Here is a 57,671-nt window from a genome sequence, read left to right as displayed (position 1 = left end):
CGAGCGGGACGATGACGCCCTGGCCGCCGAGTTTCACCAGCTCCTCGCTCGAGAACTGGTCGACCCACGGGATGAGCATGTACGCGTCGGGGTAGTCGCCGCTGGCGAGGGAGATCTGCCGCTTCTCGGCGGCGGCGTTGCCGTCCCAGGTGGTCGTCTCGAACTGGAGGTCGACGTCGAACTTCTCCTCGAGCACCTTGGTGAACGCGTTGGTGTCGAAGTCCGCGTCGTCGCCTTGCGGGACGAAGATGGTGATCACGTCGTCCGGTGTGGTCTCGGGCTCGGAGGAGCAGGCGGCGAAGGCGCCCGCCGAGACGGCGAGGGCCGCTCCGGCGGCGGCCGCTCGGGTGAATCTGCTGGTCATCGTTGACTGCCTTTCAGATGAGGAGTTGGGCGGTTTGAGGGGACGTGCGGCGCGAGTTCAGCCCTTCACTGAGCCGAGCATCACGCCCTTCGTGAAGTGCCGGGCCACGAACGGGTAGACGAGGAGGACGGGCACCGTCGAGACGACGATGAGCGAGAACTTCATGAGGTCGGCCATCTGCTCCGCCGCCATCTGGTCGGCGAGGTTGGTGCCGCCGGTGTTGTTGACGATGAGGACGTTCCGCAGTACGAGCTGGAGGGGGTAGAGCTCTTCGCTGCGGAGGTAGATGAGGGCGGAGAAGTACGAGTTCCATTGGCCGATGCCGTACATGAGGGCGATGACCGCCAGGAGCGGCTTCGACAGCGGCAGCACCACCGACCACAGGAACCGCAGGTCCGAGGCGCCGTCGAGCTGCGCGGCCTCGTACAGCTCGCCCGGGATCGAGGAGCGGAAGAACGTCATCGCGATGAGCACCTGCCAGGCGCCGATCGCCGCGGGCAGGATGATCGCCCAGCGCGTGTCGAGCAGTCCGAGGGCGCGCACGACCATGTAGGTCGGGATGAGGCCGCCGGAGAACAGCATGGTGAACAGGACCCCGCCGATGAGGACCTTGCGCCCCACCAGCTCCGACCGCGAGAGCGGGTAGGCGATCATCACGGTGAGCGCGACGCTCACGAGGGTGCCGACGATCGCGTAGAACAGCGAATTGCCGAACCCGGTGAGGATCGCGTCGCTGGTGAGGACCGCCTTGTAGCCGATGAGGGTGAAGTCCACGGGCCACAGGAACACCCGGCCGCCCGAGACCGCCGCGGGACTCGAGAACGAGCTGGCGACGATGTTCACCAGTGGCACGAGGACGATGAGCAGGAACGTGGTCAACAGAATGTAGACGCCGACCATGAAGACCCGGTCGACGCGGGTGTCCTGGACGCGGTTGCTGCGGCGCTTGGGGTCGCGCCGCTCGGGCTCCGGTTCGGCGGGCGGGGCCAGGAGGGTGGTCTCGGTGGTCATTGCGGGGGCTCCCTTCACCACAGGCCGTTGCCGGTCACGCGTTTGGAGACGGTGTTCACGGCCAGCAGGAGGATGAGGTTGATGACGGAGTTGAAGAGCCCCACCGCCGTCGCGAGGCTGAAGTCGGCGCTGAGCAGGCCGATCTTGTACGTGTAGGTCGCGATGATCTCGGAGGTCGAGAGATTGAGCGGGTTCTGCAGCAGGAACGCCTTCTCGAAGCCCACGGCCATGATGTTGCCGACGCTCAGGACCATCACCACGACGACCGTGGGCGCGATGCCCGGCAGGTCGACGTGCCAGATCTTCCGCAGGCGGCTCGCGCCGTCGAGTCGCGCGGCCTCGTACAGGCTCGGGTCGATGCCCGCCAGCGCGGCCATGTAGATGATCGCCGAGTACCCGGCGGTCTGCCACACGTCGCTCCAGACGTAGACGCTGCGGAACGCGTCGGGGTCGGCCAGCAGGTTCGAGTTCATCCCGAAGAAGCCCAGGAAGTCGGACATGAACCCGATGCGGGGCGAGAAGATCAGGATGAGCATCGAGACGACGATGACCGTCGAGATGAAGTGCGGGGCGTAGGTGACCATCTGGACGGTGCGCTTGAAGAACCGCGCCCGGACCTCGTTGAGCGCCAAGGCCAGGATGATCGGGATCGGGAACCCGGCCAGGAACCCGTAGAAGCTCAGCATGAGCGTGTTGCGGATCAGGTCCAAGGCGACCGGGTTGGCGAAGAACCGCTCGAAGTGGTCGAGCCCGGCCCAGGGCGAGCCCCAGATCCCCTGGACCACGTTGTAGTCCTTGAAGGCGATCACGTTGTTCGCCATGGGGATGTACTGGAAGATCACGAAGTAGGCGACCGGCAGGACGAGCAGCGCGTAGAGCTGCCAGTGGCGGCGCAGGCTCCGGCCGAGTGCGCCGCGCCGGCGCTTGCGCAGGGCGGCGGCCGCGCGGTTGTCGAGCGCGGCGGTCATGAGGCCGTCGCTTTCGCCTCGGACGCCGGGGGGCGGCGTTCCGCGGGGGTGGGCAGCATTTTCACTCCTTTGTGAAGATCGGTTCCGTGAACCTTCCCGGTGAGGGTGACCACGAGGATCGCACACAACCGGCGCGTTGCGCAATCGTTTGTCCACGACTTTTCGAGTTCGATGAATTTCGATGGGAGATACGACTGAGGGCGGACCGCTCCCATCGGTGCGGCCCGCCCTCAGCGGGTGGTTCAGGCGGTCCGGGTCAGGAATGCCGTGGTGATCTCGACCAGGCGCTCGCGCGCGGGCACGGTCTCGAAGCCGTGGCCGACCGCGTCGAAGATCTGCAGGTCGAGGCGGTCGCCGTAGAGGTCCTGGTAGCGCTCGAGGAGGTCGTCCTTGAGCACGAAGTCCTCCGTGCCGACGGCCAGGAGCACCGGGCCGGTGTAGGCGGCGGCGTCGGCGAACGCGTCGATCCCCTTGGCGTCGTCCACGAACGACTGGAGGACCGGCAGGCCGCCGAAGTCGTCGTAGCCGCGCTCGGCGATCGCGTCAGCGCGCCGCTTCGCGCCCTCCTCGCTCATGGCCACAGCCCCGGCGGCCGGCGCCCACAGCGCCAGCGATGCGACGGGGCGCTGCGCGGCGGCGAGCTGCGCCGTGAGCCCGCCGAGGCTCATCCCCATGAGCGACAGCCGCTCCCCGTCGACCGCCGGGTGGCCGGCCAGCCCGTCGAGGACCGCGACCGCCTGCGCGACCTGGTCCGAGACGGTGAGGTCGGCGAAGTCGCCGTCGGAGTCGCCGCAGCCGGCGAAGTCGAACCGGTAGGCGGCGGTGCCGTTCGCCGCTAGGCGCTCGGCGAGCCGCACGAACGAGTAGCCGAACTCGGCGCGGTTGCCGCCGAACCCGTGGCAGAGCGCGACCGCCGGGGCTGCCTCCGCGCCCTCCGGGAGGTGCAGGACCCCGCGGATGGTGCGGCCGCCGTGCTCGATGTGAAGGTATTCCATTGTGCGCGTACCTAACTGGGTTGAAGTAGTGGTGCTCGGGAGCCCTGGGAGGGTCAGGGTTCCCTGGTGAGTTCGATCATGGCCGACGCGTAGTCCGCCGGGGCGAGCCCGAGCTCGAGACCGTGCGACGCGAGGATCGCGCCGTGGTGGACGCGGCCGGACCGCACTTCACGGTACCGGGCGTCCCGGTCGACGTGGAGCTTGAGGAGCGGGTCGGGGTAGGCGAAGTCGCGGGCCTTCCGCCAGGCCAGGACCACCGTCGTGTCGCCCCGGTCGTATTGGACGCCGGTGACGTTCCCGGCCCGCAGCGGGCGGCGGCGGCCCAGCTGCACCGTGGGGCGGACCCGCTTGTAGTCGGCCACGAGCTCGGCGCCGCGGGCCTGCTCCTCGTCGCTCCAGATCCGCAGATCGCCGCCGACGGCGAGGACCCCGGCCATCGCCACATGGAAGCGGAAGTCGAGCGGAACCTCCCGGCGGGTCAGGGGGTTGGGCGAGTCGGTGACCCACGCGCCCATGACGCGCGCAGGGTAGACCTGCGCGAAGCCGTCCTGAATCGCGATCCGGTCCACCGCGTCCGTGTTGTCCGAGGTCCACACCTGGTCGGTGCGGCGCAAAATGCCGAAGTCGACCCGGCCGCCGCCCGAGGAGCACGACTCGATCCGCAAGGACGGGTGGTCGGCGCGGAGCCGGTCGAGGATCGCGTAGAGGTTGCGGGTGTGGTCGAACCAGAGGCGGTCGGGGTCCTCGTCCCCGGGCCACCCGGCCTCGGTGAAGGGCCGGTTCATGTCCCACTTGACGAAGTCGATCTCGTTGCCGCTCAAGAGCTCGTCGAGGCGGGCGTGGATGTGGTCGGCGACGTCGCGGCGGGCGAGGTTGAGCACCAGCTGCTGGCGCACCTCGCTGCGGCGCCGGTGCGGCTGGTGGTACACCCAGTCGGGGTGCGCGCGGTACAGGTCCGAGTCGGGGTTCACCATCTCGGGCTCGACCCAGATCCCGAAGCGCATGCCCAGGCCGTGCACATGCTTGATCAAGGGGCCCAGGCCGTCCGGGAAGCGGTCGGGGTTGGGGGTCCAGTCGCCGAGCCCGGCGCGGTCGTTGACGCGGGCTCCGAACCAGCCGTCGTCCATCACGAACAGCTCGCAGCCCATCGCCGCCGCGCGGTCGGCCAGGCGCATCTGGTCCTCGGCGGTGAAGTCGAACTCCGTGGCCTCCCAGGAGTTGTAGAGCACCGGGCGGACCTCGCCGGGGTGGGGCAGGACGTGCGCGAGCGCGTAGTCGTGCCAGGCGCTCGCGGCCGCGGCGAACCCGTGCGCGGTGTGCAGGCCGGCCGCGACCGGCGTCTCGAGGGTCGCGCCGCCGTCGAGGCGGATCGCGATCGGGTCGTGGCCGAAGCCGGCGGAGACGGTGACGCTGCCGGTGGGTCCCTTCTCGACGGTGATGCGCCAGGTGCCACTCCACGCCAGCGCGGTGGACCAGACCGGTCCCGCGGTCTCGGTGGCGGTGCCGTCGTCGACGGCGACCCACGGGTTCGACTGGTGGCCCGTGATGCCGCGGCGGGAGCCGATCACCGTCTCGCCGTAAGGGATCGTGGTGCGGGTGAGCTGGGTTTCCGCGCCCCACTCGCCGTGGAGCTGGCTCAGTCGCGGCTCGTCGAGCCCGGGCACGACCCAGGTGGCCGAGTCGGCGCGGACGACCTCGATCGGCTCGGTGCCGCTGTTGCGCAGTTCGAGGGTGCGTTCGATGACGTCGGAGTCGGGGTGGGTGCGGTAGCGGGTGCGCACTTCGAGCGGGTAGTGCCGGTCGGTGAAGACGAAGGCGAGGTCGCCGTCCGCTTCGACCGCCTCGGTGAAGGCGAGCTCGAGGTCGCGGGTGCCGTCGGCGAAGCGCACCTGGAGGCCGTTGTGGCCGTACTGGAAGGCCGAGCCGGTGCTGAGGTCGTAGCGGGGCTCGCGGCCGATGACGGGCCGGAACGGGGACTCCGGCAGCTCGAGGAGGGCCAGCGCCTGCTCGGCGCTCAGCCTCGGTCCCCAGTGGAGGCCGCGGAGCCGGTCGTGGTCGTCCACGGCGACGACGTAGCTCGTGTTCGGCGTGTCGATGGACCAGAGGCGGGTGTCGGGCGCTGGCATTGGTTCCCTTTCGGTGGTGGTTCCGGTCGTGGTGAGAGCCCGCCCCGGCCGGGGCGGGCTCTCATGGCGCAAGGCTAGCCGTGGAGCGGCGCGATCTCGAAGTGGTCGAAGTCGGCCGTGCGGCCCTGGCGGTCCCCGATGCCGGTGAACAGGCCGGGGTTGCCGATCTCGATGGTGTTGGTGCCGGGTTCGAGGTCGACGATGAGCGGGTAGGACCAGAAGTCGTTCCAGCTCCAGGTGGCGCGCATGGGCACCGTGGCGGCGGCTTCGCCGTTCACGGTGAACTCGGCGTAGCGGGAGATGATGTCGGTGTTGTAGGCGTGGCCGCTCTTGCGCTCGTCGTTGGCGTAGTGGACGAGCAGCAGGTGCGGCCCGGCTTCGTCGGCTTCGACGGTGAGCGTGGCGGTGTTGCCTTCGCCGCCGCCCACGCCGGTGATCGCCTGTCCTTCGGTGGCCCAGCGGTTCTCGGTGAGGACGGCGGTGCCGGCGAGGTCGGCGTCGGCGGCCGCGATGTGGGTGAAGCCCTCGTCGCCGCCGTCGCCGGTGACGGTGAGGTCGTGAACGTGGAGGGTGCCGCGCTTCGCGTTGAGCGCGATGCGGTTGATCCCTTCGTGGAGGGCGAGGGTCTGCTCGTCCTCCAGTTCGAAGGCGATGTCCTCGGTGTGGGGGCCGAGCACGCGCAGTTCGCCCTTGCCTTCGGTGTCGGCGGCGATCTCGTAGTACCCGTCGGCCGGGGCGTACACGTCGAAGACGATCTGCTCGTCCCCGTTCAGTTTGACGCCTTCGCGGCGGCCGTACTGGTGCTCGGCGTCGCCTTCGGTGCGGGCGAACACGGCCGGGTAGGTGTAGGTGTCCACTACGGACGGCGTGAGGTCGATCTTGTCGATGCCGGCCTCGCCGTAGGCGGTCCCGGCCTCGGGGTCGGACTTGGCGAGGGCGATGGCGTTCTCCCCCGCTTCGAGTTCGACTTGGACCGTGACCTGGCCGCGCGAGCCCCACTGCATGGTCGAGGGGTACGTGACCGTGGCGGCGTCGCCGCCGTTGACGGTGAGGAACTGCTCGGTCGGCGAGGCGCCTTCGGGGAGGTTGCGGCCGAAGGTGTTCCCATAGGTGACGGTGAGGTCGTAGGTCCCGGTTTCAGGGACGTCGACGGTGAACTGGACGCGGCTGTCGGCCCGGTTCAGGGAGCCGACGCTCTTGCCGCCGGAGGCGGGGAAGGCCCACGAGTTGGCGGCGCTGCCTTCGTTGTAGACGGCGCCGCCGGTGATCGCGGCGTCCTCGGCCTCCCAGGTGCCGGACCAGGGCGTCTCGACGGGCTCGGCCCGGCCCGTGCCCGGGGTGAGGGTGATCCAGTAGGCGGACATGGGGTCGAGGTCCTCGAGTGCGATGCTCGCCGCGCCGTTCGCGTCGGGGCGCAGGGCGATCCGGTCGACGGCCCGCGGCGCGGGCGAGGAGCCCTCGTTGCCGGTCCAGGCGATCTCGTGGACGGTGGCGGTGACCTTGCGTCCCAGGGTGAGACCGGTGAAGTCGACGGTGGCCTCGCCGGAGCCGCCGCCGAGGAGGATCTGGGCCTGGTCCTTGGCCCCGTCGAAGGTGGCGACGCCCTGGAGGGTGTCGACGACGTCGTTCTGCGGCGGGGTGACCAGGGCGGTCTCGCCGGTCATCTGCGAGTAGGTCTTGAGGAACCACCAGCCGCCGTTGGGGACGTTGGTCTGCGGGGCGTTGCCGGAGAGGCCGCCGGAGGCGGTCCAGTAGGCCATGTCGGCGAGCGCGTCGGTGTCCTCGAACATGGCGGCCCATTGCACCATCTGGCCGGGCGCGCCGAAGTCGCGGTTGTTGCCGTACTCGTTGATGTTGATCTGGCGCGGTTCGAGGCCGAGTTCGGCTTCGAGGGCGCGGTAGTCGTCGTGGTTGCGCTGGTAGTAGCGCAGGGAGTCCGGGGAGAGCTCGTGCCAGGTGATCACGTCGGGCACGGTGCCCGCGGCGGCGGTGTGCTCCATGAAGTCGCGCATGAAGCGGGCGTCGTAGTGGGACTCGTTGGGTCCGGCGATGGGGGTGTCGGGGGCGATCTCGCGCAGGAGCGCGTAGGCGGCGTCCCAGTCGTGGAAGAAGCGGGCGGTGGTGCCCTCGTAGTCGGAGCCGCGGTTGTACCAGATCCAGTTGGGTTCGTTGAAGGGCACGTAGACGAGTCGGTCGGCGTGCGGGGAGGCCTCCATGGCGGGGACCATCGCCTCGACTTCGGCGAGGTAGGCGTCGATGCCGTCGTTCTGGTAGGGCCAGTCGGGGTACCAGTCCTGGAGGTTGACGAAGGCCTCGCCGCCGTCGTGCTCGGCGAGGACTTCGAGGACGTCGTTCGCGTCGCCGTTGGGGTGCTGGGTGCCGCCGGTGGGCTTGGGGGCCATGGAGGACATGCGGAGGGGGTCGAGGAGGTTGTCGCCGGGGACGCCGTTCTCGGAGATGCCGTAGAGGGAGCCGACCGCGCCGTGGTCGGGCGCGCCCGTGAGCTGTCCGAAGTCGACGGTGAGGACGGGGGCGTCCTGGCCTTGCGCGGGCGCGGCGGCGAGGCCGGTGAGGAGGCCGGCCGCGGTCGCGGCCGCGAGGCCTCTGCGCAGGAGTGGTTGCATTGCAGCCCTTTCGGTGGTCGTCATTGACGAGGCGGTCCTGAGGTCTCGCGGACGATGAGTTCGGGGGACCGCCAGGACGGGCGGGGATCGGGGCCGCCTTCGAGCATGGCGCGCAGCCGTTCGAAGGCGCCGCGGCCGACGCCGCGGAAGTCGAGGTCCACTGTGGTGAGCGGAGGGACGTGGTAGGCGGCGAGCGGGTAGTCGTCGAAGCCGATGACGCTGAGGTCGCCGGGGACGGCGCGGCCCGCGCGGTGCGCGGCGTGGAGGACCCCGAACGCGAGGTCGTCGTTGCCGCAGAGGATCGCGGTGACGGCCGGGTCGGCGACGAGCGCGGTCGCGGCCTCGGCCGCCGCTGCGACGGACCAGCCGGACTCCACGGCCGCGGGGGCCGTGATCCCGGCGGCGGCCAGCGCGTCGGACCAGCCGGTGCGGCGGCCGGCCGTGCCGGGGATCGCGAGGTAGTGGACCTGGCGGTGGCCCATGTCGAGCAGGTAGCGGGTGGCGCGGGCGGCGACGGTGCGGTCGTCGAGCGAGATGAGCCAGTCGGCGTCCCGGTCCTCTTGGTGCTCGCCGCAGGTCGCGACGGTCGCGCCCGGTTGGCGCTCGTGGAGGGCGCGCATGGCGCGGACGGTGGTCTCGTCGTGCGCGATGACGATGGCGGCGGCGCCGTCATGTGGGAGCCGTCCGAGGAGGTCGGCCTCGCTGTAGGCCTGGTCGGGGTCCATCACCGAGACGAGCACGGAGAACCCGGCGGCCCTGGCGGCGTCTTCGATGCCGCGCAGGGTCTCCGCGGTCCCGTACAGGGACGTGTCGGTGGTGAGGACGGTGACGGATTTGAGCGCGCCGCCGGCGAGGGCGCGGGCCGAGCGGTTGGGCCGGTAGCCCAGCTCGGCGATCGCGTCCTTCACTTTGGCCCGGGTGGCCGCGGCGACCTGCGGAGCGTCGTTGATGACGCGCGAGACGGTCTGGTGCGACACGCCCGCGCGCTTCGCGACGTCGAAGATGCTCACGGGCCGGGGTCCGGCGGCGGCGCTCATGCTCTCGGTGGCCTTTCGGTACTGGTGCGGCTATTCGGCGTTGGCGATCGCGACGACCGCCTCGGCCGCCGCCTGGGCGTCCTTGGTGCCCAGCCAGACCTGATTGAACTCGTCCATCGCGGCGGTGCCGAACGCGGCGTCGTTCATGGAGAGCGGGTAGCCGATGGTGGTGCCTTCGGCGGCGGTCTGGAAGCCGGTGACGTCGATGCCCTCGCCGGCCCAGTAGTCGGCGAAGTCCTGGTTGAGGGAGGAGACGCCGGGCCACACCGAGCCCATGCCCGTCGCGATCGCCTGCGCCTCTTCGGAACCGAGGAACTTGACGAGTTCCCAGGCCTCGTCGGGGTGCTCGGTGCCGGCGTAGATGGCGTTGGAGAGGCCGTTGATGACCGTGCCGGAGCCGACGGGGCCCGAGGGGTTGTCGGCGACCGCCCACGTGCCCGGTTCGAGGCCGTCGCGGTAGAAGCTGAGCATCCAGGAGCCGTCGAGGGTGGTGGCGGCCTGGCCGGGGACGACGTAGTCGCCGGGGACGCCGCCGTTGGGCTGGTTCGTGGATTCGGCGGGGACGGCGACGTGCCACTTGTTGTAGAGGTCGGCGGTGAACTGGATGGCCTCGACGCATTCGGGCGCGTCGATGGCGTAGTCGCCCCACGGCTCGGTCTGGAGGGAGCAGCCGTTCTGGACCGCGTAGTTCCACCAGTCGGTCTGGCCGGTGTTGGAGGACATGGCGGTGCCGTACTGGACGACGTTCTCGGGGTCGAAGTCGGGGCTCAGGGCGTTGTTGCCGTTGGCGTCGACGGTGAGCTTCTGGAGGAATTCGACGTAGGTGCCGCCGTCGACGGGGTTCCATTCGAGGTCGCCGACAGTGGCGGGGTCGATGCCGGCGGCTTCGAGGGCGTCGAGGCGGTAGACGAGGGCGATGGAGTCCCAGTCCTTGGGGAGGCCGTACTGCTCGTCCTCGAACTGCCAGGAGTTGTAGAGGTTCTCGGGGTAGATCGAGGTGTCGAGGCCGTCGTCCTCGATGTCGTCGGTGATCGGCAGGAGGACGCCGTTGGAGGCGTAGGTGGGGAAGCGGGAGACGTGGTTCCAGAACACGTCGGGGGCCTCTTCGGCGGCGAAGCGGCTGTCGAGCCCGGCCCAGTAGTCCTCCCAGGGGTTCTGCTCGAGCTCGACTTCGATGTCGGGGTGCTCCTCGTTGAAGGCCGCGATCATGGCTTCGAGGGCGGGGCGCTGGTTGTCGTCCCAGAAGGCGTAGCGCAGCGTCACCGGTCCGCCGTCGTCGCCGCCGCAGGCGGCGAGTCCGGCGGGGAGGGCGAGCGCGAGGGCGGCGAGGGCCGCGGGGCGGGTCTTGTTCATGCCGTTTGCCTTTCGTCGTTGAGAGGTCGGTTGCGGAGCCGGTGTCACTTCATGCCGCTGAGGGCGATGGAGCGGACGATGTGCCGCTGGAAGGCCAGGAAGACGGCGACCAGCGGGAGCAGCGCCATCGCGGAGGCGGCCAGGACGAGGTGGTACTCCTGGTTGAACTGGGACTGCATCTGCGCGATGCCGCGCGTGATGACCCGGGTGGACTCCGAGTGGGTGATGATGAGCGGCCACAGGAGGTTGTTCCAGGTGTTCACGAAGCTGATGACGGCGAGCGTGCCGAGGATCGGGCGGGCCATGGGGACCATGACTCGCCACAGGATCGTGAGCGTCCCGGCCCCGTCGATACGGGCGGCGTGCTCGATCGACTCGGGGATGGTCTTGAAGTACTGGCGCACCAGGAACACGCCGTAGGGCATGAGGAACCCGAACACGAACGGCAGGACGAGGCCGAGGTGCGTGTCGACCAGGCCGAGTTCGCGCACGATGATGAAGGTGGGCACGAGGGTCACGATCTGCGGCACCATGAGCGTCGCGATGTAGGCCCAGAACAGCTGGTCGCGGCCGGGGAAGTCGAGGCGCGCGAAGGCGTAGGCGGCGAGGGTGGAGAACACGAGCTGGCCGAGGGTCACCGCCACGGCGACGATCACGGAATTGACCACGAAGGTGGCGAAGTCGTAGCGGCTCCACACTTCGGCGAAGTTGGTGAGGATCGGGTCCGTCGGGGGCGCCCACGGCTCGGAGGTCAGGATCTCCTGCTTGGACTTGAACGCGGCGTTCATGGTCAGCAGGTAGGGGGCGACCGAGACGAGCGCGCCCGCGACGAGCACGAGGTAGAGCGGGATCTTCTTCATCGGTTCGGCCCCTAACTGAAGTCGTAGACGGTGCGCTTGCGGAAGAAGGCCGCCTGGGCGAGGGTGATGAGCGCGATGACGGCGAACAGGATCACGGCGAGCATCGACGCGTACCCGGCATTGCGCTGGGTGAAGGACTCCAGGTAGATCTGGTAGTTCAGGGTCGCGGTGGATCCGGCGGGGCCGCCCGCGGTCATGACGTGGATGGTGTCGAAGACCTGGAACGAGCCGATGACGCTGGTGATGAGCACGAACATCATCGCCGGGCGCAGCAGCGGCAGCGTGATCGTGAAGAACCGGTGCACCGGCGAGGCGCCGTCCACATCGGCCGCCTCGTAGAGCTGCGCGGGGATCGCCTGCAGCCCGGCGAGGAAGAACAGCATGGTGTAGCCGGTGTACTGCCACACGTTGACCGAGGCGATGACCGGCATGGCCCAGGCCGAGTCGGTCAGCCAGGCCGCGCCGTCGATCCCGAACAGGGCGAGGAAGCGGTTGAGCGCGCCGTACGCGGGGTCGAACACCCACCGCCAGATGACGCCGAGTGCCACCGGCATCGCCATCCACGGCAGCACGTAGAGGACGCGGAAGGTGTTGCGGGCCTTGATCTTCGCGTTGAGCGCCAGCGCGAGCAAGAGCGCGAGCACGGTCTGGACGGGGATGTTGAGGAGGACGTAGTAGAACGTGTTCCCGATCGACTGGAGCGCCCGCTCGTCCGCGGCCAGCTCCCGGTAGTTCTCGAGCCCGATGAACTCGGGGTCGGAGAGCAGGTTCCAGTCGTAGAGGCTGAGGACCGCGACGATGACGATCGGAGCGAGCAGGAAGACCGCGAATCCGGCGATGCTGGGCGCGAGCAGCGCGTAGGCCTCGACGGTAGTGCGCCGCCGCCAGCGCGGTCGCCGCGGAGCCACCTGCTCAGGGCGCGGCTCGGTCCGGACAAGAGTCTGCATGGGCACCTGGCTTCTCGGTAGGGGTCGAGATGCGAGGAAATGTTAGCGCTCACGGCGTGACCGAGTCAACACGACAGCTCAATATTTCCATTCATCGATACTGAGGAGTCGGTCGGCGCCCTGTTCAAGGGCACCGACCGGCTCGCCGTCCTGCTACTCCCCCGCACCTCGCGGTGCCGCGTTCCCGTTAGCGCTCACTGCACGGTGAAGATCCGCGCGGCCGGGCCCTCCGGGACGCGCAGCACCGGCACGTCGCCGTCGGCGCGGATCGCCCAGACGGGCAGGTCGACCGGGTAGGCCTGCCGCACATGCCGACCGCGCAGCCCCGGCAGAGCGACCTCCGCCGCCGCGCCGCGAGACCACACCGCCAGCAGCGACTCAGTGCCCGCCTCGAGCTGCAGCGCGATCACGTCGTCGTCCCAGCCGGGCAGGCCGAGCGGCCACACCGGGTGCGACCGGGCGATCCGCTCGCGCCAGTCCTTGTGGAGCGCAACGGCTTCGCGCACCAGCGCGAACCGCTCCGGGCCGAGCCCGCCCAGGAACCCCGAGAGGTAGAGCCGGCCCATCACCCCGGCGGTCATCGCGAACGCCGTCTCCTCGATACTCATCGACGCGTCCGGATACGCCCAGTTCCCGGCCTGCTCGGGGAGGACGCTCGCGGGAGCGGCCGCCGCGATCGGCGCGTAGCGGCGGAAGTCCTGCTGGTCGCTCGTGGACTGCAGGTGCGCCACCGAGAGCAGGTGGTAGTCCATGCGCATCGCGCCGGAGCCGCAGTTCTCGAACAGGACCCCGGGGTGCCGCCGCTGGGCGTCGCTCAGCCAGTCCCGGAACGCCCGCGTGTGCCCCAGGAGCCCGGCGCCCGGACCGTCGCAGTCCACATCGGTGCCGACCCCGGCGTTCACGTTGTAGTCGAGCTTGAAGAACGCGATCCCGAACTCCTCCACCAGCCGGTCGACGGCCTCGTCCAGGTGGGCGCGCGCGGCCGGGTGACGGAAGTCGAGCTGGTAGTGCCCGGTCTCGAAGACGCGGCGGCCGTGCCGCTGGAAGAACGCCTCCTCAGGCAGCTCTCGGGCGGCTTTCGCGTTGGCGCCCACCGCTTCCGGTTCGAGCCAGATGCCGGGGCGCATCCCCTTGGCGCGGATCGCGTCGAAGACGGCGACGAGCCCGCCGGTGAAGTGCCCGGGCGCTTCGTGCCAGTCGCCGGCGTCGGTCCACCAGTTGCCGGTGCCGTACCAGCCGGCGTCCACGCAGTAGTACTCCGCGCCCGCCTCGGCGGCCGCCTCGATGAGCGGGAGCTCCTTCTCCGTGGAGGGCCCGGCCATGAGGGTGTTCATGAAGTCGTTGTAGACCAAGGGAAGCCGGGCGTCGACCGGGCGGACCTCGCGGATCGCGCGCCGGTAGTCGGACAGGGCCGCGAAGGCGGCGTCGCGCCCGCCGTCGGCGACGCAGCACCCGGCGGGCACCGTCGTGAACGCCTCGCCGGGCGCGAGGCGCTGCGTGAACTGGTGATACAGGTCGGTCGGGCCGTAGACTCCGACGGTGACGGTGCCCTCGTGCTGGCTCGCCTCCCAGTGCCAGCCCGCGCTGGCCTCGACCTGCCACGCCAGCGACGGCCCGCCCTCGGTCAGGAGCACGCCGGTGGGCAGGAACTCGCCGCTCGAGAACGACCCGTGGCTGGTCCTCGCCACGTTCCCCCGGTTGCGGCGGTGGTGGAACTCCGGGTTGACGTTCGGCAGCAGGTCGGTGAGCGGGCGCTGGTGCCAGCGCCCTTCGGCGAGCCATTCGCTCTCGCCCCAGAGGAGGTCGTGCGCGCCTTCGGGGACGGCGATGAGCGCCGAGCTCACGGCCAGGAGCACGAGTTCGTCCTCCGCTCCGTTGCGGACGGTCTGGCGGATCTGGAGCCCCGGTCCGGCGGCGCGGAAGACGCTGGTCACTTCGAGGCCGAGTTCGGGGTCGCGCTGGTGGACGCGGAGTTCGTCGCCGTCCGCTTCGTGGCCGGTGTAGCGCAGCCGGAGCCCGGCCCCCCAGAGCAGGAGGCTCTGGTTGTGGCGGGCGCGGTGCTCGCCGGCGGCGCTGAGGTCCACGATCGGCGAAGGCGCGGCGACCGACGGGGCGCCGGGGCCGGTGGCCCAGTGGACGAGATGGACGGGCCGCTCGTCCGCGCCGGTGTCGAAGCGCAGGTGCAGGCCGGGACGGGTCCATTCGATGGCCGTTCCGGCGGGCGGGGGTGCGGTCGCGGTCATGTGCTCGCTCCAGTTCGGATCGTCGGAGGGAAGGGTCGCGTTCGGGAAAGGCACGCGTTTTCAGGAAAACGATATCGGAGTCTTGATTCCAGTTCTGGACGCCGTTAGCATCGATCAAAGGATAACGATATCCCGCTTTCTTGGCGCGCCTCGACCCCTGTCCCCCGGCGCGCGCCGGACTACGGAAGGAACCCTGCGATGAAGCAGACCAGACCCCGAGGACGGCCCTGGCCGACCGCCGCGGCCGCCGTGCTGGCGCTCGCGGCCGGCATGGTGGCGGCGGCCTCCCCCGCTCCGGCCGCCGAGCCCTCCGGGCTCATCACCGACCATGTGGTCACCGTCAACGAGACGGTGAGCGACGCCGGGTTCGTCCATCCCGGCATCGGCCTCTCCGCCGACGACCTGCGCACGACGCAGGAGATGGTGCGCTCCGGCCAGGAGCCGTGGGCGTCGTACTTCGACGCGATGACCAAGACGGGCTTCGCGTCCACCACCTGGCGGGCGTCGAACTCCGTGTCGGCGGCCGAACCCGACAAGGCCCGGACCAAGATCTTCGACAACGCCGGGATGCGCGGCCGGGAGACCAACGACTCCTTCGGCGCGCTCACCCAGTCCCTCATGTGGGTCACCACCGGGAACGAGGTCTACCGCAAAAACGCGATCCAGGCCCTGCGCACCTGGGCCGACATGGACCCGAACGGCTACACGTACTTCCCCGACGCGCACATCCACACCGGACACCCGCTCTACCAGTTCCTCATGGCCGCCGAGATCATCCGCGCCACCGAACCGGCGGACGACGACACTCCCGGCCAGCACGACGGCTACAACGTGGTGTGGAGCGCCGAGGACGACGAGCGACTGCTCGGCAACTTCGCCAACCCCGTCCTGGAGGAGTTCCTGGCCTCCAACCACCACTGGATGAACCAGCACAACTTCGGCCTGTTCGGACGGATCGCGACCGCGATCTACTCTGACGACACCGCGGGCTACGCCAAGGGCGTCGAGTGGTACACCGTCAATGAGGGCGACGACGCGTACGACAACGGCTCGATGGCCGAGCAGATGCCGCTCATCGAGGCGGAGAACCCGATCAACCCGTACGGGTACGACTTCGTGCAGGTCCGCGAGATGGGCCGCGACCAGGCCCATGGCGAGTGCAACATCGACAACTTCGCCGGGCTCGCACGGATGCTGGAACTGCAGGGCACCAAGGTCGACCCGGTCGACGGCACCGTCTCGACCGCCGAGGACGCCGTCTCCGCCTACGACTTCCTCGACCAGCGGCTCCTCCAGGGCGCCGAGCAGTTCTACAAGTACATGCAGGGCGGCTGGATGCCGTGGGTCGACGAGCGCGGCGAGGACTGGTTCGGCACGGTCTCGCAGTCCTACCGGGGCCGCATCTTCAACACGATCTCGGTCGCGGAGCTGTACTACGAGTACAAGATCGAACGCGGTGTCGACGTGGAGGCCGAAGCGCCGTGGCTGGCCCGCCTGGCCGCCCGCATGGACGGCCCGATCTTCACCCGCGGCGCCTCGACGACCGCGAACTTCTGGGGCCCGGGCGACAAGAACCCCGAGTACTGGGTCGCGTTCCCCGAGGAGCTGGCCGGCACCGAGCCGCCTGCGCCGCGCGAGGACCCCGCCTGGCGGTTCGACAAGGCCGGGCTCATGCTCGACGACCGGACCGAGCTCGTCACTGAAGGCGGTCAAACGTTTGCGCGCGCGAGCGTCACCGAAGAAGGCACGACGACCGCCATGTCCCGCGTGGAGTTCGCGCAGGGAGCCGTGTTCGGCCTCAAGTACCGCAGTGACGGCCCGGCGCACCTGGAAGTGCTCCGCAACCCCGAGCCCTCCGGGCTCAACCCGAATGAGGCGCCCAAGAGCATCCTTGCGACGCAGGACCTCCCCGACACCAGCGGAGAATGGCGGTACTTCGCCTACCCGATGTCCGGCAACCCGATCAACTACTTCCGGCTCACCGGCGCCGAAGGCACCACTGTGGACATGGACAGTGTGATGACCACCGGCGCGAAGGACCTCACGCCACCGCAGTTCCCGCAGGCCGACGGCACCACCTACATGGCCGCGAACATGGAGCGGACGCTCGACGTCAAGGCGGTCGACACCGGCGGGGGCGTGACCTACTCGGCCGAGGGCCTGCCCGAAGGCGCGTCGTTCGACACCGCGACAGGCGACTTCACCTGGACCCCCGGCGACGCCGACCGGGGCCGCCACGAGGTGCGGATCTTCGCCGACGACGGCCAGACGGTCGCGAGCCGCACGTTCGAGTTCGTCGTCGCGGCCAACCGGCCCAAGACGATCGACACGATGCTCGCCGACCTCTACGACCCCGACGCCGTGTACGAGACCGCCAGCGCCGCGAACTTCGATGCGGCGCTGCAGGACGCCAAGGAGGCCTCCGAATCGGGCACCGATGAGGAGTTCCTGACCGCGCTGGAAGCATTGCGGGACACGGTCGAGGGGATGCGCCTGCTGAACCCGCGTTTGGAGGACGGCGGGCTGGACATCTCCGGCGGCATGGTCACGCCGCATGATGTCACCGCCGCTCAGGTGGACTACATCGTGCGTCCCGGCCACACCGGGAACATCCTGCACACCTCGTTCGTGCTCGACTTCGGGACGCGGTTCCGGGTCGCGGCCGAGGAGTTCGCGTTCCAGGGCCCGTTCGCGTTCGCGATGCGCTCGGCCGGGACCAACGTGTACGGGTCGAACGACGGGATCGAGTGGGACCTGTTGTCGGAGCGGCCCACGGCCGAGGTCAACAGCTGGGAGCACATCCCGGTCGTCGAGGAGCACCGCGGGGAGCAGTACCGGTTCCTCAAGCTGCAGGTCGACGAGCCCGCGCTGCCGAACGACCCGGCCTACCCGGGCATCTGGATCGTCGACGAGTTCCACATCATGGGCGAGCGCACCGAGCTGCCCGGCGCGATCGACGAGGTGTCCTTCACTTCGCCTGGCGCGATGCGGGAGCGGGTGACGGCCGGCGACACCGCCGAGCTCACGTTCAAGAGTGACGAGGCGATCGGCGATGTGGCCGTCGAGATCGGTGGCCACCAGGTCGAGGCGGTGAGCGAGGACGGGCTGTCGTGGAAGGCGAGCCTCGAGCTCGGCGAGGACACGCCGGTCGGCGACGTGCCGTTCAGCATCGACTACAGCATCGGCGGCGACGCCGCGCCGACGGTGCTCGGGACGACCGATTTCAGCCGCGTGTATTTCTCCGATGATCGGAACATCGTCGATCCGGCGACGTTCGCCGAGGTCGTGGACGACAACGGCGCGCCCGACGCCATAAGGGAGGCGCAAGCGGCGCTCATGCTCGACGGCAAGGTGAACTCGATCGGCGCGCTGAGCGGGACCACCGGCGAGTACCACATCACCTGGGACTTCGGGGAGGGCCGCGGGCTCTCGCTCGACCGCGCCGACTTCCTGATCAACCAGGACACCAGGTACCCGGGCCTCATCGACACCATGGTCTTCCAGGGCTCCAACGACCTCGAGCACTGGACGACCCTGACGGAACCGGCGTTCCGCGGCTACGACTGGCAGAACTTGGAGTCCGGCGACGAGACGCCGTACCGATACCTGCGGCTGCGCAACCGGTATGCCGTCTCGGTCTCGGAGTTCAGGCTCTTCGGCGACATCAGCGGCGACCTCGACACGGTGCTGGAGCAGGCCGACGCCGTGGATCTGGAGGCGTACGCGCGCGGTTCGCGGATCCTCTTCCCGCGGGAGGTGGCGGCGGTCCGGGAGGCCCGCGAGGAGCCGGGCGCCGATGAGGACGCGCTCGCGCGGCGGCTCATCGACGCGTGGGAGCTCTTGGACCCCTTGGTGACCGAGGCGCCGGCCGCGATCGACCGGAGCTGGGTCACCGCGAGCACCGCGAGCTGGGACGGCACGCTCAACGCGGCCGACAACGGCTGGCGCATGTTCGACGGGGACCCCGGCACCTGGACCGACACCACCACGAAGTCGTGCACGAACACCGTGCTACCGACCGACGGGACCGAGTTCGAAGTGCTCGGCGTCAGGTACTTCCCGAAGGACGCATCGGTGAACCGCGCGACCAACATGTCCATCGACGGCTCGAACGACAGCGGCGCGACCTGGACCGCGTTCGCGAACACCGGGACGCCGGTGCGCGGCTGGAACACGGTCGCCTTGGCCGAGCCCGTCAGCTATGAGGCGCTGCGCATCAGCGGCGGCAACGGCTACTGCAACGTCGCCGAGCTCGAGTTCATCGTCGCGGTCGTCGACAAGTCCGCGCTCGACGTCCGCTTGGGCGACGCGGCGGCGCTGCACGAGGCCGACTGGACGGCGGATTCGTGGGCGGCGCTGGTCGCCGCGCGCGCCGCCGCCCAGGCCGCGAAGGACGGCAAGAGCGCCTCGCAGGAGGAGGTGGACGCGGCGGCCGCGGGTCTCGCCGACGCGATCGCCGGACTGACCGCGGCGTAGCCGCTAAGAGTACAAGGGCCGCCGGGCCGGAGCTGCTTGCTCCGGCCCGGCGGTTCTCGTTGTGGTGGAAGGTGAACGGTGGCTAAGAGGCCGTGCCGGTCACGATGGTGCCGGTCCTGGTGACCGTGTAGGTGATGGTCTCGCCGCCCCACCAGTGGAAGGTCAGGGTGGCGGGCTCGCCCTCTTTGAGGGTTTCGAGGAACGCCGTGTTGAGGATGATCGTGCCCGCTTCGTAGTCGTAGATGAAGCTGTGCCCGAACTCCTGGTACGGGGTCCAGGAGGCGGGGCCGGCGTTGGTGCCGTCGGCGTACTTGGCCTCCATGGTGGCGAGGTTGTCGCCCTTGAACTCGGTCGGGATGTCGAAGGCGGCGGTCGTCGTCCCGGTCGCGTCCGAGAGCACCGGCCGGTCGTTGGTCTTGATGTAGATCCGCCACGGCGTACCGGCCGAGAAGCGGGCCTCGACGATCGCGTTGACCCCGTACGCGCGGTCGCCTGCGAGGCGCGTGAGCGCGGCGGCGGTGAAGGTGAGCGTGTCGCCCGAGACCGTGTAGTCGGCGCCCTCCTTCAGCTTCTTGTCCTCGTGCCACAGGCCGTCGAACTCGAGGCCGTTGCGGTTCAGCGTCAGCGACTCGTCGCCGATGGTGCCTGCCTTCTCGAGGTAGATCCGGTCGAACGAGGTGGTCCCCGAACGCGACGTGACCTCCGTCCGAAGGTGCTCGGCGACGTACGGATCGCGCCACTCGAGGGTCTCGCGGTTGAGGAACTGGCCGGCGTCCCACAGCATCGTCGTGAGTTCGTTCTCGCGGGCCTGGAACTGCAGGTCCTCGAAGAACTTCAGCATCTCGCCCTGCTCGATCCGCTCGGGCGCCCAGTGGGAGTAGTTGAAGACCGCCCACTCGCCGACGATCACGGGGATGCCGTTCGCCACCAGGGTGTCGTGCGCCCGCTGGAAGTAGCCGGCGAGGTCCTGCTGGACCTGCTCGTTGTAGGTGGTGAAACCGGCGATGTTCACGGTGAACGGCCAGAACCCGTAGTAGTGGATCGTCGCGGCGACCATGTCGTCGTCGAGGCCTTCGATCATGGTCTTCAGCGGGTCCAGGCGCGGCTGCTCGGCGTTGGTGTTCAGCGTCGGCAGGACCAGGAGACGGTCGGCGTTGTTCCCGCCCGAGGCCCGGACGACGTCGTAGAAGGCGCGGTTGAGCTCTTCGTTGTAGGGTTCGCCAGCGTCGCCTTCCTTGCCGACGAACTGCGGTTCATTGTTGCTCTCGAAGGAGAGTCCGGCCGGGTAGTCCTTGAACCGCTCGGCGATCTGCGCCCACATCGACTCGAACTTCGCCATCACGTTGTCGTGGTCGTTCGGCAGCTCGTCGAGCCACATCCACGAGTCGTGGTGCAGGTTCAGCATCACCTGGAGGTCGTTCGCGAGCGCCCAGTCCACGACCTGCGCCACGCGCTCCATGCGCTCCGGGGCGATCGTGTAGTCCGGGGCCGGGCCGGTGAACTCGTCCCAGGTCACGGGGAGCCGGATCGAGTTGTAGCCTTCGGCTCTGACGATCTGGAGGAGCTCCTCGGTGATCATCGGGTTGCCCCAGTTGGTCTCGCCGCCGAGGGCGTCGAGGGTGTTGCCGATGTTCCAGCCCGGCTGCATGGCCGCGACCTGCTCTTCGGCGTCGGCCCATTCGGACGGCTCGCCGACGGTCCCGTCGCAGAGGCGGCCGTTGAGGCGGAACTCGGCGGGGGCGGTGTTGGCGCCGGTCCAGGAACCGGTGAACCCGAACGAGGTCGAGCCGCCGGTCGCGAGCTTCGCGTTGTGGCCCAGGCCCTCGACCTTGGCCGCGTCGGCCTTGCTCTCGTCCTTCGCGCTCCACAGTTTCGTGACGCGCTGGCCGTCGGGCCACGCCCATTCGAGGGCCCAGCCGTCGATGGGGTCGCCGAGGTTGGTGACCTCGACATTGGCGTTGAAGCCGCCGGACCACTGGCCGGTGACCTTGTAGTCGATCTCGCAGCCTTGGGCCGCTTGGGCCCCTACGGCAGTGAACAGTCCGGCGGTGAGCGCGGCGACGGTGGCGGCGGCGAGCACGCCGATCCGCAGCCGCCGGCGGCGCACAGGGGTTGGTGTCATCTCAAGACTCCTGTCAGGAGAGTGGGATTCCTTGAAGGGTTCGGAGTACGGGGATCGGGGGATCGGGGACCGCCGGGCCGGAGCGGAGCGCTCCGGCCCGGCGGCCGCGCTGGTGTCCCTTTCGGGATCGTTAAGAGGCCGTTCCGGTCACGGTCGTGCCGTTCTTGACGACCGTGTAGTCGACCGACTCGCCGCCCCAGAGGTGGTACGTGATCGTGACGGGTTCGCCGTCCCTGATCGCGTTGACGAAAGTGTTCGGAACGGTGATCGAGCCGTTGATGTAGTCCGGCAGCCAGCTCACCTGCGACTCCTGGAACGCGGTCCACTCGGCAGGGCCGGCGTTGGAGCCGTCCGCGTAGTGGGCCTCCATCTGCTCGATGTGGTCGCCATTCCACTGCGTCGGGATGACCAGCGAGCCCGTCCCGGTCGCATCAGAGAGGACGGCCTGGTCGAAGGTGATGATGTTGATGCGCCACGGGACGCCCGCGGAGAAGCGGGCCTCGATGGTGGCGTTGGTGCCGTAGGCCCGGTCGCCCGCGAGGCGGGTGAGCGTCGCGGCCTTGAAGGTCAGCGTGTCACCCGAGAGCGTGTAGTCGGTGCCCTCGACGAGCTGCGTTTCCCCGTCCCACACGCCCTCGAACTCGAGGCCGTTGAGGTCCAGCGTCTGCGACACATCGCCGATGGTGCCGGCCTTCTCGAGGTAGATCCGGTCGAACGAGGTCGCACCCGAGCGGGTCGTCCAGCTGGCGGAGATCCGGTCCTGGAGGTACGGGTCGTGCCACTCCAGGGTGTTGCGGTTGAGGAACTGGATCGCGTCCCAGATCATCGTCGTGAAGTGGTACTCACGGGCCTGGAACTGCACGTCCTCGAAGAACTTCAGCATCTCCCCGTACTCGACCACCTCGGGACCGGTCACGCCGTAGTTCAGGATCGCCCACTCGCCCACGATGACCGGGATGCCGTTCGCCACGAAGGTGTCGTGCGTCCGCTTGAAGGAGCCCGCCAAGTCTTCCTGGGCCTGGGCGTTGTAGGTCGGGAACCCGGCGACGTTCACCGAGAACGGCCAGAACCCGTAGTAGTGGATCGTCGCGGCGACCATGTCGTCGTTCAGGCTGTCGATCATGGCCTTGAGCGGGTCGAGACGCTCCTGCGCGGCGTTGGTGTTCAGGGTCGGCAGGACCAGGAGACGGTCGGCGTTGTTCCCACCCGAGGCGCGGACGATGTCGTAGAAGGCGCGGTTGAGCTCCTCGTTGTACGGGTCGCCCGCGTCGCCTTCCTTGCCGACGAACTGGGGTTCGTTGTTGCTCTCGAAGGACAGCCCGTCAGGGTAGTCCTTGAAGCGCTCGGCGATCTGCGTCCACATCGCCTCGAACTTCGCCATGACGTTGTCGTGGTCGTTCGGCAGCTCGTCGAGCCACATCCACGAGTCGTGGTGGAGGTTGATCATGACCTGGAGGTCGTTCTCCAAAGCCCAGTCCACGACCTGCGCGACGCGCTCCATGCGCTCGGGCGCGATCGTGTAGTCCGGGGCCGGGCCGGTGAACTCGTCCCAGGTGACGGGCAGGCGGATGGAGTTGTAGCCCTCGGCCTTGTAGGTCTGGAGCAGTTCCTCGGTGATCATCGGGTTGCCCCAGGCGGTCTCGCCGCCCAGCGCGTCGAGCGTGTTGCCGATGTTCGTGCTCGGCTCCATGTCCGCGACCTGCTCCACGGCGTTGTCCCACTCCTGCGGGCCGCCGGTGGGCGTCTCGGTGGGTTCGCCGACGGTGCCGTCGCAGAGACGGCCGTTGAGGCGGAACTCGGTCGGGTCGGTGTTCTCACCGGACCAGGAGCCGGTGAAGCCGAAGGCGGCGGTGTCGCCGGTGGCGACCTTCGCGTTGTAGCCGTGGCTCTCGGCCTTGGCGGTCTCGCCCGAGCCGGTGTGCTTGGCGTTCCACATGTTGGTGACGCGCTGGCCGTCGGGCCAGGTCCATTCGAGGTTCCAGCCGTCGACCGGCTCGCCGAGGTTGGTGACCTCGACGGCGGCGATGAAGCCACCCGGCCATTCGCCGGTGACCTCGTATTCGACCTCGCAGCCCTGGGCTGCCTGGGCGCTCACCGCGCCGAAGAGGCCGGCCGTCATGGCGGTGACCGCCGCGCCGGCGATCACGCCGAGGCGCAACCGCCGCCTGTGGACAGTGCTTGGACTCATTGAGACTCCTTGCAGGAGAAAGAATTCAGGAAATTGCCTGGGGATTGAATCGAGGCATGTAGATTCCTGCTCGACTGTTGAACGGTAAAGCTTAGCCGATGAGTTTGTCAACACGCGAAACCAAGTAAGCGGTCTCCAGCGAACTTCGCCTGCCGATTAAACCGGCATTCAGGACAAAATTTGATGCCCTCGTCATCACGTTGGCGGCCAAGGCTTACCGGGCATCGCGACGCTGCCGTTAGTTGGTTTCTTATCGTGACAAACGATTGCGGCAGGCTCGCGAAAGCCCCGCCGTGCGTGCCAGCTGGACGCACGGCGGGGCTCAGGGATTCAATGGTTCAGCGGTTCAGAGCGTCCACTGCTGGTTCGCGCCGGTGCCGCAGGTGGACTGCTGCAGGCGGGCGCCGTTCGCGGTGCCGGCGTTGACGACGTCGAGGCACCTGCCGGAGTGGCGGGCCACGAACTGCACGTGGCCGCCGCCCGCGTCGCGGCGCTGCCACTGCTGGTTCGCGCCGCTGCCGCAGGGCCACAGGATCGCCCTGGCGCCGTCCGCGGTCGAGGCGCCCGAGATGTCGAGGCACTTGCCCGAAGCGGCGGAGACGATCTGGACGTAGCCGCCGCCGGCGTCGCGCAGGGTCCACTGCTGGTTGGCGCCGCCGTGGCAGTCGTACTGGATGATCTCGGCCCCGTCGGCGGTCGAGGCGCCGACCACGTCGACGCACTTGGCGGACAGGCGGTTCACGATGTCAGTGGTCTGGCCGCCGCCGATCGTGTCGCCCCAGGCGTGCCGGATGCGGTCGGCGCCGGAGGGGTTGCGGATGGTCAGGTCGATGGCGGTGCCGCTGCCACTGGAGGCGAACATCGAGTACCAGTCGTACCCGATCGAGCCGGTCTTGCCGCCGAGGCCGGGCCAGTAGGTCGAGCCCATGCGCTGCTCGCGGGCGACGTCGGTGACCGCGCGGAGGTAGCGCACGAAGTTGTCGGTGCTGACGGCGTTGGCGTAGTCGCGGCCGTCGTTCATGGGCGAGCCGAACTCGGTGAGGACCGCTCGCGGGCCGCACGAGCCCAGCTGGTCGCGGACGCTCTGCACCCACCCGGCGTAGTCCTTGGTGCCGTAGAAGAACGCGTAGTGGTGGAAGGAGACGAGGGTCCCGTTCAGGCGGGAGTCGGCACAGATCGGCTTGGCGTCCTGGCTGAAGCCGGTGCCGCCGATGAGGATGCGGCCCTTCGGGATCGAGGGCCGGGCGTTGATCCACGAGGCGGCGACGTTCGTCCACTCGCCCGTGCTGTAGCCGTGCGGCTCGTTCATCGGCTCGAAGTACACCAGGGAGTTGGACCCGTACTGGGAGGTCACGGTGTTCCACATGGTGTTGAAGGCGTTCATGTTGGTGATGCGCCCGCCCGAGGCCGCGCCGTCCTCCCAGTAGGCGAGGATGACCTTGAAGCCGCGGGCGGTGGCGGCGTCGATGGTGCCGCGGTAGGCGTTCCACCAGGTCGTGCCGACGGTGTGCGTGTTGACGGGGAGCCGGACGGTGTTGGCGCCCATGGTCGCGGCCATGTCGGCGTAGATCGCGTCGGCCTTGGCGCGCACGGTGTCGTAGCTGTCGGACTGGCTCAGCCGGTCCAGGACGAGGGGGCCTTCGACGAAGTTGTCCCCCACCACGGCCCAGTTGAAGCCGCGGAACTGGCTGGTGTCGGCCGCCGCGGGCGACGCTCCAGTGAGGACGGCGACCGGCACGAGCACCAGTGCGGACAAGACGGCGAGGAGGAGGCCGCGGAGGGAGGGCCGCGGCGGGGAAGAGGTTGACGCGTTCATGTGAGGGCCGTTTCTCGTGCGGCGGTGCACGTGTCAGCGGTACGGAGGGCATGAGGTCACATGTGTGACGTCATATCAGTCCGAATTATGGCATCGCTCCCAGAGCGCGTCAACCATCGATATTCATCAATTTACAGGTTCAGGCGCCGCTCGCGATCTCGAGGACGAGCGCTTCGCCGGGCGCCAGCAGCGGGAGCTGCACGCCCACGTCCGCGAGGACCGAGCCCGGCAGGCGCAGCGCGCCTTGCGAGAGCCACGGCGGCGGGACCTCGTCGAGCCCGCGCGGCGCCTGCAGCTCGGGCACGGGCGCGATCCGGTACCGCACTTCAGGGTCGAGGCCGGGGACGCGGAGCGCGGTGGCGAGGGCGCGGTTCCCGGTGGCGTGCCGGGCGACGCGCACGACCGCGCGGGTGCGGTCCTCGCTCACGACCGCGGTCGCGGTCGTTCCGTCGTCGCCCGTGTCGAAGTGGCTCACGGTGCCGCTGTGGAGGAGCCCGCGGAGGCGGCGGTAGCAGGCGATCGCGTGGCGCAGCCGATCGAGTTCCTCAGGCGTGCACGAGGTGATGTCCCATTCGATCCCGAAGGAGCCGAACAGCGCGGTCGCGATCCGGAAGTCGAGCCCCGAGGCGCGGTGGGTGGTGTGGGCGGTCGGCGGCCCGATGTGGGAGCCGATGAGCTCGAGCGGCAGCAGCAGCTCCGTCCACCGCTGGATGGCAAGGCGCTCAATGGGGTCGTTGGTGTCCGAGGCCCACACCCGGTCGGTGCGGTCGAGCACGCCGAGGTCGACGCGGGCGCCGCCGGAGGCGCACGACTCGATCTCCAGCTTCGGGTGCAGGGCCCGGAGCCGGTCGAGCAGCCGGTAGACCGCCGCGGTGTGCTTGTGGACGTTCGCGCGGCCGTCGTGGACGGCTTCGATGAGGTCGCGGTTCTGGTCCCACTTGATGTAGTCCAGCCCGTATTCGCTCACGAGCGCGGAGATCGACTTCAGCAGGTGCTCGAACGCCTCGGGGCGGGTGAGGTCGAGCGCGTACTGGCCGCGCCACGCCCGCGTCGAGGGGGGCTGGAGCAGCCACTCGGGGTGCTCGCGGACGAGGTCGGAGTCGGGGTTGACCATCTCGGGCTCGAACCAGAGGCCGAACTGCATGCCGAGGGAGCGCACGGTGCGCACGATCGGGTGCAGCCCTTCGGGCCAGACGCCGGGGTCGACGGTCCAGTCCCCGAGCCCGGCGGAGTCGTCGCGCCTGCCGAGGAACCAGCCGTCGTCGAGCACGAACCGCTCGACGCCGATCTCGGCGGCCGTGCGCGCCAGTGCCTCCAGGCGGTCGAGATCGTGCTTGAAGTAGACCGCCTCCCAGGTGTTCAGCACCACGGGCCGCGGCTCGCGCGGGTGCGAAGCGCGGGAGCGGAGGGAGCGGTGGACCCGTTCGCCGAGGCCGTCGAGTCCCTTGTCGCTCCAGACGAAGACGGCGTCGGGCGTGCGGAAGGACTCCCCGGGGGCGAGTTCGATCTCGCCGGGGCGCAGCAGCGGCCCGGCGCCGAGGAGGGTGCGGGCCTCGGGGAGGGCGTCGTGGCGGTAGACGGCGTCGCCGCTCCAGGCGAGGTGCACTGCCCAGACTTCGCCTGCGGCGCTGTCGAATCCGGGGGTGCCGAGGACGAGCGTGAAGGGCGAGTCGTGGCCGGTGCGGCCGCGGCGGGTCTCGCGGACGCGGCTGCCTTGGGCGAGGGGGCCGCGCTGGGGGGCGCGTTCGCGGGTCCAGCGGCCGGTGAAGTCGAGGACGTCGGCGGCCCGGTCGTCGACGGGCATCACCGCTTCGAGAGCGGCCAGTGACAGTGGCTCTTCGGCGGTGTTGACGATCTCGTGGGCGATGCGCAGGACGCCGGCGTCGTCGAGGCGCAGTTCGCTGCGCAGGAGGAGGCCGGGGGCCTCGGCCCGGACGTGGAGGGTGCCGGTGTCGACGTCGGTCTCGAAGCCGGAGTCGGCGACGGTCCATCTGACGTGCTGGATGCGGCCGGCACGGTGGGCGGCGAGGCCGGGGCGGCCCTCCCAGCCGTCGGGTTCGCCCGGGACGAGGGTGAGGGGCCAGGGGGCGTCGAGCGCGCTGGCCGAGACGGAGCGGGTGCGGGCGCGGCGCAGCTGCTCGAAGTCGCCGTGGCCGAGGTCGCCGAGGTCGCGACCCCAGTGCAGCACTTCGGGAAGGCCCTGCTCGGGCAGGTGCACGACCACGGAGACGCCTCCGGCCCAGAGCATCCGGGTCTTGCCGCCTTCGTCAGGGCCGAGGCCCGTGGCGGCGTCGGGCGCCGTGACGATCTGCCGGAGGTGGGGGGCCTCGGCGACGGCTCGCGGTTCGGTCATGCGGACTCCTCGGTGGACGGGTTCGGGGCCGTCCAAGTATCGGCAAGCCAGAGGAGTTTGTCAATTATTGAAACTAAGTTTGGGAGCGCGGATCAGAACCGGAGGAAGTCCCGGATGGCGAGCACGGCCCCGGCCCTGGCCCATTCATCGAACTCGAACGGCTGGATGTCCAGGGCGATCGGCGCCCCGTCCGGGTGGCGGTTGGCCGCTATCGCCGCGTCGAGTTCCTCGCGGGCGAGTTCGGTGACCGCGATGCCGTCGCCGGTGATGACGATCTTTTCGGGGTCCATGGTGTTCGCCAGGGTCGCGGCGAGGACGCCGAGGGCGTGCCCGGCGTCGCGGAACGCCTGCCGGGCGGCGGGGTCGCCGTTCCGGGCGAGCTGGAGGACGCTGGCGTAGTCGAGGCCCGGGGTGCGCAGCGCGCCCACGATGGCCGCATTCGCGAGGTATGCGACGAGGCAGCCGCGGTGCCCGCGGTCGCACCGCGGCCCGGTCGGCTCGACCGGCAGGTGCTCGAGATTGCCGGCCTTGCCGTTGGCGCCGGTCACGACCTTCCCGTCGACCACGATGCCGACGCCGACGCCGGTGCCGACGGTGATGAGCACCATCGACTCGTATCCGGCTCCGACGCCGAACCAGTGCTCGGCGGCGGTCAGGGCGCGCGTGTCGTTTTCGGCGGTGGCGGGCAGCCCCACCCGCTCGCTGACGAGTTCGGCCAGCGGCACCTCGCGCCAGCCGAGGAAGGGCGACTCCAGCAGGATCTGCTGCCCGCCCTTCGACACCACGTCCCCGGCGAGGCCGATCCCGACCGCCTCGATGCCGGGGTGCTCGGCGGCCAGGCGCTCGTAGACGCCGCCGATCTGCGCGACGGCGTCCTCCACCGACTGCGAGACGAGCGGTTCGTCGTAGGCGGCCTGGGCTTGCGCGGCGAGGTCGGTGACGACGGCGAAGAGCCGGTCGCTGGTCAGCTTGACGCCGAGGAAGCGCCGGCCTTCGGGGCGGATGCGCAGGACCTCGCTGGGCCGGCCGGTGGCCCCGCGCAGCTCGAGGGGGCCGTCGGCGATCAGGCCCTGCTCGATGAGCGTGCGCGTGACCCTGGTGAGGCTCGCGCGGGACATGCCGAGCTCCCGGGCTATCTCCGCGCGGGACTTCGGCCCGTGGATCAGCAGCTCCCGCAGGGTGCTGCGCTCCAGGCCGCTGAGCGGGGCCGCGGACGGGCGCCGGTTCTGCTCCATTGCGTCTCCTAGGTTTGTTCACTGACAACGGTATCCAAGGGGGATTCATCAGATCTATGCCCCCGAATGTCGGCTTCCCTGCCGTTTGCCGCCTGACGGTGCGCAACAACTTCGTTTCATTAGTTGACAAACTCGAGCGCGTCTGCGTACCGTACATCGCACCAGGTCAGGCATACACATACCTCTATACGCCCGACCTGCGTCGACTCCCTATCCCTTCGCGACAACGAGGTTCTGCGACATGACCAATCCCTCAGACCAGGCGCCCTTCAAGCGCCGCTCCCTGTTCAAGGCCGCGGGGCTCGGGGCCGCGGGGGCCGCGGGCCTCCCGATCATCGCCGCCTGCTCCGACATCAAGTCCAACAGCGGCTCCACCCAGGACAGCAAAGGCTTCGACTTCCTGCCCACCCACGAGGACTGGCCGCTGCCGGTCCAGCCCGACCTGGTCGGCGAGCCGCCGCACCACCCGTCCGCGTTCACCTCGTACCCCACGCCGGTCCAGGCCATCACCGACCTGCCTTCCGGCAAGGGCACCTACGAGATCACCATTCCGTGCTGGGGCACCCCGCCCGCGCAGGACGACCCCTACTTCGCGAAGGTCGCCGAAGCCTGGGGCGGCACCACGGTCAAGATCCGCCAGGGCGACGGCATGACCTACGGCGACACGGCCGTCCAGTGGGTCAAGGCCAACGAGTACGGCGACGGCATCCAGCTGTTCAACTACATGACCGGCTCCTTCGCCAACTTCCAGGAAACGGTCGTCAACTCCTTCTACGACCTCACCGAGATCGTGCAGGGCGACATCGCCGAGCGCTGGCCGCTCCTCGCCGCCCTCCCGTCCGACTCGTGGGGGCAGGCCGTGTGGTCCAAGGACCCGAACGACCCCGAGACCGCGGGCATCTACGCCATCCCCATGACCTACAGCGGCGGCCAGGGCAACGGCATCCTCGCCCGCACCGACCTCCTGGAGGCCGAGGGCCTGGCGATGCCGACCACGGTCGAAGAGCTCCTCGAGGTCTCCCGCGCCTGGACCACCAACTCGAGGTGGGCTTTCGTGGGCCTCGACTGGTTCATCGGCCAGTGGTTCAACCTCGGCGGCGTCGACGGTTGGAACTGGGACCCCGACCAGAAGAAGATGATCAACAACATCGAGAAGCCCGAGTTCACCGAACTCATGGAGTTCCGCCGCACCCTCTGGGACGAAGGGCTCATCCACCCCGACGCGCCGACCGGCACCCTCGACGCCGCCGCGATGCAGGAGGCCGGGCAGGTCATGTTCACCCAGGACAACCTGGTCCGCTGGAACGACTACAACCTCAAGGTCAAGAACGGCCAGGCCGAGGGCGCGGTCGCCCCGCTTCCGCCGCTCGCCGCGAAGGGCCGCACGCCCATCGTGCCGCTCTCCGCCGGGATCGGCGGTTGGACCTTCCTCAACAAGGACCTCTCCAAGGAGCAGGTCGAGGAGATCCTGGACGTCGCGAACTGGTGCGCCGCCCCGTACGGCACCACGGAGTACCAACTGCTCCAGTACGGCGTCGAAGGCGAGCACTTCGAGCTCGACGCCAGCGGCAACCCCACGTACATCGGGGCGGGCCCCGAGGTCGTCCAGGGCCCGGTGAACTTCAAGGCGTTCGCCCAGGTCGACACGTTCCTCACCGGCGACCCGGACATGGTCGCCGCGCGCTTCGAGTACAACGCCTCGATCCAGCAGTACGTCGTGGAGCCCCCCTTCCAGGGCGTCCGCATCGAGGCCCCCGCCGCTGCGAAGGCCGCCGGCACCACCCTGTGGGACCAGCAGTCGGACATCGCCTACGGGCGCGCCGAGCTCTCCTCCATCCCGGAGATGGTCGAGACGTACTTCAAGAACGGCGGCGAAGAGGCCCGCAAGCACTACACCGACGCATACCTGGCCCTCTACGGCGACGAGTAGCGACCTGGTCGGGGGGGCCCCCCCGGCCCCCCCCCCCCCCCGGCCACCGGTCGACAAGACAGGGAAAACAAGCGAAGGGAAAACACCCCCCACGCACCCGTGCCCCCCGCGGGGCCCTTGTGCCCCCGGGGGGGGGCGCCCCGCCGGGCCCCCCCGACCGCCCATGCAACGGATCTACACGACTGGAATCTCAAGCGATGGCAACACTCCAGAGCACGGCACCACCGGAAGCGGACGAGGCCCCCCGCCCGCCCGTCGTCAGACGCAAACGGACGGTGGCCCAGCGTTTCCGCCACGACTGGCCACTCCTGCTGCTCGCCCTCCCGGTGGTCGCCCACCTGATGATCTTCCACTACTGGCCCTCGCTGTGGAACATCATCGCGTTCATGGACTACAGCCCCTACCGGCCGTTCTGGGAGAACCCGTTCGTGGGCTTCGCGTGGTTCGAGCGGCTGTTCAACGACCCGTACTTCACGCCGGCGCTGCTCAACACCCTCAAGTTCGCCGCGCTCAACCTGCTGTGCATGTTCCCGCTGTCGGTCGTCCTGGCCCTCGCGATGAACTCGATCATCTCCCTCAAGGTCCGCTCGACGTTCCAGTCGGTGGTCTACCTGCCCCACTTCTTCTCCTGGGTGCTGGTCGTGACCGTGTTCGTCCAGGTCCTCGGCGCCGACGGCCTGGTCTCGAACTGGATCATGGACGGCGGCGGCGAGCGGCTGAACTTCACCTCGAACCCCGACACCTTCCTGTTCCTGGTCTGGCTGCAATGGGCCTGGAAGGACGCGGGCTGGGGCATGATCATCTTCCTTGCCGCGCTCGCCTCGATCAACCCGAGCCTCTACGAGGCGGCCGCCTCCGACGGCGCGGGACGCTGGCGCCGCATGTGGCACATCACCCTCCCGGGCATCCGGCCGGTCATCATCCTCCTGCTCATCCTCCAGATCGGCGGCATCCTCTCCGTCGGCTTCGAGCAGTACCAGTTGCAGCGCCAGGCCGTGGGCTACCAGGCCACCGAAGTGCTCGACACGTACGTGTACTACCAGTCGATCGTCGGCAACCAGGGCGAGTCGTTCGGCACCGCCGCGGGATTGTTCAAGGGCGTCATCGGGCTGATCCTCATCCTCGTCGCCAACAAGATCGCGCACCGCCTCGGAGAGCAAGGGATCTACCAGAAGTCATGACCGCCATCAACGTCAAGCCCCAGCGCCGCAACAAGAACCGGCCCATCTGGGACGAGGAGCCCTCGCTCGCCGGCAAAGCCGTCAAGTTCATGTTCATGGTCTGCTACGCCGCCGCGATCGTCCTGCCGATCTGGGCGGTCCTCGCCACCAGCTTCGCGAGCGAGGACGCCCTCAACCGCGCCGGCGGATCCCTGCTCATCCTGCCCACCGAGGTCTCGGCGCAGGCCTACCGCGAGATCTTCTCCGGCGGCGCGCTCACCGACTCACTCGTCCTGACCCTGACCCTGACGTTCGTCGGCACCGCCATCAGCCTGGTGCTGACCATCTGCGGCGCCTACGCGCTCTCGCGGACCGGGTCGCTGCTCCACCGCCCGATCCTGTGGCTCATCCTGCTGACGTTCCTGTTCGGACCGGGCATGTACCCCTCGTTCCTGGTCGTGCAGCAACTGGGCCTGTTCAACTCCTACTGGTCGCTGATCCTGCCCGGGGCCGTGGGCACGTTCAACATCATCATCCTGCGGGCGTTCTTCATGAACTCGATCCCCGGGGAGCTCTTGGACGCGGCCCGCATCGACGGCGCGGGCGAGTTCCGCATCCTGCTCACCATCGTGCTGCCGATGTCGAAGGCGATCCTGGCCGTCATCGCCCTGTTCTACGCCGTGGGCTACTGGAACATGTACTTCCAGGCCGTGCTGTACACCCCGGGCCTGGAGACCCAGCCGATCCAGGTCGTGCTCCAACGCATGCTCATGTCGACCCAGGGCCTGCCCGAAGGCGCCCAGGCCACCGCCCAGTACCAGGCCCGCGGCGAGTCCGCGCCGACCGCCGCGCTCAAGATGGCCGTCGTCGTCTGCACGATCATCCCGATCGTGCTCATGTACCCCTTCATCCAGAAGCACTTCACGAAGGCCGTCATCACCGGAGCCGTGAAGGGTTAGACCCGCGGACTGTGAGGGTTCCGTGAGGGGAGGGCGTCCGGATCTGTGCCGGGCCCGGACGCCCGTTAACCCCTTGTCCTCGCATCGCCCCGCCGCATTGCAAGACCGCAAGTCCCTCAATAAACACAAAGGAGCAACACGTGCGACGACGCACATTCGCCGCCACCGCAGGCGCGGCCGTGGTCGGGGCCGGAGCCCTGTCCATCCCCCTCATCGCGGGAGCGGAAGAGCGCAACCAGCAGGGCCGCGACGCCTACACCTGGAAGAACGCCGTCATCAACGGCGGCGGTTTCGTCCCGGGCATCATCTTCAACGAGACCGAGCCGGGCCTCATCTACGCCCGCACCGACATCGGCGGCTGCTACCGGTGGCAGGAGGACTCCCGCACCTGGACGCCGCTGCTCGACTGGGTCGGACGCGACAAGTGGGGCTACTCCGGTGTCGTCTCGATGGCCACCGACCCGGTGGACACGAACCGCGTCTACGCCGCCGTCGGCACCTACACGATCGACTGGGACCCCAACAACGGCGCGATCCTGTACTCCGACGACAAGGGCGCGTCCTGGGGCATCGCGGAACTGCCGTTCAAGCAGGGCGGCAACATGCCCGGCCGCGGCATGGGCGAACGCCTCGCGGTCAACCCGGCCGACAACGCCGAGCTGTACCTGGGCACCCCCAGCGGCAACGGGCTGTGGCGCTCGAAGGACTACGGCCGCACCTGGGGCAAGGTCGAGGAGTTCCCCAACCCCGGCAACTTCGTCATCGACCCGAACAACGCGACCACGTCGGACAACCAGGGCGTGATCTGGATCGACTTCGACCAGATCGGCGGCAAGATCTACGTCGGCGTGGCCGACCCGGCCGACCCGCTGTACGTCTCCGAAGACGGCGGCGCGACCTGGACCGCGGTCCCCGGAGCGGTCGAAGCGCTCGGATCCGCCTCCGGGAACCGCACCATCCCCACCCAGTCCGCCGTGGACAACACCAACGGCTACCTGTACATCGTCACCAGCCACGACCCCGGCCCGTACAACGGCGCCCCGGCCTCGGGCAACGGCGGCAAGATCATGCGGCTCGCCACCCAGACCGGCGAGTGGACCGACGTCACGCCCACCTACAACCCCCGCGGGGTGATCCCGGGCTTCGGCGGGATAACCGTCGACCGCCAGAACCCCGGCACTCTCATGGCGGCCACGCGCAACAACTGGTGGCCCGACGAGATCCTGTACCGCTCCACCGACTCCGGCGCCACCTGGTCCCTCAGCTGGGACTACGCCGAAGGCCAGGACCGCCACGACCGGTTCGACATGGACAACTCCGGCAGCCCGTGGCTGTCGTGGGGCGGCACCGACAGCGGTCCGGCGTACGCGGTCAAGCACGGCTGGATGATCGACGCCCTCGCGATCGACCCGCACGACTCGGGCCGCATCATGTGGGGCACCGGCGCGACCATCTGGGGCACCGAGGAACTGACCCAGTGGGACTCGCAGGGCGAGCTCATCGGCGAGGAGAACGGCCAGCGCGTCGCGCTCCCGGTCGAGAAGTTCACCGTCGGCGTCCGCGCCGAAGGCGTGGAGGAGTGCGCGACACTCGACCTCGCGGCGCTGGGCGGGACGCTCGTCTCGGCGATCGGCGACGTCGGCGGGTTCGTCCACACCGACCTCGACCGGGCCGAGCCGATGATCCCCACGGGCTGGTCCACCGGCACGAGCGTCGACTTCGCGGCGTCGGACCCGGACATCGTGGTCGGCACCGGCAACGTGCACGGCAACGAGAAGGGCCACGTCGGCGTCTCCACCGACCGCGGCAAGACCTGGAAGAACGCCGCGCGCGTCGAGGGCGTCCCCGGCGACGGGAACGGCGGCACCGTCGCGGTCACCGCCGACGGGTCGGCGATCCTGTGGACGCCGGGCGGCGGCCAGGTCGCGCCGGTGTACAGCAACGACCTCGGCGAGACGTGGATTCCGGTCGAGGGGCTTCCGGTGGGGGCGAAGATCCGCTCGGACCGGGTCAAGGCCTCGGTCCTGTACGCGTTCTCGGGCGGCACGTTCTACCGCAGCACCGACGGGGGCAAGACCTTCGCCGACACGGGCGCGACCGGCCTGCCGAGCGGCGCCGTCGAGGACTTCCGGGCCGTCCCCGGCAAGAAGAACCACGTCTGGCTCGCCGGGCGCGGGGACGACAAGGAAGGCATCCCCGGCGGCATGTGGCGGTCCAAGGACGGCGGCACCACGTGGAAGCAGATCACCGTGTTCGAGACGGCCGACTCGGTCGGTTTCGGCAAGGCCGCCAAGCGGTCCGGTTACCCGGCGATCTTCACGTCGGCGCTGAAGGGCGGCAAGGCGGCGATCTACCGCTCGACCGACGGCGGCAACCGCTGGGTCCGCATCAACGACGACGAGCACCAGTGGGCGTACTCGGGGTCGGCGATCACGGGCGACCCGCAGATCTACGGCCGCGTCTACCTGACGACGAACGGCCGCGGCATCATCTACGGCGACATCGCCGGCTAGCGGCGGCTCAGCCTCGGCCGGAGGCAGTGCGCGCGGGCAGGACCCTTATCGGTCCTGCCCGCGTCATTTGCCGTCCCCACCGTTGTCCGCTACAACGGCCAGTGGATCGTCTACATGACGACCGCCGACACCGACGGCGCGTGGGGCCTCGCCATGACCACGTTCTCGGACTGGTCGCAGGCCGGGAGTGCGCCGCAGCGGTTCCTCAGCGACAACCCGAACCTCAAGGGCTGGTACACCGCCGCGCCGCAGCTGTTCTACTTCGCGCCACGCGACGAGTGGTACCTGGTCTACCAGACCGGCCCGCCCTCCTTCTCGGTCAGCAAGAACCCGGCCGACCCGATGAGCTGGTCGGCGCCCAAGCAGTTCATGGACACCGGCGGCCTGCCGCTGCTCGACTACTGGAACATCTGCGACGACCGGATGTGCTACCTGTTCTCGGCCGACGACGGGGGCCGCGTCTACCGGGCCGAGACGACCGTGGGCGAGTTCCCGAACGGGTTCCGCAACAACAGGGTCGTCCTCCAGGACCCGGACACGAAGCAGCTCTTCGAGGGCGGCGCGGCGTACAAGGTGGACGGCGCGAACCAGTACCTGCTGATCTGGGAGGCGGGCGACTCCGACTGGAGCCGGTACTACCGGTCGTTCACCTCGACGAGCCTGGACGGCCCCTGGCAGCCGGCGGCCGCCTCCGAGTCGAACCCGTTCGCCCACACCGACAACATGTCATTCCCCAATGGATCGTGGACCGAGCACATCAGCCACGGTGAGCTGATCCGCTCGGGTTACGACCAGCGGATGACGATCGACACGTGCAACCTGCAACTGCTGTACCAGGGCCACGGACCGGTCCCGCCGGACACGCCGTACTCGCAGATGCCGTACCGGCTCGGCCTCGCCACGCAGACGAACGCGAACTGCGGCGGCGGCACAGGGACGGGCCAGCTGGTCGGAGCGAACTCGGGCAAGTGCCTCGACGCGCCCGCGCAGACGGACGGCACGCAGGCGGTGATCTGGGACTGCAACGGCCAGGCCAACCAGCGGTGGACGCTCTCGTCCAGCGGCGAGCTCTCGGTGACCTCCGGGACCTCGCGCAAGTGCCTGGACGTGCAGGGCGGCGGCACCGCCAACGGCACCGCGGCGGTCCTGTGGGCCTGCCACGGCGGGTCGAACCAGCGCTGGACGCTGAACGGGGACGGCACCATCAGGTCGGCCCAGTCGGGACTGTGCCTCGACGTCTCGGGCTGGGGCACGACCAACGGCACCAAGGTGCACCTGTGGTCGTGCACCGGCGGCGCGAACCAGCAGTGGTCGCTCCGTTAGGAACACATGGAGCCCGCCCCGCGCGGTGCGAGGGGCGGGCTTTCTCGTTCCCGTCGGGAGCGAGGCGGCGAGCACGTCCGCCCGGCTGCGGGTGATGAGCGCCTCGCTTCAGCGCTCCTTCAGGTTCGCCCCGTTAGCGTCGAAACCGGGGGGCCTTTCCCAGCTGCCTGTGGCGTGCCCGTGGTCGGCTCGCTTCCCCTGCGCTGCTCGGGCTAGCGGCCCAGCCAGCCGCCGTCGACGGGGATGACCGCGCCCGAGACGTAATCGGACGCGGGGCTGGCGAGGAACACCGTGGCCCCGGCGAGGTCGCCGGGGCGGCCCCAGCGGCCGGCGGGGATGCGCTCGAGGATCGCCTTCGAGCGGTCCGGGTCGTCCTGCAGCGCTTGGGTGTTGTCAGTGGCGATGTAGCCGGGGGCGATCGCGTTGACGGTGACGCCGCGGCCGGACCACTCGTTGGCCAGCGCGCGCGTGAGCCCGGCGATGCCGTGCTTCGCGGCGGCGTAGCCGGGAACGTTGATGCCGCCCTGGAAGCTCAGGAGCGAGGCGGTGAAGACGATCTTGCCGCCGCCGCGCTCGAGCATCGACCGGCCGACGGCGCGGGTGAGCGCGAACTGGCTGGTGAGGTTGACCTGGAGCACTTCGTCCCAGTAGGCGTCCGAGTGCTCGGCGGCGGGGGCGCGGCGGATGGTGCCGGCGTTGTTGACGAGGATGTCGACGCCCTTGCCCGCCAGGGTGTCGGCGAGGTCGGCGACGGCTTCGGGGTCGTTGAAGTCGGCCGGGATCGCCTCGAAGCGGCGGCCGAGGGCGGTGACGCGCTCGCCGATGGCGGAGCCCTCGGTCTCGATGGTGGCGCTGACGCCGATGACGTCGGCCCCGGCGGCGGCGAGGGCTTCGGCCATGGCGAAGCCGATGCCGCGCTTGGCGCCGGTGACGACGGCGAGGCGGCCGGTCAGGTCGAAGGGGTTCATGCGGTCTCCTGGCCGGCTTGGACGTCGATGAGGATCTTCATGGCGTCGCCGCCGGTGAGGTCGTCGAAGGCCGACTGGACGTCGTGCAGGGGCACGGTCTTGGTGATGAGGGCGTCGGCGGGGATCGCGCCGGTGGCGAGGAGCGCCACGGCGGTGTCGAAGTCGTCGCGCTGGTAGACGCGGGCGCCGAGGAGGCGCAGTTCGCGCCAGAAGACGCGCTGGAGGTTGATGGGGCGGGGTTCGGGGTGGATGGCGACGACGACGAGGGTGCCGCGGACCTTGGCGTAGTCGACCGCGCCGAGGACGGCCGCGGCGGCGCCGGAGACTTCGAAGACCACGTCGGCGCCCGCGCCGCCGGTCCACTCCTCGACCCAGGCGACGGTGTCGTCGCGGGGGTCGAGGACGGTGTAGCCGAGGTCGGCGATGGCCTTGCGGCGCTTGGGGTCGAGTTCGATGACGACGACTTCGCCGCCGAAGGAGCGGGCGACGGCGGCGATGAGGACGCCGATGGGGCCGCCGCCGATGACGACGGCCTTCTGGCCCTTCTCGAGTTCGGCGCGGCGCACGTCGTGGACGGCGACGGCGGTGGGCTCGACGAGGGCGGCGTGCTGGAGGGAGAGGCTGGCGGGCAGGGGCACGAGGAGGTTGGCGTCGACGTTCCAGCGGCCTTGGAGCGCGCCGGGCGAGTCGATCCCGACGAAGTCGAGGTTCTGGCAGATGTGGCTGTTCCCGGCGCGGCAGGCGGGGCAGGTGCCGTCCCAGGCGAGGGGCATGACGGTGACGGGGTCGCCGACGTTCCAGCCGTCGACGTCGTCGCCGAGGGCGGCGATGGTGCCGCTCATCTCGTGGCCGATGACGGCGGGGGTGGCGACCCGGGCGTCCATGTGGCCGTTGAGGATGTGGAGGTCGGTGCCGCAGATGCCGTTGTAGGCGACGGCGATCTGGACCTGTCCGGGGCCCGGGGGCGCCTGCTCGGCGGCCCCCACGGCCATGGTCCGGTTTCCGGCGTAGTGTGCGGCGAGCACGGGCGCCTCCCTCGATTGTCGGACGATCGGTCGCGGATGAGGATTCCACACATCGACGCGAAGCGCAATCGTTTGATCATCGCTTTTTGCGGTAGGCGATACTTGGCGGATGGCGAAGCTCAGTGATGTGGCGGCCCGCGCGGGCGTCTCGGTGTCGGCGGTCTCGAGGGTGCTCTCCGGCGACCCGTCGGCGCGGCTCAGCGCGGCGACCCGAGAGCGGGTGCGCCAGGCCGCCGCCGAGGTCGGCTACCACCCGAACTTCGCAGGCCGGGCGCTGAAGCTCGCGCGCACCGATGTCATCGCGCTCATCGTCCCCGATGTGACGAACTCGCTGTTCGCCGAGCTCACCCGCGGGGTGGAGGACGAGGCGGTGGCGCAGGGCTGCGTCATGCTGCTGGCCCGCACCGAGGACATGCACCCGGGCGGGCGGATGTTCGACCGGCTCGTGGGCGAGGGCCGGGTCGACGGCATCGTGCTCCAGCCGCGGGACGGCGCCGACCCCGAGGAGCTGGCGCAGTCGGTCGGCGAGCGCGCCCCGCTCGTCACGATCCACCAGAAGATCCCCGGCGCGAGCTCCGTGGTGGCGCCGGACGCGCTCGCGGCGCGCCGGGCCACCGAGCACCTGCTCGCCCTGGGGCACCGGCGCATCGGCTTCGCCGGGGGCCTCGCCGCGTCGCCCACCGCGCAGCGGCGCGCGGACGGGTTCCTCAAGGCGCTCTTGGAGGCCGGCCTGCCCGGGGAGCCCGGGCTCGTCACCTGGCGCGGTTACCGGGAGGCGGACGGCCGGGCCTCGGCCGCCGAGCTGCTGGCCCTGCCCGAGCCGCCCACGGCGATCGTGGCCGCGAACGTCAACGCCGCCGTGGGCGTGCTCGCCCAGGCCCGCGCGCAGGGCGTGGCGGTGCCCGGGGAGCTCTCGGTGGTCGCGATCCACGACGCGTGGACGGCCGAGCACACCTGGCCACCGCTCACCTGCGTGCGGATGCCACTCTACGAGCTCGGCCGCACCGCGGCGGCCGCGCTAGCCGAGGTCATCGCGGGCGGCCCGGTCACGCACCGGAGCGTCGAGGAGCCCGGACCGGTCCTCGTCCCGCGCGCCTCCACGGCCCCGCCGCGGGGCTGACCGGAGCGGCCCCGTTGCGCCGAGCGCTCGCGAACGCTATCGTCTGCATTTGATCAATCGTTTGCGCAAGGTGCCGCACCCCTTGCGCCCGACCCGCGCCGACCGAGCCTCCCTCCGCATAGGAACCCGCATGACCTTCATCGACGCCGTCGAGACCCACGACGTCCGCTTCCCCACCTCGCTGACCATGGACGGCTCGGACGCGATGAACAAGGACGGCGACTACTCCGCCGCCTACGTCATCCTCCGCACCGACGACCCCGCGCTCTCCGGCCACGGGTTCACCTTCACCATCGGCCGCGGCAACGACATCGTCACCGCCGCCGCGCTCCAGCACGCCGTCAAGCTCATCGGCCGCGACCTCAAGGCGATCGCCGCCGACCCCGGCGCGCTCTACCGCGAGCTCCAGTCCGACTCGCAGCTGCGCTGGCTCGGCCCCGAGAAGGGCGTCGTCCACATCGCCTTCGCGGCGGTCATGAACGCCGTCTGGGACCTCATCGCGCGCGCGGCGGGCAAGCCGCTGTGGCGCCTGCTCGCGGACATGACCCCCGAGCAGCTGGTCGACGCCGCCGACCTCCGCTACCTCTCCGACGCGCTGACCCGTGACGAGGCCCTGGAGATCCTGCGGGCGCAGGAGCCCACCCGGGCCGCCCGGATCGCCGAGCTCGAGGCCCGTGGGGGCTACCCGTGCTACACCACCAGCGCGGGCTGGCTGGGCTACAGCGACGACAAGCTGCGCCGCCTGCTCCAGGAGGCCGTCGACCAGGGCTACCGCCACGTCAAGCTCAAAGTGGGCGCCGACCTCGAGGAGGACCGCCGCCGCCTCGCGATCGCCCGCGAGGTCATCGGCTGGGACGCCAAGCTCATGATCGACGCCAACCAGGTGTGGGACGTGCCCCAGGCCATCGACTGGGTCAAGGCCCTCGCCGAGTTCGAGCCGCACTGGATCGAGGAGCCCACCAGCCCCGACGACGTGCTCGGCCACGCCGCCGTCCGCCGCGCGGTCGCCCCCATCGGCGTCGCCACCGGCGAGCACGGCATGAACCGGGTCCTGTTCAAGCAGATGCTGCAGGCCGAGGCGCTCGACTACCTCCAGCTCGACTCCGCCCGGCTCGCGGGCGTCAACGAGATCATCGCGGTCTACCTGCTGGCCGCCAAGTTCGGCGTCCCGGTGTGCCCCCACGCGGGCGGCGTGGGCCTGTGCGAACTGGTGCAGCACCTGTCCGTCTTCGACTTCGTGGCCGTCTCGGGCACGTTGGAGGACAGGGTGACCGAGTACGTGGACCACCTCCACGAGCACTTCACCGACCCGTGCCTGGTCGAGGACGGCAACTACCTGCTCCCGGCCCGGCCCGGCTACTCCGCCGAGATGCACGCGGCGTCGATCGAGGCGTACTCCTACCCCGACGGCGACTACTGGAAGCACCGCTCCGCGGCCTGAAAGGACCCCATGCTCACGTACGGCCTCATCCACCCGCCGCTCCTCGCCGCGCTCGCCGCGGCCGGGCACGGCTCCCGCATCCTCATCGCCGACGGGCACTACCCGTGCTCCACGCACGCCAACCCGGCGGCCGCGCGGATCCACCTGAACCTCCGCCCCGGTCTGCTCGACGGCGACCAGGTCCTCGACGCGCTCCTCGACGCCGTCCCGATCGAGCACGCCGTCGTGATGGACTCGGAAGGCGCGCCCGTGCCCGCCCACGACGGCTACCGGGCCGCGCTCGGACCGCACGTCCCGGTCGAGGCGGTCGAGCGGTTCGCGTTCTACGACCTCGCGAAGACCGCGGACACCGCCGTCGTCATCGCCACCGGCGACCAGCGCCAGTACTCGAACCTGCTGCTCACCATCGGCGTCGCGGGCGTGACCCCGCGGTAAGGCCTGCAGGACGCGGTGCCGCCCCTTGTGGAGGCGGCACCGCGCTTTTCCTGGAGGTGTACGGATTCAGGGCTCAGTCCATCAGTCCGGCGAACATGTTCCGGAAGTCCTCGTCGGTGTACTCCGAGGCCATCGTCAGCGTGTCCCCAGAGGACGAGTAGTAGATCGTGTTGTAGCTGCCGTCGAGCCGGTTCGGGCATGCGCGGCCGATCTCCCGGGCGTAGTCCGCGACGACCTCGCCGGTGCGCAGCGAGTACGCCTTGATGGTGAAGCGGTGCGCGAAGAACCCGGCCCAGAACGTGTTTCCCGAGGGCGCGCGGTACATGCACGACTTCTGGAACTCGCCGACCTCGGCGTCCACGCAGACGACCAGCGCCGTCTCGTCCGCGGTCTCGGCGATCCACGAGTCGGGGAAGCCGCGGCCCTCCGAGCCCCAGCCGCCGAGGAGCTGCATCGGGTGCGGGCCGGCGCCGTCGGCGGCCGGAGCGCCCCGGTACGCAACGGGGTCGGTGCAGTAGGAATCCGAGGCGAGGATGCCTTCGGCGGCCCGCCCGGCGAACTCGTGGTCGGGGTAGGCGGTGAGGAATTCGCGGTAGAGGCCGGCCGCACTGCCGAGGTCGGATTCGTTCCACTCGTCGGCGCAGCCGAGCAGCCGCAGCGGCACCTGGTCGGCGGCGGCCGCGATCGGCGCGGTGATCGCCTCCGCCTCCCATTGCCGGTCGGCGAGCCAGTGGTCCACGGCGTAACCGGTGCACGGCGACGGGGCCGCTTCGAGGTCGGCCATGAAGCCTTCCATGGTGTCCCGCACGGCGCCCGACTGGTCGGGGTGCGATTCGAGCGTCTCGGTGAGCTGCGCGAAGGCCGCTTCGAGCGTGGTCGGATTCGGCGTGCGTTCGAGGAGGGCGGCCTGGAGCAGGAACTCGGCGCGCTTGGGTCCCGCGCCGTCCCACAAGGCGCCGGGGTGGTCGAGGTAGGTCGAGAGCGTGATGGCTGCCGCCGAAGGCGATGCATCGCCTTCGGCGAGCGCGGAGAGGAGCAGCGCGCAGGCGTCGCCCTCTTCCTCGCCGCGCTCCACGATCGGCCCGAACGCGACCCGGTGGACCGCATCGAGGGTGCCGAGGGCGGCTTCGGCCTCGGCGCAGTCGCCCCGGGTGTGGGCGGTCTCGGCGTCGTGGACGATCCACCACGCGTCGAGGCGGAACCAGCCCACGGTGAGCGGGACGAGCGCGGCGGCCGTCAGCGCCCACACCCGCAGCCGCCGCGCCGGATCGGGCTCGACGAGGTCCACCAGCGGTACGGGACGCTCCCGGCGGGTGAGCCACCACGCGTGGAGGATCATCACCAGGCCCCAGGCGGGCAGCAGGTACCGCCACAGCGGGTTCTCGGTCTGGACCGCGGCCGACCACGCCAGGAACCCCGTGCCGCACAAGGCCAGCGCCGCGAGGATCGGGCGGCGCATGAGCATGTAGCCGAGGCCGAGCATGGTCGCGTTCCCCGCGACGGCCGCCACCGGGTCGGTCGCCCGGCGCGGCGGCGCGGGACGCCGGGGCGCGGGCGGCGGTGGCGGGAAGGCGGCCGGCACGGGCGCGTTCGGCGGCACGAAGGCGGGCGGCCCTGACGGAAGCGCGTTCGGCGAGAACGCGGGAGGCGGAGCGCTCAGCGGGAAGACCGGCGCCGGGGTGCTCGGCGGCACGAAGGCGGGCGGCGCGCTCGGCTGCGCAGCGGCGGGCGGCGTCGCGCTCGGTGGGACCGGCGGGGGCGGGCTCGGCGGCGGACCGGGCGGCGCCGGCTCGTCCGGCGGGACGGCAGGTGCGGGTTCGGGGTACATCGGAGCGCTCCTCGGGGCGTCGGGACCGTCCCAGTGGACCACCGATCCCTCGGGACCGGTCCCGGCGGCGAGACCGGATCAGCGGTTTCCGCGCACCGCGCGGCCGGCCGTGGCACGATCCGGACTGGACAGGAAACCGGACATTCCCGCACGGGAGCCGGCCGCGCACGAGGGAACGGGAGACCCATGAAGCGGAACAGGAAGAAGGCGCTGGCAGTCGGGGCCGCGGCGACGGCGGTCGCCGCCGCGGGGGCGGCGGTCGTGGTCGCCGCCAGGATCAGCCGGACGGGGAACGTCGGGCGGGTGCGCCTGAACAAGTTCGACCGCTGGTTCGACACGCTCGACACCGAGGGGAACGACTACATCACCGAGGCGAACCTGGCCGAGGCGGCCGCCCGCGTCCTGGGCGCCCGCGGCGTCCCGGTCGACAGCCCGATGGGCCTCGAACTGCGCGAGGCCACCAGTCGGCTGTGGACGGAGTTCATCGCCCCGAAGGCCGTCGGCGACGAAGGCCGCGTGGGCCGCAAGGAGCTGCGCCGCGCGCTGGCCGAGCACATGCTCACCGACCAGATCGCCGCGGCCGCGAAGCTCGCCTCGATCGCGGACGCGTACTTCGCGATCGCCGACGAGAACGGCGACGGGCTCATCAGCTCCGGCGAGTTCGTGCAGCTCCTGCGGAACTGGAACGGCGTGGACTACCAGGAGAGCCACCGCGTGTTCGAGCACCTGGACACCGATCACGACAACCGGATCTCGCCCGACGAGTGGCGCAGCGCGATCTTCGGGTTCTTCCTCGGCAGCGAGCGGAACCATCCGGTGAACGACCTCATGGGCAAGGTCGGCAGCCCGATACTGGCCCCGGCCGACTTCTAAGGGCGGCAAGGTCAGTCGACGCTCGGGGCGGCGCCGGACGGCGCCGCCCTCAGCGGTCCCCGTAGAGCGCTTCGAGCTCGCGGCGCAGCAGCGGGTCCGACTCCGCCTCGACCCGCTTCAGGAGCCGGTCGGCCTCGGCGAGGGTCACGGCATGCTCCCAGCGCCGCCGGAAGAGGTAGGCGTCGAGCGCGCGGTGCCGCCGGCAGAAGTGGTCGAGGTTCTTCATGAGCTGGGCGCGCATGATGCGCGACGCCACCGCGGGGTCCGGGTCGGCGAGCGGGTGGATCTGGTGGTAGTTGACGGCGTCGGCGTCCACCGAGAAGCGGACGCCGAGGCGGTGGAGCCGGTAGCTCAGGTCGGTGTCCTCGAGCCCCCAGCCGGTGAAGGTCTCGTCGAAGCCCCCGGCCGCGGTGATCGCGTCGCGGGCGACGCCGAGGTTGGCGGTGGTCGCGAGCGCCCAGCCGAACCGGAAGTCGTCCAGGCCGGTCCCGTACTCCTCGACGATCGCGTGGTAGTTGTCGGGCTCGTCGCCGAGGGCGGTGCCGCCCTTCTCGACGGGGGCGAGCACGGCTTCGGGGTCGGCGGCGAGGTCGCCGGGGGCGAGGAGCCTGATCGGCGCGTTGAGCCGCTCGGCGGAGCCCACGCGGTCGGCGAGGCGGAGCAGGTCGTGCTCGCTGACGGGGAGCACGCCGGGCCGCCACCAGGTGAGGGCGCGGCGCTTCCAGCCGATGACGCCCTTGCCGTCGGCGGTGGCGGCGACATGCGCGGCGACGAATTCGGGGGCGGCCATGCGGTCGTCGTCCATGAACACGACGAGGTCCCCTTGGGCGCGTTCGAGGGCGGCGTTGCGGGCGGCGGCGCGGCCGCGGTTCTCCTGCACCACGAGGGTGATCGCGATCCGGTCGCGGAGCTGGTCGGTGATGTCGGCGACGCCGCCCGCGGTGCCGTCGTCGCATACGACGACTTCGAACCGCGTATAGGTCTGGGCCAGTAGGGATTCGAGGGTGAGCGCGAGGTATTCGCGCTTGTCGCAGGTCGCCATGACCAGACTGACCGGGGGGTTCACTGCCATCCGAGCCTCCATCGGGTCTCGCCGTCGAGGTCCACCATGTCGTGGATGTCGCCCGCGAGCGCGGTGCGCGGCGGGGCGGGGTCGCTGCGGGGGCGTGCGATCACGGGCACGGGTCCCTTGGGGGCCATCATGAGTCCGACCTGGCGGGAGACGACCGCGCCGGGGGCCGGGTCGAGGCGGTAGCGGCCGAGGACGGCGGCGAGCACGGTCTTCATCTCGAGGTCGGCGAAGGCCGCGCCGATGCAGGCGTGCGGGCCCGCGCCGTAGGGCAGGTACTCGTAGAGGCTCGGTCTGGCGGTCGCCCAGCGACCCGGTCGGAACCGCAGGGGTTCGGGGAAGACCGCGGGGTCGCGGTGGGTGGCGAACTTGCTGGTGACGATCTGGCACCAGGCGGGGATCTCGTGGCCGCCGATCGCGGTGGGCTGCACGGCGATCCGGGAGGTGTTGGGGCCGGGCGGGAGGAGCCGCAGAGTCTCTTTGAGGACGTGGTCGAGGCTCGCCGGGAACGTGAAGTCGGTGCCGGGCTGTTCGGGGAGGTCGGCGAGGAGCTCGTCGTACTCGGCGGGGTGCTGGGAGAGGAGCAGGAGCGTCCAGGCGAGGGTATTGGAGGAGGTCTCGTGCCCGGCGACGAGGAGGGTGGTGAGCTGGCCGACGAGCTGGTCGTCGCTGAAGCCGCGACCGTCGTCGCGGGCGTCCATGAGGGACTGGAGGAGGTCGGGCCTGTCGCCGCCGGCGCGACGGGCCTCGATGATGTCGGCGAGGGCGTCGTCGAGGCGGCGGATCACGGTGAGGAGCCGCCGGTAGGGGGTGCCAGGGAGGTCGAACGGGAAGTACCGGATCGACGAGGCGAAGTAGCGAAGCGCGAGCATGTCCTGCACCATGCGTCCGATGTGGTCGGCGCGGTCGGCGATGTCGGCGCCGAAGAAGCACAGGCAGGCGATCCGCAGGGTGAGGCGGCGCATCCGGTCGGTCAGGTCGAAGGGCTCGCCGGGGGTCCACGAGTCGACTTCCTCGGCGGCGAGGCGGGCGATCAGGCCCCGATGCGTCAGGGCCGCTTGGGGTTTGAAGGAGGGGGTGGCGACGCGGCGGGCCTGCCGGTGCTCGGGGCCGTTCATGTTGAGCAGGCCGATGCCGCGCCTGGCGTCGCGGATGCCCTGCGGGATCGCGTATTCGAGCACGGTGTGGAAGGTGTCGCCGCGGGTGAGCACGGCCCGGTTGTGCTCGAGCCCGAACGCGAAGACCTGCTTGCGGTCGCCTTGCACGAGTCCGGCGACGGGACCGTGCTCGTGGTACAGGCGCGCGGTGTAGCCGACGGGGTCCACGGCGTACTCGTGGGCGTTGCGCCGCCGCCCGAGCCAGCGGTGCGGGGGCGGCCCGGGGACGGTCACCGTTCGTGCCATTCAGCGTGCGGCCGTTCGATGTCGGCGGCGGCACCGTGCTCGAACGCGGCGGCGGCGAGGCGGCCCGCGCTGCCGCGCAGCGCTTCGACGGCGGTCATCGGCAGGTAGCGGCGGAACAGCCCGGGGAACGCGGTCGCGAACGCGGCCTCGGCGAACGGGCCGGGCCGGGTCTCGAGCGGTCCGGGCTGGACGAGTCCGAGCGCGAAGTGGACGGTCCAGTACTCGAAGAGCGCCAGTTCGCTCACCGCCTGCGTCAGGGGCGCGCCGACTTGGGCGAGGTCGGCGCGGAACCGGTCGGCGAGGTCGGCCTTGCGGAACCCCTCGGGCAGCCGCGTGTCGCCGAAGTCGCCGAGCCAGGTGTAGTTCTGGGGCGTCTCGCCGCAGTAGAACCATTCGGCGTGGACGCGCATCCAGGACGCGTACGGCAGGCGGGTGAGGCCGGTCCCGGCCACGGGCGTCTCGAAGTCGAGGTCGGCCCCGGCGGGCGCGGTGCAGACCGACAGGCGCGGGCCTTGGAAGCCGTTGGCGGTCAGGCTCAACCGGTCGTCGTGCTCGAGCAGGTTCGGGACGGTGACGACGTTCGCGATCCCGTTGCCGCGCAGGTAGTCGACGAGCGCGTGGTCGTCCGCCCCGCCGGTGTCCTCGACGGCCGCGAACGCCAAGGCGGTCTCGCGCGGCAGGACGAGCCCCTGGGACGGGGTGTACATGTCGACCGCGCGCGCCCAGGCCCAGCCGCGGCGGGCCGCGGCGCGCGCGAGGGTCGCGCTGCGCGAACCCCACTCGCAGAACAGGCTGATCGCGTCGGCGGGCCGCGCGGCCACGGCGCGGTGCATGAGCGCGGGGAAGCCGTCGCAGGGGACGACGTCGTCTTGGAGCACCAGGTGGTGGGTGGCGTCCTCCCCCACCGCGGCCCAGGCGCGCAAGGCGTTGGCGAGGTTGCCCCGGCCCGGCTCGCCCTCGTCGACGACGATCGCCGGGTTGAGCCCCGGCAGCGACTCGGCGAGCTTGGCCGCGCGGTCCTCACGGGCCGGATGGGTCATGATCGCCGTGGACAGGCGGATCTCAGCGCGCATCGACGCCTCCCGTGGCGCGGCGCAGCGCGACGGCCCGCTCGACGGCGTCGAGCATCGCGCCCGCGCCGTCGGCGGCCCGCAGCACGTTCGCGAACCCGGTGTGGGCGGCCCGGTCGGCGCGCAGCGCGGCCCGGATCGTCTCCGCGACGGTCTCGACCGGATCGTCTTCGGCTACAACGGCACCGAGGCCCAGACCTGCGACGCGGGCGGCATTGCCGCGCTGCTCGGCCGAGGCCGGCACGAACACCAGCGGCGTCGCGCACAGCAGGCCTTCGATGAGCGAGGAGTGTCCGCCGTGGACGACGGCGGCGGTGCTGCGCGCCATGAGATCGACCGCGTCGTGGCGGAACGCCGCGATGTCGAGGTCCGCGTCGCCCGCGGCGGCGCGCACCTGCTCGGCGAGCGCGTCGCTGCCGGGCCCCTCAACACCGAGGGTCACCGCGAGGCGCACCCCGAGGCCGCTCGCGGCGGCCACGATTCGCAGCAGGTCCTGGTCCCCCGCGCCCGAACCGCCGAGCGTCACGTTCAGGACCGGTTCGCGTTCGGCGGCGACGGGCTGCTCGAGCAGGTCGCGCGGGACGAGCGGGCCGACGTGCCGGATCTCGGCGGTCAGCCCGGCCACGAGCGCGGCGGTCTCGGCGGGGATGTCCGCGAGCGGGTCGAGCAGCGCGAGGTCGGGCACGAGCACCGCGTCGCCGAGCGGCCGGCGGTGCTCCGGGGCGATCCCGACCTGCGCCAGGGTCGCCAGGATCTCCGGGAGCACGGCGTGCATGGGGTGCTTGAAGAGCCGCAGGTTGTGGCAGGTGAAGCTCGGCAGGCCGCGCATGGACGCCGCCACGGAGGCGGTGTTCCGCATGTCGCTCACGACCGCGTCGGGCGCGAAGTCGGCGATCGCGCGCAGCTCGTCGCGCAGTGACGCCTCCACGTACTCGGGGCTGGCGAGCCGCGTGCGGGCGAACGCGCGCAGGCTCGCGACGTCGTTCATGCCGCGCCAGGCCGGGGCGGGCCCGATCTCGTCGACGCCGATCCAGTCCAGCCCCGCGTGCTCGACCAGGTGCCGCACCTCTTCGTGGGCGGCGACGGCCACAGTGTGCCCGGCGTCGGCGAACCGCCTTGCGGCCGTGCGCATGCGCGTCACGTGCCCGAGGCTGGAGCGGCTGAAGGCGACGAACAGCACCCTCAGTGGACGGGATTCGGTCATTGCGCAACTTTCTCCATGGCGAGCGCGCTCGGGGCGCGCACGGCGACGACGAGGCCCGCGAGCGCGAACACGCCCAGGGTGGCCAGTGCCCATCGTGGACCGGCGAGCTCGGTGAGGGCTCCGCACAGCAGCGTACCGAGCGGCACCGAGCCCCAGACGATCATGCGGCCCATGGCGTTCACGCGGCCCTGGAGCCGCTGCGGGGTCGCGGTCTGGCGCACCGAGATGCCCACGACGAGGAAGCAGGTGTGGACGGCGTTCCAGCACGAGAGGAGTGCGGCGGCGGCCCACCACGACGGCGCGGCCGCGTAGGACAGCAGCAGGACCAGGTCGAGCCCGGTCATCCAGCGGGCGGCGGGGATCGGCGGCACGTGCTTGAAGCGGCGGGCCGCGATCGCCCCGATGAGCGCGCCGACGCCGGAGGCGGCGACGATCCACGCCACCCGGTAGTCGTCGCTCGGGAGGCCGAGCGCCCGCGAGGCGAACACGACGAGCATCCCGTAGACGGCCCCGGCGCTCACGCCGACGCCCACGTTGACCGCTGTGTAAGTTCGCAGGAGCGGATGGGCCGCAAGGTATTTGACCCCGGCCCAGACCGCGCCTCTCTCGGGTCGGGACGGTCCTGTCGCCTCCGGGGCGTGCCGGATCGCGGCGACGAGCACGGCCGAGACGAGGTAGCAGCCCGCGAGGGCCGCGAACGTGGGGCCGAGCCGGAGCGAGTCGAGCAGGAAGTAGCCGACCGGGGCCGCCACGGCGGTGAGGACCGTGGTGGTCATCCACAGATGGCTGTTCGCGCGGAAGACCCCGTCGGTCCCGGCCAGCGCGGGGACGAGCGCGGCGCTGGCGACGTCGAACCACACGTACGCGGTCGCGGAGGCGAACCCGATGGCGCACAGCACGAGCGGGCCCGCGCCGACGGTGGCGGCGAGGAGCGGCACGCACAGGAGCACGGCGGCGTTGGCGACCTCCATCGCGGCCATGACCCGCACCGGCGAGGAGCGGTCGACCGCGGCGCCCGCGACGAGTCCGAAGAGGAGGAACGGGAGCACGTTGGCGGCGGAGGCGAGCGCGGTGAGGACCGCCGACCCGCTCTCCTGGTAGACGTAGAGCGGCAGCAGCACCCACGAGGTCGCGTAGGCGACGGTCGAGGCGAACTTGCTGCCGATGAGGAGGCCGAGCCCGCCGGTGCGGGCGGGCGCGTCTGTCGCGGTCACCCGGTCAGCTCGTCCTGCCGACGCGCCGCTCGACCTGGGCCGGGCGCGGCAGCCGCGTCCCGGACTCGGCGAGGGCGGTGCCGATGTCGATGATGCGGTCCACGGTGCGGTGCAGGGCCTCCATGCCCTCGGTGTCGGAGAGGACGCCCTGCTCGCCGCCGGAGTGGATGGTCACCGGGAAGCCGCTGCCGACGATGATGAAGCGGTTGAGCAGGAGGTTGTGCAGGAGTTGGGCGTGCACGTCGAGGTGGCCGTAGCGGCGGCCGATGACGACGACGGCGCCGATCGTGTTCGTCAGGGGCCGTTCGAAGCGCAGGTGCCCGACCCCGGCGCGTTCGACGAAGGTCTGCATGAGCGAGGAGAGGCCGAAGCCGTGCACGGGCGCGGCGAGGAACACGGCGTCGGCGGCGATCATGTCGCCGACGATCTCGGCCACGTCGTCGTCCACGGGGCACGGGTCGGGGCGGGAGTTGCAGCGGCCGCAGTCGCAGCGGATGACGCGCTTCTCGGCGAGGTCCACTTGGTGGGTGTCGCAGCCGCGGGCGTGGGCGCGCTCCACGATGGCCTGGACGGCGAGCCAGGTGGAGCCGCGGGACCGCTCGGAGCCGTTGATCGTCAGGATCCTCATGCCGGCGCTCCGGCGTGCTGATCGCGGACGGCGGCGGCGAATCCGGCGAAGAGTCCCATGCCGGCTTCGGTGAGGATGGACTCGGGGTGGAACTGGACGCCTTCGACGAGGTGGCGGCGGTGGCGCAGGCCCATCACGTAGCCGTCGTCGGTCGAGCGGGCGGTGACCTCGAGTTCGTCCGGGAGCGTGTCCTCGACGACGATGAGCGAGTGGTACCTGGTGGCGCGCAATGGCTCCGGCGCCCCGGCGAAGACGCCGCGGCCGTCGTGCCCGATGGCGCTGGTCTTGCCGTGCATGAGGTGGCGGGCGGGCCGCACGCTGGCGCCGAAAGCGACGCCGATGGCCTGGTGGCCGAGGCAGACGCCGAGGACGGGCTTGACGCCGGCGAGGGCGCGGACCATCTCGACGTGCCCGGAGTCCTCGGGGGTGCCGGGGCCGGGGCCGAGGAGCACGAAGTCGCCGTCGTGCGCGAGGGCGCCGGCGGGGGCGATGTCGCCGGAGCGGATCACGTCCGTCTCGATGTCGAGGACGCGCAGGTACTGGTAGATGATGTGCGCGAAGCTGTCGTACGCGTCGATGAGCAGGGCCTTCATGGGGTTTCGCCCTTCGTTGCGGGATCGGCGGCCGGGTCGGTCGCGGCGGTGGGGCCGACGACGGCGTGGATCGAGGAGCCGAGCTTCGCGAGGGTCTCGCGCCATTCGCCTTCGGGCGAGGAGTCGGCGACGACCCCGGCGGAGGCCCGGGCCGTGTAGGCGTCGCCGGAGGCGACGATCGTGCGGATGCTCAGGGCGAGGTTGGTGAACCCGCCGAAGCCGATGACGCCGAACGCGCCCGCGTACATGCCGCGGCGGCTCGTCTCGGTGGTCTCGATGATCTCCATGGCCCGCAGCTTCGGCGCGCCGGTCATGGTCCCGGCCGGGAAGGTCGCGCGGATGACGTCGTAGGCGTCGAAACCGGCGGCGAGGTCGGCGGTGACTGTGGAGACCAGGTGCAGGACATGGGAGTACGTCTCGACGCTCATGAGGACGTCGACCTCGACGGAGCCGGGGTCGGCGACGCGGCCGAGGTCGTTGCGGCACAGGTCGACGAGCATGATGTGTTCGGCGATCTCCTTCTCGTCGCCGCGCAGCCGCATCGAGCGGGCGGCGTCCTCGGCGGCGGTGGCGCCGCGGCGGGCCGTCCCGGCGATGGGCCGCATGGTGAGCCGGTCGGCTTCGATGCGCACGTGGAGTTCGGGGCTGGCGCTGAGGAGCGTGAGGTCGTCGAAGGGCACGAACCCCATGTACGGCGAGGGGTTGTTGGCGCGCATGCGCAGGTACACGTCGAGGTCGGACCGTTTGCCGCGCATGCGGACCTCGTGGCCGATCTGGACCTGGTAGATGTCGCCGGCGCGGATGCGGTCCAAAGAGCGCTCGACGCGTTCGCCGTAGGCCGCGGGGCCGATGGTGAGCTCGGGTTCGACATCGCCGAGGGGCGGTTCGGGGACGGCGGCGGGCGCGGGGGCCGGGGCGGCGAGGGCCGCTTCGACGGCGCGGTGCACGGCGTCGGGGTCGGTCTCGTCCCATGCGGGGCAGTGGGCGACGGTGAGCTCGGCGTCGTCGTTCACGAGGTCGATCTCGATGACGGAGCGGTAGATCCGGAAGACGGCGTCGGGGACGCGGTCGTGGGCCTCGATGAGGCGGGGCAGGGTCTCGATGTAGGTCACGGCGTCGTAGCTGAGGAGGGCGACGAACCCGAACCCGAAGCGCGTGTGGTCAAGGCCGTCGACGTCGAGGCCGCTCTCCAGGTGCCGCAGGGCCTCCCAGAGTCCGGCGCGCTCGTGGAGGCGGAAGAACCGGTCGCCTTCGGGCCGGGTGCCCGCGAAGCCGGCCATGCGCTCGGCCGCCCAAGCGAGCCAGGCTTCGCGGCCGTCGAGCTCGATGACGCCGTCGCGCACGACCACGTCGAGCAGCGGGGCCGCGCCGATCACCGCGCGGGTCTTGTCGGCTGCGGGGCCCGCCAGGGACTCGAGGAGGAAGACCTGCTGCTCGCCTTCGGCGGCGCGGAGTCGGATGAACGACACGAACGGGTCTTCGGCCTGGCACTCGTAGCGCCGCAATTCGATCTTGATGCGGTCAGCGGCTGCGCTCATCGAAGGGGGACCTTTCGCCGAGGGATCGGGCAAAGGCTAGCACCGGGAGGGCAATTGCATTAGGTAGCGCTCCCATACCATTGGGGCCGAACGGGATCAGCCGTATCCATTGAGGTTGATGGTGCGCGAGTCGCGGCTTCTCACCGGACTCACAGGGTCATGATTGCGGTGCTCAGCGGGGGCGCGCTTCCACTGTAGCGCGCTAGGTGTGACGATGGACATAGTCCCGATCACTGGGATGCCGCACCCGGATCGCACAACGCGAGCGTTTGCCTGTGCGCCGTTTCCGGTCACAATGGAATCATCGAGTCCCAGTATTGCCAGATCATTTACTTGCACCCCAGGGGAAACGCATTCCAGGGTGCGCTTGACACGAACCCTCGCGCCTCATACGATCGTCACCGATCTGACACACCGCGTCACTGACACGCACTCGACACCCCTCGACCCGTACCCGCCGTCACGCGATCCGGCCGCTCTTCCCGAATCGCACAGCAGGGCCTTGGCCGTGATCAAAAAGAGGTGCCCGAAAAGAAGATGCTCGCAAATCGCCGCACCACTCGGGATCGCAGCAAAGGCGAATTGCACCTACGAACATTGAATCCAACATCCATTCACACCGAACCACTGTGGATCTGCTCTTGCAATCCATGACCCGCGCCGATACCGCGAGCCGGCCCCGGTCCGAGACTTCCCCCCGGTGCGGATGGATGGCTGCGCGGTCGCGCCCGAGACCGCGACCGCGCAGCCGCCGTCATGCGCCTGCGGCGATCTCCGCCAGCAGCCCCTTCGCGTGGGCCACATCGCGGGCCTGGGTGTTCGTCTCGACGATGAGCGGCACACCGGCCAGCGACGGACTCGCCGCCACGGCCTTGAGCCCTTCGTCGCCGAGGAGGCCCTCGCCGAGGGCCTCGTGCCGGTCGCGGCGGGAGTCCATGTGGTCCTTGCTGTCGTTGAAGTGGATGAGCCCGACCCGGCCGGGCCCGACGGCGGCGTTCAGCGCCTTGAGCGATGCTTCGAAGCCGTCCCGGTCGGCCAGGTGCTCGCCCGCGGCGTGCATGTGGCAGGTGTCGAGGCACAGGCCGACTTCGGCGATGCCGACGGCGTCCAGGTACTCGGCGGCGCTCGCCAGTGTGGACGCCATCGAATTGGCGCCGCCCGCGGTGGGCTCGACCAGGAGCCGGACGGCGGGCGAGGCGTCGGCGAGGACCGTGCGGAACACGGGCGCGAGGCGCCGCAGGGCGGCGCTCCGGTCGCCGTCGATCGACGATCCGGCGTGCACGACGACTCCGAGCGCGCCGATCCGCGCGGCGGACTCCATCGCGACCCGGAGGTTCTCGACCGACTTCTCCACCGTCTCGGGCACCGGCGAGGCGAGGTTCACCAGGTAGGCGGCGTGGAGGTACACGGGCCAGCCGCGTTCGGCGCACTGCTCCCGGAAGTCGTCGGCCACCCCCTGGTCCAGGCGGGGCGGGGCCCAGCCGCGCGGCGAGCCGATGAACACCTGCAACGCCTCGACCTCGAACTCGATAGCATTGGCGATCCCGCGCTTGACCAGGCCGCCTCCCACAGGGACGTGCGCGCCGACCTTGTGGTCCACCGCCTTCTTACGCCTGCCCATCCGACATTCCCCCCGACAGCTCGTCCCATCCGCCCCGCAACCGCCCAGCGTAACGGAAAGCAGAGCCACCAGAGCAGCGCATTCGCAAGCTCGTCCGCCGCCACGCGCCGACGCCCGCACCGACTGGTTCGCCGAAGCGCGCAGAGCTTGTCGGTGGTTCGGGGCACCATTGACGCCATGGCCCGTGCTCCACGCAAGTCCGCGCTCGAGCGGTTCTCGCCCGCGACCGCCGCGTGGTTCAAGGCCGCGTTCGACGCGCCCACGCCCGCGCAGGAGCACGCGTGGCAGGCCCTCGCCGAAGAGAAGGACGTCCTGGTCGTGGCCCCGACCGGATCGGGCAAGACCCTCGCGGCGTTCCTCTCGGCGCTCGACGCCCTCGCGTCGGCGCCGCCGCCGGCCGAGCCGAAGCGGCGCTGCCGGGTCCTCTACATCTCCCCGCTGAAGGCGCTCGGCGTCGACGTGGAGCGCAACCTCGCCGTCCCGCTCGCGGGCATCCGCGCCGAAGCGGCCCGGCTCGGCCTGCCCGAGCCCGATATCAAGGTCGGGGTGCGCTCGGGCGACACGCCGCCCGCCGAGCGGCGGTCGCTCGCGCTCAGGCCGCCGGACATCCTCATCACCACGCCCGAGTCGCTGTTCCTCATGCTCACCTCGAAGACGCGGGAGGCGCTGGCGGGCGTGGAGACCGTGATCCTCGACGAGGTCCACGCGGTCGCGGGCACCAAACGCGGTGCGCACCTGTCGATCTCGCTGGAACGGCTCGACGCGCTGCTGGCGCGGCCCGCCCGCAGGATCGGCCTCTCGGCGACCGTGCGGCCGGTCGAGGAGGTGGCGCGGTTCCTGTCCCCGCAGCGGAACGTCGCGATCGTGCAGCCGCCGTCCGCGAAGGTGTTCGACCTGTCGGTGGTGGTGCCGGTCGAGGACATGGGCGACCTCGCGGGCGCGCCGGTCGCGGGCGCTTCGGCGGCGGCCGAGGCCCGCTCGGCCGGGTCGATCTGGCCGCATGTGGAGGAGCGCATCACCGACCTCGTGGAGCAGCACCAGTCGACGATCGTGTTCACGAACGCCCGCCGGGTGGCCGAGCGGCTTTCGGGGCGGCTCAACGAGATCGAGTACGAGCGGCGGACCGGCCGGAGCCTGCCGGAGGACCACGGCCCGGCCGCGCTGATGGGCAACGCCTCGGCGACCCCGGGCGCGCCGCCGCTGCTGGCCCGCACCCACCACGGCTCGATCTCGAAGGAGCAGCGCAAGCAGGTCGAGGAGGACCTGAAGTCCGGGCGGCTGCGGGCAGTCGTGGCCACCTCCAGTCTGGAGCTGGGCATCGACATGGGCGCGGTCGACCTCGTCGTCCAGGTCGAGGCCCCGCCGTCGGTCGCGTCGGGGCTGCAGCGCGTCGGCCGGGCCGGGCACCAGGTGGGGGCGGTCTCGCGGGGCGTGTTCTTCCCGAAGACCCGCGGGGACCTCGTGCAGTCCGCGGTGGTCGCAGAACGCATGCGGGCGGGCGCGATCGAAGCGCTCACCGTCCCGGCGAACCCGCTCGACGTGCTCGCGCAGCAGATCGTGGCGATGTGCGCGATGGACGACTGGTCCGTGTCCGACCTCCTCGCGACCATCCGCCGCGCCGCGCCGTTCGCGTCGCTCCCCGAATCCGCCTTTGAGGCCACTTTGGACATGCTGGCGGGGCGGTACCCGTCGGACGCGTTCGCGGAGCTGCGCCCGCGCCTGGTGTGGGAGCGCACGACCGGGAACCTGTCGGCCCGGCCGGGCGCGCAGCGCCTCGCCGTCACCTCGGGCGGCACCATCCCCGACCGGGGCCTCTTCGGGGTCTTCCTCGCGGGCACCGACCCGAAGCGCGGCGGCGGCCGCGTCGGCGAACTCGACGAGGAGATGGTGTACGAGTCGCGCGTCGGCGACGTGTTCTCCCTCGGCACCTCCTCTTGGCGCATCGAGGAGGTCACCCGCGACCGCGTCGTGGTCTCGCCCGCGCCCGGCGTGCCCGGCCGACTCCCGTTCTGGATCGGCGACACCCTCGGCCGACCGCTCGAACTCGGCCGCGCCCTCGGCGCGTTCACCCGCGAGATCGCTTCGCTCCCAAAGGATCAAGCGCACCGCCGCCTCAACGCGGCGGGCCTGGACGACTTCGCCGCCCGCAATGCCCTCGCCTACCTCGACGAGCAGCGGGAGGCCACCCGGCACGTGCCCGACGACCGCACGATCGTGGTCGAGCGGTTCCGCGACGAGCTCGGCGACTGGCGCGTGGTCGTCCACTCCCCGTTCGGGGCGCGGGTGCACGCGCCGTGGGCGCTCGCCCTCGGTGCGCGCCTTCGGGAACGCCACGGCGTCGACCCTCAGCTGATGCACCACGACGACGGCCTAGTGCTGCGCCTGCCCGACACCGAGGACTTCGGGTTCGACCCCTCCGACCTCGCGTTCGACAAGGGCGAGATCACCGACATCGTCACCGAGGCCGTGAGCGGCTCGGCCCTGTTCGCCTCCCGCTTCCGCGAGGCCGCGGCCCGCGCGCTCCTGCTGCCGCACCGCCAACCCGGCAAGCGCCAACCGCTGTGGCAGCAGCGGCTGCGGTCGTCGCAGCTGCTCGAGGTCGCCTCCCGGTTCCCGTCGTTCCCGATCATCCTCGAGGCCGTCCGCGAAGTCCTCCAGGACGTGTACGACGTGCCCGGCCTCGCCGAGCTCATGGGCGACATCGAGGCCCGCCGCATCCGCCTGATCGAGGTCGCGACCCCGGAGGCCTCGCCGTTCGCCCGGTCGCTCCTGTTCGGGTACGTCGCGCAGTTCATGTACCAGGGCGACACGCCGCTCGCCGAGCGCCGCGCGGCCGCACTCTCGCTCGACGCCCGTCTGCTCGGCGAACTCCTCGGCCAGGCCGAACTGCGCGAGCTGCTCGACCCGTCAGCGCTCGAATCCCTTGAGCGCGAACGGCAGTGGCTCACCGAAGACCGTCGCGCGCGGGACGCCGAGAGCGTCGCCGACCTCCTGCGCCTCCTCGGCCCGCTCACCGACGCTGAACTGGCTGAACGCGG

At 70.5% G+C, this 57,671-nt stretch carries 39 protein-coding genes (2 of these 39 running past the window's edge); 11 read left to right on the top strand and 28 right to left on the bottom strand.

Annotated features, from left to right (window positions below):
• The 11 genes from J5V16_RS16780 to J5V16_RS16730 all read right to left on the bottom strand — a co-directional run.
• Window positions 1-364, bottom strand: the start of a protein-coding gene (locus J5V16_RS16780) for a type 2 periplasmic-binding domain-containing protein (protein WP_208497635.1). 1,289 nt of this gene lie to the left of the window's left edge; 364 of the gene's 1,653 nt are visible here — the first part of the coding sequence; the start codon lies at window positions 362-364; its stop codon lies off the left edge, out of view.
• 57 nt (window positions 365-421) lie between these two features.
• Entirely contained in the window at window positions 422-1,375 is a 954-nt protein-coding gene (locus J5V16_RS16775) for a carbohydrate ABC transporter permease (RefSeq protein WP_208497633.1), read from the bottom strand.
• 14 nt (window positions 1,376-1,389) lie between these two features.
• Complete coding sequence (locus J5V16_RS16770; protein ID WP_208497630.1) at window positions 1,390-2,343, bottom strand: ABC transporter permease; 954 nt, start codon at window positions 2,341-2,343, stop codon at window positions 1,390-1,392.
• Window positions 2,344-2,585: 242 nt separating this feature from the next.
• On the bottom strand, window positions 2,586-3,338 hold the full coding sequence (locus J5V16_RS16765; protein WP_208497628.1) for an alpha/beta hydrolase family protein: 753 nt from the start codon (window positions 3,336-3,338) through the stop codon (window positions 2,586-2,588).
• A 53-nt stretch (window positions 3,339-3,391) separates the two neighbouring features.
• Complete coding sequence (locus J5V16_RS16760) at window positions 3,392-5,464, bottom strand: alpha-galactosidase (protein WP_208497626.1); 2,073 nt, start codon at window positions 5,462-5,464, stop codon at window positions 3,392-3,394.
• A gap of 74 nt (window positions 5,465-5,538) precedes the next feature.
• Window positions 5,539-8,088 carry a CBM35 domain-containing protein gene (locus tag J5V16_RS16755; RefSeq protein WP_208497624.1) on the bottom strand — a complete coding sequence of 850 codons (2,550 nt, stop codon included), beginning with the start codon at window positions 8,086-8,088 and terminating at the stop codon, window positions 5,539-5,541.
• 20 nt (window positions 8,089-8,108) lie between these two features.
• Complete coding sequence (locus tag J5V16_RS16750) at window positions 8,109-9,125, bottom strand: LacI family DNA-binding transcriptional regulator (protein WP_208497620.1); 1,017 nt, start codon at window positions 9,123-9,125, stop codon at window positions 8,109-8,111.
• A 30-nt stretch (window positions 9,126-9,155) separates the two neighbouring features.
• Window positions 9,156-10,478, bottom strand: a complete 1,323-nt coding sequence (locus J5V16_RS16745; protein ID WP_208497618.1) for an ABC transporter substrate-binding protein — start codon at window positions 10,476-10,478, stop codon at window positions 9,156-9,158.
• 44 nt (window positions 10,479-10,522) lie between these two features.
• Window positions 10,523-11,338, bottom strand: a complete 816-nt coding sequence (locus J5V16_RS16740) for a carbohydrate ABC transporter permease (RefSeq protein ID WP_208497616.1) — start codon at window positions 11,336-11,338, stop codon at window positions 10,523-10,525.
• A gap of 11 nt (window positions 11,339-11,349) precedes the next feature.
• Window positions 11,350-12,285 (bottom strand): carbohydrate ABC transporter permease, encoded by a 936-nt coding sequence (locus tag J5V16_RS16735; RefSeq protein WP_208497613.1) that lies wholly within the window; start codon window positions 12,283-12,285, stop codon window positions 11,350-11,352.
• Between the two features lie 194 nt (window positions 12,286-12,479).
• Window positions 12,480-14,528 (bottom strand): glycoside hydrolase family 36 protein, encoded by a 2,049-nt coding sequence (locus J5V16_RS16730; RefSeq protein ID WP_208497611.1) that lies wholly within the window; start codon window positions 14,526-14,528, stop codon window positions 12,480-12,482.
• 198 nt (window positions 14,529-14,726) lie between these two features.
• On the opposite strand from J5V16_RS16730, the gene J5V16_RS16725 reads away from it, so the two are divergent.
• Complete coding sequence (locus J5V16_RS16725; protein ID WP_208497609.1) at window positions 14,727-19,004, top strand: Ig domain-containing protein; 4,278 nt, start codon at window positions 14,727-14,729, stop codon at window positions 19,002-19,004.
• Window positions 19,005-19,086: 82 nt separating this feature from the next.
• Here J5V16_RS16725 and J5V16_RS16720 read toward each other — a convergent pair whose 3' ends face one another.
• The 5 genes from J5V16_RS16720 to J5V16_RS16700 all read right to left on the bottom strand — a co-directional run bounded on the left by J5V16_RS16720 (window position 19,087) and on the right by J5V16_RS16700 (window position 28,718).
• A complete protein-coding gene (locus J5V16_RS16720; protein WP_208497608.1) occupies window positions 19,087-21,126 on the bottom strand; it encodes a cellulase family glycosylhydrolase in 2,040 nt (679 codons plus the stop codon).
• A 130-nt stretch (window positions 21,127-21,256) separates the two neighbouring features.
• Window positions 21,257-23,314, bottom strand: a complete 2,058-nt coding sequence (locus J5V16_RS16715; protein WP_208497606.1) for a cellulase family glycosylhydrolase — start codon at window positions 23,312-23,314, stop codon at window positions 21,257-21,259.
• Between the two features lie 346 nt (window positions 23,315-23,660).
• Complete coding sequence (locus J5V16_RS16710) at window positions 23,661-25,130, bottom strand: ricin-type beta-trefoil lectin domain protein (protein ID WP_208497605.1); 1,470 nt, start codon at window positions 25,128-25,130, stop codon at window positions 23,661-23,663.
• A 139-nt stretch (window positions 25,131-25,269) separates the two neighbouring features.
• Window positions 25,270-27,483 carry an alpha-galactosidase gene (locus J5V16_RS16705; RefSeq protein WP_208497603.1) on the bottom strand — a complete coding sequence of 738 codons (2,214 nt, stop codon included), beginning with the start codon at window positions 27,481-27,483 and terminating at the stop codon, window positions 25,270-25,272.
• Between the two features lie 92 nt (window positions 27,484-27,575).
• Window positions 27,576-28,718, bottom strand: coding sequence for an ROK family transcriptional regulator (locus J5V16_RS16700; protein WP_208497601.1), 1,143 nt, complete (start codon window positions 28,716-28,718; stop codon window positions 27,576-27,578).
• Window positions 28,719-28,959: 241 nt separating this feature from the next.
• On the opposite strand from J5V16_RS16700, the gene J5V16_RS16695 reads away from it, so the two are divergent.
• The 5 genes from J5V16_RS16695 to J5V16_RS16675 all read left to right on the top strand — a co-directional run bounded on the left by J5V16_RS16695 (window position 28,960) and on the right by J5V16_RS16675 (window position 36,603).
• Window positions 28,960-30,648: a type 2 periplasmic-binding domain-containing protein gene (locus J5V16_RS16695; RefSeq protein WP_208497599.1), complete on the top strand. Its 1,689-nt coding sequence runs from the start codon at window positions 28,960-28,962 to the stop codon at window positions 30,646-30,648.
• A 197-nt stretch (window positions 30,649-30,845) separates the two neighbouring features.
• The gene (locus J5V16_RS16690; protein WP_208497596.1) at window positions 30,846-31,829 is read left to right on the top strand and encodes an ABC transporter permease; all 984 of its coding nucleotides are present in this window, start codon (window positions 30,846-30,848) and stop codon (window positions 31,827-31,829) included.
• Window positions 31,826-32,767: a carbohydrate ABC transporter permease gene (locus tag J5V16_RS16685; protein WP_208497594.1), complete on the top strand. Its 942-nt coding sequence runs from the start codon at window positions 31,826-31,828 to the stop codon at window positions 32,765-32,767. Before J5V16_RS16690 ends, J5V16_RS16685 begins: the two co-directional genes overlap by 4 nt.
• Window positions 32,768-32,907: 140 nt before the next feature.
• Window positions 32,908-35,280: a sialidase family protein gene (locus J5V16_RS16680; RefSeq protein ID WP_208497592.1), complete on the top strand. Its 2,373-nt coding sequence runs from the start codon at window positions 32,908-32,910 to the stop codon at window positions 35,278-35,280.
• Window positions 35,281-35,334: 54 nt separating this feature from the next.
• Window positions 35,335-36,603 carry a non-reducing end alpha-L-arabinofuranosidase family hydrolase gene (locus J5V16_RS16675; RefSeq protein ID WP_255537471.1) on the top strand — a complete coding sequence of 423 codons (1,269 nt, stop codon included), beginning with the start codon at window positions 35,335-35,337 and terminating at the stop codon, window positions 36,601-36,603.
• Between the two features lie 212 nt (window positions 36,604-36,815).
• Here J5V16_RS16675 and J5V16_RS16670 read toward each other — a convergent pair whose 3' ends face one another.
• The gene (locus J5V16_RS16670) at window positions 36,816-37,571 is read right to left on the bottom strand and encodes an SDR family oxidoreductase (RefSeq protein WP_208497589.1); all 756 of its coding nucleotides are present in this window, start codon (window positions 37,569-37,571) and stop codon (window positions 36,816-36,818) included.
• Window positions 37,568-38,596 carry a zinc-dependent alcohol dehydrogenase gene (locus J5V16_RS16665; RefSeq protein WP_208497587.1) on the bottom strand — a complete coding sequence of 343 codons (1,029 nt, stop codon included), beginning with the start codon at window positions 38,594-38,596 and terminating at the stop codon, window positions 37,568-37,570. Before J5V16_RS16665 ends, J5V16_RS16670 begins: the two co-directional genes overlap by 4 nt.
• Window positions 38,597-38,705: 109 nt before the next feature.
• On the opposite strand from J5V16_RS16665, the gene J5V16_RS16660 reads away from it, so the two are divergent.
• The 3 genes from J5V16_RS16660 to J5V16_RS16650 all read left to right on the top strand — a co-directional run bounded on the left by J5V16_RS16660 (window position 38,706) and on the right by J5V16_RS16650 (window position 41,592).
• Window positions 38,706-39,716, top strand: a complete 1,011-nt coding sequence (locus J5V16_RS16660) for a LacI family DNA-binding transcriptional regulator (RefSeq protein WP_208497585.1) — start codon at window positions 38,706-38,708, stop codon at window positions 39,714-39,716.
• 130 nt (window positions 39,717-39,846) lie between these two features.
• Window positions 39,847-41,157: an L-fuconate dehydratase gene (locus J5V16_RS16655; RefSeq protein WP_208497584.1), complete on the top strand. Its 1,311-nt coding sequence runs from the start codon at window positions 39,847-39,849 to the stop codon at window positions 41,155-41,157.
• Between the two features lie 9 nt (window positions 41,158-41,166).
• Window positions 41,167-41,592: an RbsD/FucU family protein gene (locus J5V16_RS16650; protein ID WP_208497582.1), complete on the top strand. Its 426-nt coding sequence runs from the start codon at window positions 41,167-41,169 to the stop codon at window positions 41,590-41,592.
• 73 nt (window positions 41,593-41,665) lie between these two features.
• Here the strand turns inward: J5V16_RS16650 and J5V16_RS16645 are convergent, their stop codons facing one another.
• Window positions 41,666-43,420: a hypothetical protein gene (locus J5V16_RS16645; protein WP_208497580.1), complete on the bottom strand. Its 1,755-nt coding sequence runs from the start codon at window positions 43,418-43,420 to the stop codon at window positions 41,666-41,668.
• Window positions 43,421-43,606: 186 nt separating this feature from the next.
• Here J5V16_RS16645 and J5V16_RS16640 point away from each other — a divergent pair, with 186 nt between their 5' ends.
• Window positions 43,607-44,293, top strand: coding sequence for an EF-hand domain-containing protein (locus J5V16_RS16640; RefSeq protein WP_208497578.1), 687 nt, complete (start codon window positions 43,607-43,609; stop codon window positions 44,291-44,293).
• A gap of 49 nt (window positions 44,294-44,342) precedes the next feature.
• On the opposite strand, the gene J5V16_RS16635 is transcribed toward J5V16_RS16640, so the two are convergent.
• The 9 genes from J5V16_RS16635 to J5V16_RS16595 all read right to left on the bottom strand — a co-directional run bounded on the left by J5V16_RS16635 (window position 44,343) and on the right by J5V16_RS16595 (window position 54,633).
• On the bottom strand, window positions 44,343-45,365 hold the full coding sequence (locus J5V16_RS16635; protein ID WP_208497576.1) for a glycosyltransferase family 2 protein: 1,023 nt from the start codon (window positions 45,363-45,365) through the stop codon (window positions 44,343-44,345).
• Complete coding sequence (locus J5V16_RS16630; RefSeq protein WP_208497575.1) at window positions 45,356-46,765, bottom strand: cytochrome P450; 1,410 nt, start codon at window positions 46,763-46,765, stop codon at window positions 45,356-45,358. The genes J5V16_RS16635 and J5V16_RS16630 overlap by 10 nt, the downstream gene beginning before the upstream one ends.
• Entirely contained in the window at window positions 46,750-47,838 is a 1,089-nt protein-coding gene (locus tag J5V16_RS16625; protein ID WP_208497573.1) for a hypothetical protein, read from the bottom strand. The genes J5V16_RS16630 and J5V16_RS16625 overlap by 16 nt, the downstream gene beginning before the upstream one ends.
• Entirely contained in the window at window positions 47,828-49,039 is a 1,212-nt protein-coding gene (locus J5V16_RS16620; RefSeq protein ID WP_208497571.1) for a glycosyltransferase, read from the bottom strand. The genes J5V16_RS16625 and J5V16_RS16620 overlap by 11 nt, the downstream gene beginning before the upstream one ends.
• Complete coding sequence (locus J5V16_RS16615) at window positions 49,036-50,253, bottom strand: MFS transporter (protein ID WP_208497568.1); 1,218 nt, start codon at window positions 50,251-50,253, stop codon at window positions 49,036-49,038. Before J5V16_RS16615 ends, J5V16_RS16620 begins: the two co-directional genes overlap by 4 nt.
• Window positions 50,254-50,257: 4 nt before the next feature.
• Window positions 50,258-50,881, bottom strand: coding sequence for a flavodoxin family protein (locus J5V16_RS16610; protein WP_208497566.1), 624 nt, complete (start codon window positions 50,879-50,881; stop codon window positions 50,258-50,260).
• A complete protein-coding gene (locus J5V16_RS16605; RefSeq protein WP_208497565.1) occupies window positions 50,878-51,474 on the bottom strand; it encodes an anthranilate synthase component II in 597 nt (198 codons plus the stop codon). The genes J5V16_RS16610 and J5V16_RS16605 overlap by 4 nt, the downstream gene beginning before the upstream one ends.
• The gene (locus J5V16_RS16600; protein ID WP_208497563.1) at window positions 51,471-53,012 is read right to left on the bottom strand and encodes an anthranilate synthase component I family protein; all 1,542 of its coding nucleotides are present in this window, start codon (window positions 53,010-53,012) and stop codon (window positions 51,471-51,473) included. Before J5V16_RS16600 ends, J5V16_RS16605 begins: the two co-directional genes overlap by 4 nt.
• A gap of 754 nt (window positions 53,013-53,766) precedes the next feature.
• Window positions 53,767-54,633 (bottom strand): deoxyribonuclease IV, encoded by an 867-nt coding sequence (locus tag J5V16_RS16595; RefSeq protein ID WP_208497561.1) that lies wholly within the window; start codon window positions 54,631-54,633, stop codon window positions 53,767-53,769.
• 177 nt (window positions 54,634-54,810) lie between these two features.
• Between J5V16_RS16595 and J5V16_RS16590 the strand changes: the two genes are divergently transcribed.
• A protein-coding gene (locus J5V16_RS16590) for an ATP-dependent helicase (RefSeq protein ID WP_208497559.1) crosses the window boundary here: on the top strand, window positions 54,811-57,671 show its 5' portion. It continues 1,729 nt past the right edge of the window; only the first 2,861 of its 4,590 coding nucleotides appear in the window; the start codon lies at window positions 54,811-54,813; its stop codon lies beyond the right edge, outside the window.

The sequence above is a fragment of the Glycomyces niveus genome (assembly GCF_017592475.1).
Classification (GTDB): Bacteria; Actinomycetota; Actinomycetes; order Mycobacteriales; family Micromonosporaceae; genus Glycomyces; species Glycomyces niveus.
Note: the sequence above shows the minus strand (reverse complement) of the source record. Positions and strands in the feature narration are given on the sequence as shown.

Excerpts from the sequence above, each read along its gene's own strand:
- J5V16_RS16775 (WP_208497633.1), bottom strand. The coding sequence starts at position 1,375 with ATGACCACCGAGACCACCCTCCTGGCCCCGCCCGCCGAACCGGAGCCC.
- J5V16_RS16770 (WP_208497630.1), bottom strand. The coding sequence starts at position 2,343 with ATGACCGCCGCGCTCGACAACCGCGCGGCCGCCGCCCTGCGCAAGCGC.
- J5V16_RS16765 (WP_208497628.1), bottom strand. The coding sequence starts at position 3,338 with ATGGAATACCTTCACATCGAGCACGGCGGCCGCACCATCCGCGGGGTC.
- J5V16_RS16760 (WP_208497626.1), bottom strand. The coding sequence starts at position 5,464 with ATGCCAGCGCCCGACACCCGCCTCTGGTCCATCGACACGCCGAACACG.
- J5V16_RS16755 (WP_208497624.1), bottom strand. The coding sequence starts at position 8,088 with ATGCAACCACTCCTGCGCAGAGGCCTCGCGGCCGCGACCGCGGCCGGC.
- J5V16_RS16750 (WP_208497620.1), bottom strand. The coding sequence starts at position 9,125 with ATGAGCGCCGCCGCCGGACCCCGGCCCGTGAGCATCTTCGACGTCGCG.
- J5V16_RS16745 (WP_208497618.1), bottom strand. The coding sequence starts at position 10,478 with ATGAACAAGACCCGCCCCGCGGCCCTCGCCGCCCTCGCGCTCGCCCTC.
- J5V16_RS16740 (WP_208497616.1), bottom strand. The coding sequence starts at position 11,338 with ATGAAGAAGATCCCGCTCTACCTCGTGCTCGTCGCGGGCGCGCTCGTC.
- J5V16_RS16735 (WP_208497613.1), bottom strand. The coding sequence starts at position 12,285 with ATGCAGACTCTTGTCCGGACCGAGCCGCGCCCTGAGCAGGTGGCTCCG.
- J5V16_RS16730 (WP_208497611.1), bottom strand. The coding sequence starts at position 14,528 with ATGACCGCGACCGCACCCCCGCCCGCCGGAACGGCCATCGAATGGACC.
- J5V16_RS16725 (WP_208497609.1), top strand. The coding sequence starts at position 14,727 with ATGAAGCAGACCAGACCCCGAGGACGGCCCTGGCCGACCGCCGCGGCC.
- J5V16_RS16720 (WP_208497608.1), bottom strand. The coding sequence starts at position 21,126 with ATGACACCAACCCCTGTGCGCCGCCGGCGGCTGCGGATCGGCGTGCTC.
- J5V16_RS16715 (WP_208497606.1), bottom strand. The coding sequence starts at position 23,314 with ATGAGTCCAAGCACTGTCCACAGGCGGCGGTTGCGCCTCGGCGTGATC.
- J5V16_RS16710 (WP_208497605.1), bottom strand. The coding sequence starts at position 25,130 with ATGAACGCGTCAACCTCTTCCCCGCCGCGGCCCTCCCTCCGCGGCCTC.
- J5V16_RS16705 (WP_208497603.1), bottom strand. The coding sequence starts at position 27,483 with ATGACCGAACCGCGAGCCGTCGCCGAGGCCCCCCACCTCCGGCAGATC.
- J5V16_RS16700 (WP_208497601.1), bottom strand. The coding sequence starts at position 28,718 with ATGGAGCAGAACCGGCGCCCGTCCGCGGCCCCGCTCAGCGGCCTGGAG.
- J5V16_RS16695 (WP_208497599.1), top strand. The coding sequence starts at position 28,960 with ATGACCAATCCCTCAGACCAGGCGCCCTTCAAGCGCCGCTCCCTGTTC.
- J5V16_RS16690 (WP_208497596.1), top strand. The coding sequence starts at position 30,846 with ATGGCAACACTCCAGAGCACGGCACCACCGGAAGCGGACGAGGCCCCC.
- J5V16_RS16685 (WP_208497594.1), top strand. The coding sequence starts at position 31,826 with ATGACCGCCATCAACGTCAAGCCCCAGCGCCGCAACAAGAACCGGCCC.
- J5V16_RS16670 (WP_208497589.1), bottom strand. The coding sequence starts at position 37,571 with ATGAACCCCTTCGACCTGACCGGCCGCCTCGCCGTCGTCACCGGCGCC.
- J5V16_RS16660 (WP_208497585.1), top strand. The coding sequence starts at position 38,706 with ATGGCGAAGCTCAGTGATGTGGCGGCCCGCGCGGGCGTCTCGGTGTCG.
- J5V16_RS16655 (WP_208497584.1), top strand. The coding sequence starts at position 39,847 with ATGACCTTCATCGACGCCGTCGAGACCCACGACGTCCGCTTCCCCACC.
- J5V16_RS16650 (WP_208497582.1), top strand. The coding sequence starts at position 41,167 with ATGCTCACGTACGGCCTCATCCACCCGCCGCTCCTCGCCGCGCTCGCC.
- J5V16_RS16645 (WP_208497580.1), bottom strand. The coding sequence starts at position 43,420 with ATGTACCCCGAACCCGCACCTGCCGTCCCGCCGGACGAGCCGGCGCCG.
- J5V16_RS16640 (WP_208497578.1), top strand. The coding sequence starts at position 43,607 with ATGAAGCGGAACAGGAAGAAGGCGCTGGCAGTCGGGGCCGCGGCGACG.
- J5V16_RS16635 (WP_208497576.1), bottom strand. The coding sequence starts at position 45,365 with ATGGCAGTGAACCCCCCGGTCAGTCTGGTCATGGCGACCTGCGACAAG.
- J5V16_RS16630 (WP_208497575.1), bottom strand. The coding sequence starts at position 46,765 with ATGGCACGAACGGTGACCGTCCCCGGGCCGCCCCCGCACCGCTGGCTC.
- J5V16_RS16625 (WP_208497573.1), bottom strand. The coding sequence starts at position 47,838 with ATGCGCGCTGAGATCCGCCTGTCCACGGCGATCATGACCCATCCGGCC.
- J5V16_RS16620 (WP_208497571.1), bottom strand. The coding sequence starts at position 49,039 with ATGACCGAATCCCGTCCACTGAGGGTGCTGTTCGTCGCCTTCAGCCGC.
- J5V16_RS16610 (WP_208497566.1), bottom strand. The coding sequence starts at position 50,881 with ATGAGGATCCTGACGATCAACGGCTCCGAGCGGTCCCGCGGCTCCACC.
- J5V16_RS16605 (WP_208497565.1), bottom strand. The coding sequence starts at position 51,474 with ATGAAGGCCCTGCTCATCGACGCGTACGACAGCTTCGCGCACATCATC.
- J5V16_RS16600 (WP_208497563.1), bottom strand. The coding sequence starts at position 53,012 with ATGAGCGCAGCCGCTGACCGCATCAAGATCGAATTGCGGCGCTACGAG.
- J5V16_RS16595 (WP_208497561.1), bottom strand. The coding sequence starts at position 54,633 with ATGGGCAGGCGTAAGAAGGCGGTGGACCACAAGGTCGGCGCGCACGTC.